The organism is Blautia caccae, from assembly GCF_040095955.1.
Lineage (GTDB): Bacteria > Bacillota > Clostridia > Lachnospirales > Lachnospiraceae > Blautia > Blautia celeris.
Genome location: NZ_JBBMFP010000018.1, coordinates 1 through 57671, shown reverse-complemented (window position 1 = coordinate 57671; position 57671 = coordinate 1). Strand labels below are relative to the sequence as shown.

General features: G+C 47.2%; 50 protein-coding genes and 1 riboswitch (1 of these 51 running past the window's edge). Of the genes, 40 read left to right on the top strand and 10 right to left on the bottom strand.

Annotated features, from left to right (window positions below):
- The 15 genes from WMO65_RS18230 to WMO65_RS18160 form a co-directional block, all read left to right on the top strand.
- Positions 1-217, top strand: partial view of an ABC transporter permease gene (locus WMO65_RS18230; protein ID WP_148392484.1) — the end only. Its footprint begins 1031 nt before the window's first position; only the last 217 of its 1248 coding nucleotides appear in the window; its start codon lies off the left edge, out of view; its stop codon occupies positions 215-217.
- Positions 218-392: 175 nt separating this feature from the next.
- Entirely contained in the window at positions 393-1775 is a 1383-nt protein-coding gene (locus tag WMO65_RS18225; RefSeq protein WP_148392483.1) for an extracellular solute-binding protein, read from the top strand.
- Between the two features lie 126 nt (positions 1776-1901).
- Entirely contained in the window at positions 1902-3266 is a 1365-nt protein-coding gene (locus WMO65_RS18220) for an extracellular solute-binding protein (protein WP_148392482.1), read from the top strand.
- Between the two features lie 185 nt (positions 3267-3451).
- A complete protein-coding gene (locus WMO65_RS18215; protein ID WP_033139104.1) occupies positions 3452-4354 on the top strand; it encodes a carbohydrate ABC transporter permease in 903 nt (300 codons plus the stop codon).
- A gap of 4 nt (positions 4355-4358) precedes the next feature.
- Positions 4359-5207, top strand: coding sequence for a carbohydrate ABC transporter permease (locus tag WMO65_RS18210; protein ID WP_033139103.1), 849 nt, complete (start codon positions 4359-4361; stop codon positions 5205-5207).
- A gap of 170 nt (positions 5208-5377) precedes the next feature.
- Positions 5378-7168, top strand: a complete 1791-nt coding sequence (locus WMO65_RS18205; RefSeq protein WP_033139102.1) for a sensor histidine kinase — start codon at positions 5378-5380, stop codon at positions 7166-7168.
- Positions 7161-8726 carry a response regulator transcription factor gene (locus tag WMO65_RS18200; RefSeq protein WP_033139101.1) on the top strand — a complete coding sequence of 522 codons (1566 nt, stop codon included), beginning with the start codon at positions 7161-7163 and terminating at the stop codon, positions 8724-8726. Before WMO65_RS18205 ends, WMO65_RS18200 begins: the two co-directional genes overlap by 8 nt.
- 345 nt (positions 8727-9071) lie before the next feature.
- Positions 9072-11192: a glycoside hydrolase family 3 C-terminal domain-containing protein gene (locus WMO65_RS18195; protein ID WP_033139100.1), complete on the top strand. Its 2121-nt coding sequence runs from the start codon at positions 9072-9074 to the stop codon at positions 11190-11192.
- A 16-nt stretch (positions 11193-11208) separates the two neighbouring features.
- Positions 11209-12270 (top strand): DUF4340 domain-containing protein, encoded by a 1062-nt coding sequence (locus tag WMO65_RS18190; protein WP_148392481.1) that lies wholly within the window; start codon positions 11209-11211, stop codon positions 12268-12270.
- A 208-nt stretch (positions 12271-12478) separates the two neighbouring features.
- The gene (locus WMO65_RS18185) at positions 12479-13024 is read left to right on the top strand and encodes an RNA 2'-phosphotransferase (protein ID WP_054350670.1); all 546 of its coding nucleotides are present in this window, start codon (positions 12479-12481) and stop codon (positions 13022-13024) included.
- A gap of 119 nt (positions 13025-13143) precedes the next feature.
- Complete coding sequence (locus WMO65_RS18180) at positions 13144-14712, top strand: serine/threonine-protein kinase (protein ID WP_148392480.1); 1569 nt, start codon at positions 13144-13146, stop codon at positions 14710-14712.
- A 34-nt stretch (positions 14713-14746) separates the two neighbouring features.
- Positions 14747-14893, top strand: coding sequence for a hypothetical protein (locus tag WMO65_RS18175; RefSeq protein WP_158587252.1), 147 nt, complete (start codon positions 14747-14749; stop codon positions 14891-14893).
- Positions 14890-15447, top strand: coding sequence for a hypothetical protein (locus WMO65_RS18170; protein WP_033139097.1), 558 nt, complete (start codon positions 14890-14892; stop codon positions 15445-15447). The genes WMO65_RS18175 and WMO65_RS18170 overlap by 4 nt, the downstream gene beginning before the upstream one ends.
- Positions 15448-15464: 17 nt before the next feature.
- A complete protein-coding gene (locus WMO65_RS18165; RefSeq protein ID WP_033139096.1) occupies positions 15465-16112 on the top strand; it encodes a response regulator transcription factor in 648 nt (215 codons plus the stop codon).
- A gap of 1 nt (position 16113) precedes the next feature.
- A complete protein-coding gene (locus tag WMO65_RS18160; protein WP_158587251.1) occupies positions 16114-17217 on the top strand; it encodes a sensor histidine kinase in 1104 nt (367 codons plus the stop codon).
- A gap of 74 nt (positions 17218-17291) precedes the next feature.
- Here the strand turns inward: WMO65_RS18160 and gloA2 are convergent, their stop codons facing one another.
- The gene (gene gloA2, locus WMO65_RS18155) at positions 17292-17672 is read right to left on the bottom strand and encodes an SMU1112c/YaeR family gloxylase I-like metalloprotein (protein ID WP_148392479.1); all 381 of its coding nucleotides are present in this window, start codon (positions 17670-17672) and stop codon (positions 17292-17294) included.
- 214 nt (positions 17673-17886) lie between these two features.
- On the opposite strand from gloA2, the gene WMO65_RS18150 reads away from it, so the two are divergent.
- Both WMO65_RS18150 and WMO65_RS18145 read left to right on the top strand, forming a co-directional pair.
- Complete coding sequence (locus WMO65_RS18150; protein ID WP_081960097.1) at positions 17887-18528, top strand: putative ABC transporter permease; 642 nt, start codon at positions 17887-17889, stop codon at positions 18526-18528.
- Positions 18529-18775: 247 nt separating this feature from the next.
- Positions 18776-19429: a CatA-like O-acetyltransferase gene (locus WMO65_RS18145; RefSeq protein WP_033139093.1), complete on the top strand. Its 654-nt coding sequence runs from the start codon at positions 18776-18778 to the stop codon at positions 19427-19429.
- 84 nt (positions 19430-19513) lie between these two features.
- Here WMO65_RS18145 and WMO65_RS18140 read toward each other — a convergent pair whose 3' ends face one another.
- The gene (locus tag WMO65_RS18140; RefSeq protein WP_103733029.1) at positions 19514-21088 is read right to left on the bottom strand and encodes a glycoside hydrolase family 43 protein; all 1575 of its coding nucleotides are present in this window, start codon (positions 21086-21088) and stop codon (positions 19514-19516) included.
- Between the two features lie 191 nt (positions 21089-21279).
- Here WMO65_RS18140 and WMO65_RS18135 point away from each other — a divergent pair, with 191 nt between their 5' ends.
- From WMO65_RS18135 to pdxT, 6 genes are all read left to right on the top strand, one after another.
- Complete coding sequence (locus WMO65_RS18135; RefSeq protein ID WP_033139092.1) at positions 21280-21843, top strand: manganese efflux pump MntP; 564 nt, start codon at positions 21280-21282, stop codon at positions 21841-21843.
- Between the two features lie 32 nt (positions 21844-21875).
- Entirely contained in the window at positions 21876-23066 is a 1191-nt protein-coding gene (locus WMO65_RS18130; RefSeq protein WP_103732502.1) for a dicarboxylate/amino acid:cation symporter, read from the top strand.
- A gap of 216 nt (positions 23067-23282) precedes the next feature.
- A riboswitch (glycine riboswitch) is annotated at positions 23283-23377 on the top strand.
- A gap of 117 nt (positions 23378-23494) precedes the next feature.
- Positions 23495-24949 carry an alanine/glycine:cation symporter family protein gene (locus WMO65_RS18125; RefSeq protein WP_033139175.1) on the top strand — a complete coding sequence of 485 codons (1455 nt, stop codon included), beginning with the start codon at positions 23495-23497 and terminating at the stop codon, positions 24947-24949.
- A 249-nt stretch (positions 24950-25198) separates the two neighbouring features.
- A complete protein-coding gene (locus WMO65_RS18120; protein ID WP_033139090.1) occupies positions 25199-26326 on the top strand; it encodes a polysaccharide deacetylase family protein in 1128 nt (375 codons plus the stop codon).
- A 208-nt stretch (positions 26327-26534) separates the two neighbouring features.
- Positions 26535-27407 carry a pyridoxal 5'-phosphate synthase lyase subunit PdxS gene (gene pdxS, locus WMO65_RS18115; protein ID WP_148392478.1) on the top strand — a complete coding sequence of 291 codons (873 nt, stop codon included), beginning with the start codon at positions 26535-26537 and terminating at the stop codon, positions 27405-27407.
- Positions 27407-27973, top strand: a complete 567-nt coding sequence (pdxT, locus tag WMO65_RS18110; protein WP_148392549.1) for a pyridoxal 5'-phosphate synthase glutaminase subunit PdxT — start codon at positions 27407-27409, stop codon at positions 27971-27973. The genes pdxS and pdxT overlap by 1 nt, the downstream gene beginning before the upstream one ends.
- Positions 27974-28040: 67 nt before the next feature.
- Here the strand turns inward: pdxT and adhE are convergent, their stop codons facing one another.
- Together adhE and typA are read right to left on the bottom strand one after the other, a co-directional pair.
- Positions 28041-30659 (bottom strand): bifunctional acetaldehyde-CoA/alcohol dehydrogenase, encoded by a 2619-nt coding sequence (adhE, locus tag WMO65_RS18105; RefSeq protein WP_103732501.1) that lies wholly within the window; start codon positions 30657-30659, stop codon positions 28041-28043.
- 247 nt (positions 30660-30906) lie between these two features.
- Positions 30907-32736: a translational GTPase TypA gene (gene typA, locus WMO65_RS18100; RefSeq protein ID WP_033139087.1), complete on the bottom strand. Its 1830-nt coding sequence runs from the start codon at positions 32734-32736 to the stop codon at positions 30907-30909.
- A 196-nt stretch (positions 32737-32932) separates the two neighbouring features.
- On the opposite strand from typA, the gene WMO65_RS18095 reads away from it, so the two are divergent.
- The 6 genes from WMO65_RS18095 (at position 32933) to hpf (ending at position 37427) form a co-directional block, all read left to right on the top strand.
- Positions 32933-33568: a single-stranded DNA-binding protein gene (locus WMO65_RS18095; protein ID WP_033139086.1), complete on the top strand. Its 636-nt coding sequence runs from the start codon at positions 32933-32935 to the stop codon at positions 33566-33568.
- 128 nt (positions 33569-33696) lie between these two features.
- Positions 33697-34185, top strand: a complete 489-nt coding sequence (locus WMO65_RS18090; RefSeq protein ID WP_033139085.1) for a cob(I)yrinic acid a,c-diamide adenosyltransferase — start codon at positions 33697-33699, stop codon at positions 34183-34185.
- A 76-nt stretch (positions 34186-34261) separates the two neighbouring features.
- Positions 34262-35152: a 4-hydroxy-tetrahydrodipicolinate synthase gene (gene dapA / locus WMO65_RS18085; protein ID WP_033139084.1), complete on the top strand. Its 891-nt coding sequence runs from the start codon at positions 34262-34264 to the stop codon at positions 35150-35152.
- A 75-nt stretch (positions 35153-35227) separates the two neighbouring features.
- Complete coding sequence (dapB, locus tag WMO65_RS18080; RefSeq protein ID WP_033139083.1) at positions 35228-35986, top strand: 4-hydroxy-tetrahydrodipicolinate reductase; 759 nt, start codon at positions 35228-35230, stop codon at positions 35984-35986.
- Between the two features lie 230 nt (positions 35987-36216).
- A complete protein-coding gene (locus WMO65_RS18075; RefSeq protein WP_052098831.1) occupies positions 36217-36678 on the top strand; it encodes a hypothetical protein in 462 nt (153 codons plus the stop codon).
- A gap of 209 nt (positions 36679-36887) precedes the next feature.
- Positions 36888-37427, top strand: coding sequence for a ribosome hibernation-promoting factor, HPF/YfiA family (gene hpf, locus WMO65_RS18070; protein WP_033139286.1), 540 nt, complete (start codon positions 36888-36890; stop codon positions 37425-37427).
- A 64-nt stretch (positions 37428-37491) separates the two neighbouring features.
- Here hpf and WMO65_RS18065 read toward each other — a convergent pair whose 3' ends face one another.
- Positions 37492-38841, bottom strand: coding sequence for an ABC transporter substrate-binding protein (locus tag WMO65_RS18065; protein ID WP_148392477.1), 1350 nt, complete (start codon positions 38839-38841; stop codon positions 37492-37494).
- 41 nt (positions 38842-38882) lie between these two features.
- The gene (locus WMO65_RS18060; protein WP_187370578.1) at positions 38883-40889 is read right to left on the bottom strand and encodes a beta-galactosidase; all 2007 of its coding nucleotides are present in this window, start codon (positions 40887-40889) and stop codon (positions 38883-38885) included.
- A gap of 270 nt (positions 40890-41159) precedes the next feature.
- Here WMO65_RS18060 and WMO65_RS18055 point away from each other — a divergent pair, with 270 nt between their 5' ends.
- The 9 genes from WMO65_RS18055 (at position 41160) to WMO65_RS18015 (ending at position 51479) form a co-directional block, all read left to right on the top strand.
- Positions 41160-42173, top strand: coding sequence for a GntR family transcriptional regulator (locus WMO65_RS18055; protein WP_033139283.1), 1014 nt, complete (start codon positions 41160-41162; stop codon positions 42171-42173).
- A gap of 142 nt (positions 42174-42315) precedes the next feature.
- Positions 42316-44886, top strand: coding sequence for a preprotein translocase subunit SecA (gene secA, locus WMO65_RS18050; protein WP_103731365.1), 2571 nt, complete (start codon positions 42316-42318; stop codon positions 44884-44886).
- A gap of 134 nt (positions 44887-45020) precedes the next feature.
- Positions 45021-45263: a hypothetical protein gene (locus WMO65_RS18045; protein WP_033139281.1), complete on the top strand. Its 243-nt coding sequence runs from the start codon at positions 45021-45023 to the stop codon at positions 45261-45263.
- 37 nt (positions 45264-45300) lie between these two features.
- Positions 45301-46423, top strand: a protein-coding gene (prfB, locus tag WMO65_RS18040; protein WP_103731364.1) for a peptide chain release factor 2 whose coding sequence is annotated in 2 segments (ribosomal slippage) — positions 45301-45375 and positions 45377-46423 — 1122 coding nt in all. Because the reading frame shifts where the segments join, the coding sequence is not laid out codon by codon here.
- Between the two features lie 74 nt (positions 46424-46497).
- Positions 46498-46941, top strand: coding sequence for an ACT domain-containing protein (locus WMO65_RS18035; RefSeq protein ID WP_033139279.1), 444 nt, complete (start codon positions 46498-46500; stop codon positions 46939-46941).
- Positions 46942-46945: 4 nt separating this feature from the next.
- Positions 46946-48163: a homoserine dehydrogenase gene (locus WMO65_RS18030; RefSeq protein WP_033139278.1), complete on the top strand. Its 1218-nt coding sequence runs from the start codon at positions 46946-46948 to the stop codon at positions 48161-48163.
- An 11-nt stretch (positions 48164-48174) separates the two neighbouring features.
- Positions 48175-49377, top strand: a complete 1203-nt coding sequence (locus WMO65_RS18025) for a cofactor-independent phosphoglycerate mutase (protein ID WP_148392475.1) — start codon at positions 48175-48177, stop codon at positions 49375-49377.
- 250 nt (positions 49378-49627) lie between these two features.
- The gene (locus WMO65_RS18020; protein ID WP_148392474.1) at positions 49628-50746 is read left to right on the top strand and encodes an AAA family ATPase; all 1119 of its coding nucleotides are present in this window, start codon (positions 49628-49630) and stop codon (positions 50744-50746) included.
- 1 nt (position 50747) lies between these two features.
- Complete coding sequence (locus tag WMO65_RS18015) at positions 50748-51479, top strand: DUF3226 domain-containing protein (RefSeq protein ID WP_148392473.1); 732 nt, start codon at positions 50748-50750, stop codon at positions 51477-51479.
- Between the two features lie 75 nt (positions 51480-51554).
- Here the strand turns inward: WMO65_RS18015 and WMO65_RS18010 are convergent, their stop codons facing one another.
- The 4 genes from WMO65_RS18010 to WMO65_RS17995 all read right to left on the bottom strand — a co-directional run bounded on the left by WMO65_RS18010 (position 51555) and on the right by WMO65_RS17995 (position 55352).
- Entirely contained in the window at positions 51555-52301 is a 747-nt protein-coding gene (locus tag WMO65_RS18010) for an ABC transporter permease (RefSeq protein WP_033139275.1), read from the bottom strand.
- Positions 52298-53149, bottom strand: a complete 852-nt coding sequence (locus tag WMO65_RS18005) for an ABC transporter ATP-binding protein (protein WP_033139274.1) — start codon at positions 53147-53149, stop codon at positions 52298-52300. Before WMO65_RS18005 ends, WMO65_RS18010 begins: the two co-directional genes overlap by 4 nt.
- Before the next feature lie 131 nt (positions 53150-53280).
- The gene (locus WMO65_RS18000) at positions 53281-54018 is read right to left on the bottom strand and encodes a LytR/AlgR family response regulator transcription factor (RefSeq protein WP_033139273.1); all 738 of its coding nucleotides are present in this window, start codon (positions 54016-54018) and stop codon (positions 53281-53283) included.
- Positions 54015-55352, bottom strand: coding sequence for a sensor histidine kinase (locus WMO65_RS17995; protein ID WP_148392472.1), 1338 nt, complete (start codon positions 55350-55352; stop codon positions 54015-54017). The genes WMO65_RS18000 and WMO65_RS17995 overlap by 4 nt, the downstream gene beginning before the upstream one ends.
- 188 nt (positions 55353-55540) lie before the next feature.
- On the opposite strand from WMO65_RS17995, the gene WMO65_RS17990 reads away from it, so the two are divergent.
- Together WMO65_RS17990 and WMO65_RS17985 are read left to right on the top strand one after the other, a co-directional pair.
- Entirely contained in the window at positions 55541-56212 is a 672-nt protein-coding gene (locus tag WMO65_RS17990; protein ID WP_033139272.1) for a response regulator transcription factor, read from the top strand.
- Entirely contained in the window at positions 56209-57585 is a 1377-nt protein-coding gene (locus WMO65_RS17985) for a sensor histidine kinase (RefSeq protein ID WP_148392471.1), read from the top strand. Before WMO65_RS17990 ends, WMO65_RS17985 begins: the two co-directional genes overlap by 4 nt.
- The last annotated feature ends 86 nt before the right edge of the window (positions 57586-57671 follow it).

The following is a 57671-nucleotide window of genomic DNA, read 5'->3' as shown; positions in this document are numbered from 1 at the left end:
CAGCGGGAATCTTGCCGGCTGGATTCGCTGTATCCTGCCGACAGGAGGGCTGGGGCTTGGAAACTGCTTCCTGTACGAACTGTTTGATTTTAAATTCCTTCATCTGGGAGGACAATCCTTTTGGGTGCCCCATGCGATGCTTGCGGCGCTGGCCGTGGAGATTCCTCTCTTTTGGGGACTGACGGTTTGTTTCTATAATAGACATATGGCAAAATAACAGATTGCGGAGAGTGCGGAATTTGGGCACTCTCCGCAGTTTTTATGGGCAGAATGCACAAGAGGTAAGAAAATTATAGAAGGAGAACACTTTTGTTAATGGGCATTTCGCATAGAGAATGATACCATTAATCCATAAGATTAGTTCATATTAAATAACGCAAGGAGGAAAGAATATGAAAAAAAGAATGATGGAACTGGCGGCAATCTCTATGTCTGTGCTTATGGCGGCTTCTCTTGGGGCGTGCGGCTCCAGCGGCGGGGATGACAAAAGCAGCGGAAGTGATGACAGCAAAAAAGAAGAGAGCACAGCATCCGCAGATGAGAGCAAAGGCGGGGACAAGGAAATTGTAATGTGGGCCAACGGTACGGAGGACCCTGATAAAAGTATCTGGAATTATGCCATTGACAAGTATAATGAAGGTAAGGGAAAAGAGACCGGCTATCAGGTAAGCTATGTTCCCACACAGAATGATACTTACAAAGAGAAGCTGGTGGTTGCTGTCAGTTCAGGGGAATGCCCGGATATCTATCAGACCTGGTCCGGAGGTCCTATGATCGAATACGTGGAGGCAGGATTCGGCCAGCCTCTTGACGAATATATTGATAAGTACAATCTGAAGGATGTGCTCATGGACGCGGCCCTGGAACAGGGTACCTACAACGGCAAGGTGTACGGCCTTCCCGTGCTGAATGTGGCAATCTCAGGTATTTACTATAACAAAGATATGTTTGAACAGTATAATCTGGAAGTTCCCACAACCATAAGCGATCTGGAGAAAGTCTGCGATACATTAGTGGAGAACGGCATCACTCCGTTTGCGCTTGCCAATGCCTCAAAATGGACAGGTTCCATGTATTTCATGAACCTGGCTACCCGTTACGGAGGACTGGAGCCTTTCCAGAAGGCAGTTTCCGGGGAGGGTACTTTTGAGGATGAGAGCTTTGTCTATGCCGGGGAAAAGATTCAGGAATGGGTGAAAAAGGGTTATTTCCCGGAGGGCGTGAACTCTCTGAGTGAGGATGACGGACAGGGCAAACAGCTTCTGTACCAGGATAAGGCAGCCATGACCTGTATCGGCTCCTGGTATACAGGCACGATCAAACAGGACAGTGAAGAATTCTACAACAAATTGGGCTGGTTCCCATTCCCGGCAGTTGACGGTTCCTCCGCAGATGCTTCCATTATCATCGGAACCATCGGTGACGGATTCCTGACCTTCAATTGTACAGGCGAGAAGCTGGATGCTGCATTTGAGATGGCAAGCTACTATTTCGATGATGAAGAGCTGGATTTCATGGTAGAAAACGGCAAGATTCCTCCGGTTAAAAAAGCAAAAGACATGATCACTGACCCGGTAAGCCAGCAGATCCTGGAAGCTGCAACGAATGCGTCCTCTGTACAGCTCTGGTACGATCAGTATCTGCCGCCGGTAGTATCTGAGGCACACAAAGATACCTGCCAGGAATTGTTCGGTCTCACCATGACACCGGAGGAGGCCAATAAAGAACTGCAGAAGACCATGGATGAATATAACAGCAGCCATAATGAGGAATGATCATTTTTGTGTCAGGTAAGAAAATTATATCATGTGGACATATTATTTTATAGTTATCGGACGAAAAAAACTATATGATATAAGACATAAAGTAAAACCACGTATTTCATTTTAAGGAGGAAAAGTATGAAAAAAAGAATGGCAAAACTGGTCGCTCTTTCCATGACAGCTCTCATGGCAGCGTCACTGACTGCATGTGGCGGTGACAGCAAAAACGCAAGTTCAAGTGAAACCTCAGGTGATGACAAATCAGCGAAAAAAGAATCCGGTGATGGTGAAAGCAAGGAGATTGTTTACTGGAACATCGGAACAGAAAGCCCGGACAAGGATGTTATTGCAAAGGCTGTTGACAAATTCAATTCCGAGACAGAATCAGGCTATACCGTTACGGTTGTGCCTACACAGAATGATACATACAAAGAGAAACTGGTAGTTGCCATGAGTTCAGGCGAGTGCCCGGATATGTATTCCAACTGGTCCGGCGGTCCTATGTACGAATACATAGATTCCGGATTTGGCCAGCCCATTGATGATCTGTTCAATGCGTCTGAGATCAAGGACAAACTCATGGACGCAGCCGTTGCACAGGCTACATACAACGACCATGTATATGCGGTTCCTTACCAGAACGTTTCTCTTGCAGGTATATTCTACAACAAGGAAATGTTTGAGAAATACGGTCTCTCAGAGCCGAAGACACTTGCGGATTTGGAGAATATCTGTAAGACATTAAAGGACAACGGCATTACACCATTTGCCCTGGCAAACGGTTCCAAATGGACAGGTTCCATGTATTTCATGAGCCTTGCGGCACGCTACGGCGGACTGGAGCCATTCCAGAAAGCAGTTGCAGGCGAAGGCAAATTTACAGATGACTGCTTCATCAAAGCCGGTGAAAAAATCCAGGAATGGGTGAATGCAGGTTACTTCCCGGAGGGTGTAAACTCTCTGAGTGAGGATGACGGACAGGCAAAACAGCTCATGTATCAGGAGTCAGCAGGTATGCTTCTGTGTGGTTCCTGGTATACAGGTACTTTCTCCTCTGACAGTGAAGAATTTTATCAGAAGATAGACTGGTTCCCATTCCCGGCTATCGAAGGTTCTGACGCAGATGCTTCTATCCAGATCGGTACCGTAGGTGACCAGTTCATCACATTCAACTGTGAAGGCGACAAACTGGCAGCAGCGTTTGAGTGTGCAGAGGCACATCTCTCTGATGAAGTTATAGATTTTGAGATTGAAAAAGGCAAGATTCCGCCAGTCAAGGGAATCGAAGAGAAGATCACAGACCCGGTTGCCAAGAAGATCGTGGAGACCGCCAACAGTGCTCCGGAAATCCAGCTTTGGTATGACCAGTATCTGCCGCCGGCAGTTGCAACTGCTCACCTTGACGGATTACAGGAAGTGTTTGGTCTGACCATGACTCCTCAGGAGGCACAGGATTCCATGCAGGCAGCAATGGATGACTATTTAAGCACAAAGGCCGAGTAAGGATCACAGATAAAAATACGCTCTGTCCCCTGGGACAGGGCGTTTTTTTCTATATTTTTCTGCGCTTTAAAAGACAAATATTTATAGATAATGCGTAGATTGTTCTATGTCCTTTCAGAAGTCTGTTTGTTAGTATATATAATAAGAAAAGAAAGGATTCAGAAACAAAAAGGAGGGCTTCTATTATGAAGGAAAATGGTATTTCTCTTGCCCAGATGAGGCAGAGGAACACACGGAAAGTTGCGGCGCTTTTCCTGGCACCGGTCACTGTTTTAATGGTGATATTTATTTTCTATCCCATTGTGGATACATTTATCACAAGCGGCTATCAGTGGAACGGAATTTCCGCAGCTAAGAAATTTATCGGAATCGGCAACTGGAAAAAACTGATTGCTGACACCAATTTTTGGATCGCGTTTAAGAACAATGTTCTCATTATGATTCTGTCTATCTGTATTCAGATTCCCATCGGTCTTGCACTGGCAACATTCCTGGATTTCGGAGGAAAGAAACTGACACCTTTTAAGGTGGTCTGGTTTATTCCCCTGCTGATGTCATCTGTTGCGATTGGCTTCCTTTTTACATATGCGCTGGCAACAAACGGCGGCCTGGTCAGCACCATCTCAGGCTGGTTCGGAGGCGGCAACATCGACCTTCTGGGTAATCCGAAAACTGCCCTATTGACGGTTATCATGGTTATCTGCTGGCAGTTCACCCCGTTCTACATGGTGTACTTCATGGCGGCATTTACCAATATTCCTTACGATGTATTTGAAGCGGCGAGGATAGACGGTGCCACCAGAGGCCAGTATTTCTGGAGAATAGCACTTCCCCTTCTGGTTCCTTCCATGAAAAGCGCGGCAATCCTCTCCATGGTTGGTTCTCTGAAATACTTTGACTTGATCTATGTTATGACCGGCGGCGGTCCCGGAACATCTACGGAATTGATGGCAACCTACATGTACAAACAGTCCTTTAAGACATTCAACATGGGATATGGTTCTGCAGTGGCCGGCGGCATGTTTATCCTCATCAGTATGGTATCCCTGATCACCATGAAGCTGTTAAATGGAAAGAAGGAGGACTGAAATAATGGATAATTATAAGAAGAGTAAAGCAAAAAGCATCACAGCCTGGACCGTTGCCTTTATCCTGGCAATCTTCTGGCTGGTAGTATCCTTTATGCCTTTCGTATTTATGGTTCTGAACTCCTTTAAAGAGAAGTTTGAGATGCTGACAAAAGGCGTGTTCCAGCTTCCGGACAGTCTGAACTGGAACAACTACACAGAAGTGTTAAAAGGCGGATTCGGCACTTACTTCAAGAACAGTGTGATCGTTCTTGGCATCTCCCTGATACTTCTGCTGTTTATCGCTGCCTGCGCGTCTTATCCGCTGGCAAGATTTAAGTTTAAACTGGCGAACCCCATCTATGCGCTGATCGTGGCATGTATGTCCATACCGGTTCATATCACCTTGATCCCGGTGTTCAAGATGGCAAAAAGCACAGGTCTGTATGACAGTATCTGGGCATTGATTGGTCCTTATATTGCCTTTGCGGTACCGATTTCCGTGTTCATTCTGACCAGCTTCATGAAAGAGATTCCGCGGGAGATCGAAGAGTCTGCCGAGATAGATGGCTGCGGCAAGATTCAGATGTTTTTCTCCATGATCCTTCCTCTGGCAAAACCCGGCCTTGCCACACTGGCGATCTACAACGGTGTAAATATGTGGAATGAGTTCTCCTTTGCCTACACACTGACACAGTCATCCGCAAACCGTACCCTGCCTCTGGCAATCTGGGAATTCCAGGGCCAGTATTCCATGAATACGCCCATGATCATGGCAGTCCTGACGCTGACACTTCTTCCCATGATCATTATGTTCATTATCTTCCAGGATAAACTGGTAAAAGGTATGACAGCCGGAGCCGTAAAAGGCTGAGTTTGCGTCACCGTACAGCTTGTCTGAACAGTAACGGGGTTACTGTGATTTTAGAGCTGCTGCCGGATTTATATCCAGGCGGCAGCTTTTTCCAACTGATAAAAATTGCCGCACTGTTGCATAGCATGGTATGATAGAGAGCAGAAAACAGAAGAAGGGCGGGAACATTTATGAGAAAGTGGATGGAGAAAGTAAGCCGATGGAAGTTTGACAAAAAAATGCAGCTCCTTGTGACAGTGTCCATTATAGCCACCACCCTTATTGTGCTGGTGGTATCCACCATATCCTCTGTCACATCCATGAAGCAGCAGTCCATAGAGCTTCTGCAGGCACAGAACAGCACAACTGCGGAAAACTTTAAAAGCTCCCTGGACAATTACAAAACCCTTGCCATTGCTACGGTCATGGATACTTCCATACAACAGTACCTGAAGGCAGTCAATTATAACAAAGAGGCAGGCGGGCTGAAGAACAGTGCCTTCAACATTCTGGCAAGTATATCCAACATGCATTCGGATATGAATTTCATCGCTGTTGTGGGAAAATCTCCGGATGACTACATATACAAGGGGCAGATCGCCATCTCAGCCGCACAGTTCTCCCAGGTATATACTTTTGATGCCCAGCAGTGCAAGACCGTGCAGGACAGCTCCATTAAGATGTGTTTTAACAATGCGTATTTCAACGGCAGCAAATACACCCTGAACATCTATTTCCCCATCTACGACACCAACCGTGTACTGGGGGAACTGGGGCTTCTCTGCATGAACTTTACGGACCCGAGCCTGCTGCAGATCCTGGAATACGACAGCTCCAATAAGCTGGAATCCATGGTAGTTGACACAGACGGCATGATGATTTCTGCCAGGGATAAGGATAAGATCGGAACCAATGTGGACTTTATTCCCAAGATGAAAGAAAAATCAGGCACCTTCAGCATGGGCGGCAGGCTGTACATTTACCAGAAGGTTTCTGACTGGCGGTTCTATGTGGTGAGCAGTGTGCCTATGATGGAGCTTTACAAATCCAGCATCCGGACGATCTTCCTCATGGCATTTATCCTGCTGTTTCTGCTCACCATCAGCCTTCTGGTGGTCAAGCGCATCATCAGCAAAGTCTACCGCCCTCTGGACAAGGTGGTGCGGAAGATGGATGATGTGGCTTCAGGTTCCCTGAAAACCCGCATCAACGTGGAACACATGGGAGAGGATTTCACAAAACTGGCAGTCGGTTTCAACTCCATGATGGAGGAGATCCTGGTGCTCATGGAGCAGGTGAAAATGGAACAGCATCAGATTGAGCAGATCCGTTTCAATGCCCTGCAGTCCCAGATACAGCCCCATTTTCTGTATAATACCCTGGAGTGTATCCACTGGCAGGCCATGGTGGACGGCAACGGGGAGATATCCACGCTTGTGAAGGCACTGGCCAAGTATTACCGCATCTGCCTCAGCGGCGGCCATGATGTGATTCCGCTGAAAATGGAGCTGGAACATGTGCGGAATTATCTGATCATCCAGAATATGCGGTACGATGACATTATCGGAAGTGAGTTTGACGTGGAGGAGGCAGCATCAGATGTAATGATTCCGAAGCTGACCCTGCAGCCCCTGGTGGAGAATTCCATCTATCACGGAATCAAGGTGAAGGAGGGTAAGACGGGAAGTCTGTTCCTGAAGGTGAGAAAGCGCAGCAGTGATGTTCTGATCACTCTGGCAGATACGGGAACCGGTATGAGCCAGCAGCAGATTGATGAGATGAACCAGCATCTCTCAGAGTACGACGATTCTTTTGGCTACGGTGTGAGGAATGTAAATAAGAGAATAGAGCTTCTCTACGGTGAGGAGTTCGGGCTTTATTACCTGAGAAATGAATCAGGCGGCGTGACCGTGGAGATACGCCTGCCTTACGTGACACAAGTGGAAGACGGTATCATACGGGGAGAGATGATTCATGTATAAAATATTGATTGTAGATGACGAGAAAATGATCCGCCTGGGCATGAAAAAAGTTCTGCCCTGGGAGAGTCTTGGAATCAGTGAAGTTTACGACGCGGCTTCAGGCAGGGAGGCGCTTGGGATCATCCGGGAGAAAAAGCCGGAGATCATGATCTCTGATATTCAGATGACAGAGATGACAGGCCTTGAACTCATTGAGGCGGCCCGGAAGATTGTGCCGGAACTCAGAGTCATTGTGCTGACCGGATACGATAATTTTGAGTATGCAAGGCAGAGCCTCCGTCTGCAGGTGCAGGACTTTTTTCTGAAGCCCATCGAGGAGGAGGAGCTTGCCCGGGCTGTGAGCAAGCAGGTGAATTACCTGGAGGAGCTGAAAGCGGAGGAAAAGAATCTGAGGCTTCTCCAGAGGACCCAGGGAACCGCGGAACAGACAGAGCTGGAGCATTATATGAGAAATCTGGTGCACAAGCGGGAGGACAAGGGACAGCTTTTGAGCAATCTGAAGGAGTATTACCACTTTGATATAGAGCGTGACTTAAAGCTCATGCTGATCGTGCCCACCCTGTACATGAACCAGCAGCCCACAGAGGAGAATTTTCAGGCCATGTCCGTGAAGAATGTGTGTATGAGCATGGTGGATGCCCAGGAGAGGGGAATCACCTTCTCCGATGATGACGGCACCATTGCCATTACCTGGTTCGAGGCAGAGACCGGGGATGTGGTGCTGGATGCCATTGAGGAGCTGTCTGATATTCTGAAGGATGAATTTGACGCAAAGCCCAAGATGGTGGTGGGAAGTACCGTGCACGGATTTTCCAATCTGTTTATCTCCTACAATGATGCCCGTTACCTGCTGGACAATGAAAAAGAGGGAATACGCGATATTGTACAGACTTTTGGTGCCCAGAACAAGGCGGATATTTTCCGCGACATCTATGCGGAGTTAAAGGGCATCATGTGTGCCAATGTGGGGAATACAGACTATGTCATGAAGGCGTTCAATACATTTTCAAAAGCTACGCAGTCCTATAATCTGTCCCCGGCCATGGTGCGCAGAAACTGCTTTGAGATCGCTTCAGCTCTCTATTTTTCCTATCTGGGAGATTCCGGGGAGGTGGAGTCCGGACGTCTTGATTCCCTTTCCAAAAGTCTGATCTGTGCGGACAGGGAGGAAGCGTGTGATGTAACACGCATGTTTATCTCTCAGCTTTTGGGCAGCGAGGAGGAGAATGTCCACGAGATCATTACAAAGGCGAAGCATTACATCGACGAACATCTGACGGAGGAGCTGTCTGTATCCAATATTGCGGCAAGCCTGTACATTACGCCAAACTACTTTTCCAGGCTTTTCAAGCGCGTGACAAAGGAAGGGTGCAACGAGTACATTGTGAGAAAGCGCATTGAGAAGGCGAAATCCCTGCTGGAGACTACCAGCATGAAGACCGGTAAGATCGCCATGATGGTGGGATATCGGGACACCAATTATTTCTCGCTGGCATTTAAGAAACATACAGGGAAATCCCCCACAAAATACAGGGAGGAAATACAGCATTCCGTATAAACAGCATTCCGGCATGCGGCTGTCACGGGATTTCCCTGTAATTGCATGGCACACCCCGCGGGACAGCAGAAAGCGGAATCGCAGCGTGACATTTACAAAAGGAAGAATTTTATAGAAGGAAGTAACTTTTTTTTATTACGGTTGGAATGCAGGTATGGTACACTATGCTTAAAGGTATAAGTACCATACCTTTTTGCTGTGGATCCGCAGGTAAAAACGCAAAAATTGAGGAGGAAACAGCAAGGAAATACATGCGCATCAGGCAGGTATGGTGTAAGATAAAAGCAGAAAACGGGAAACTGTGAAAACAGTTCCGGAAAATAGAAAATAAAAGGAGAAAAACGGATGAGAGACCACAAAAAAGAGAGGGCGGCAGCCAGAGAAAAAGCAAAAGAGCTGGTATCCAAAATGACACTGATGGAAAAGGCATCCCAGTTAAAATACGATGCATCTCCGGTAGAACGCCTGGATGTGCCGACTTATAATTACTGGAATGAAGCCCTGCACGGCGTGGCAAGGGCCGGTGTGGCTACCATGTTCCCCCAGGCTATCGGTATGGCTGCGGCTTTTGACGATGAGGAAATGAAAAAGGTGGGCGATATCATAGCCACAGAAGGCCGCGCAAAGTACAATGAGTATTCCAAACATGGAGACAGGGATATTTACAAAGGACTGACTTTCTGGTCTCCCAATGTGAATATTTTCCGTGACCCCCGCTGGGGAAGAGGCCATGAGACTTACGGCGAGGACCCGTATCTGACCTCCAGACTCGGTGTGAAATTCGTGGAGGGCATACAGGGTGATGGGGAAGTGATGAAAGCAGCGGCCTGCGCCAAACACTATGCTGTGCACAGCGGCCCGGAATCTATCCGTCACGAGTTCGATGCTGAGGTGACCATGAAGGATATGTGGGAGACATATCTGCCGGCTTTTGAGGCTTTGGTCACAGAGGCTGATGTGGAATCCGTCATGGGTGCCTACAACAGAACAAACGGAGAGCCATGCTGCGGCCATACCTATCTGATGGAGGAGGTCCTCAGAGGAAAATGGAACTTTGAAGGGCATTTTACCTCTGACTGCTGGGCAATCAAGGATTTCCATGAAAACCACAGGGTTACGAAAAATGCCAGGGAGTCCGCTGCCCTTGCCCTGAAAAAGGGATGTGACGTAAACTGCGGCAATACTTATCTGCACCTGCTGGGAGCCATTGAGGACGGCCTGATCACAGAGGAAGACATTACACTGGCGGCTGAGAGGCTGTTCACCACCCGTTTCCTGCTGGGCCTTTTTGACGGAAGCGAGTACGACAGCATTCCATACGAAGTGGTTGAGTGCAGGGAGCATGTGGAGAAAGCCCTGGATATGGCCAGAAAAGGCTGTGTCCTTTTAAAGAACGACGGTGTTCTGCCGCTTGACAAATCCAAATTGAAGACCATCGGTGTCATCGGACCCAACGCAGACAGCCGTGCTGCCCTGATCGGAAACTACCACGGAACCTCTTCCAGATATATTACGGTTCTGGAAGGCATCCAGGATGAGGTGGGAGAGGATGTGCGTGTGCTCTATTCCGAGGGCTGCCATCTGTATAAAGATAAAGTGGAAAGTCTGGCCTGGAACCAGGACAGAATCTCCGAAGCTGTCATCACGGCAGAGCACAGCGATGTGGTAGTTCTCTGCGTGGGCCTTGACGAGACGCTGGAAGGCGAAGAGGGAGATACGGGAAATAGTGACGCATCCGGTGATAAACACGACCTTCATCTGCCAAAAGCACAGGAAGAGCTCATTGAGAAGGTAGCTGCTGTGGGCAAACCCACCGTTGTGGTCCTCATGGCAGGCAGTGCCATTGACATGAACTATGCAGATGAAAACTGCAATGGAATCCTGCTCGCATGGTATCCGGGAGCAAGGGGAGGAAAAGCAGTGGCAGACCTGCTGTTCGGAAAGGTTTCACCTTCAGGAAAGCTTCCCATCACATTCTACAGGGATTTGGAGGGAATGCCTGCGTTTACAGATTACAGCATGAAGAACCGTACATACCGTTATATGGAAAAAGAGGCACTCTATCCCTTCGGCTACGGACTGACATACGGTGACGTGAAGGTCACAGATGCAGAGCTTACAGGCAAAGCAGATGCCCAGTCAGATTTGGAAGTGAAGGTCACAGTCAAAAATGAGGGCAGCGCAGCCACAGAGGATGTGGTAGAAATCTACATCAAGGACATGGAATCACCTCTGGCAGTGCGCAACTACAGCCTGTGTGCATTCAAACGTGTCTTCCTGGAAGCAGGGGAGAGTAAAACCATAACTATGACAGTCTCAAACGCAGCAATGTGTGTGGTGGACGAGGCAGGTGAGCGCCATATTGACAGCAGACATTTCAAACTGTTTGCAGGAACCTCCCAGCCGGATAGCAGAAGTGAGAAGCTGACAGGTGCAAAACCGGTGGAGCTGGATGTGATCTTATAAGACAGGAGAGATGAATATGAGGAAAATTTTACGGAAACTGATGCTTTTGGGTATTGTCACGTCCCTGACGGCCGGGGGGCTCTCCGGCTGCGGCCAGGAGACGAAAGCGGAGGCCGAATCCCAGGAAAAGATGGAAAAAGCAGAGACGGAAAAGGGAAAAAGTGAAGCAGAACCGGCGGAAGATAAACCGACAGAAGATAAACCGACAGCAGCAGTGACGGAACATCCTCAGTTCATCCCGGACGGTGTCCGCAGGCTTGTGCTGACAGAGGACGGCAGCGAGATCTTCGACCTGTCCAAAGAGCCTGCTGACTACAAGATGGATTTTGATTATTGGGAGATCTTAAACCCCTATGATGAGATCGTTACAGTCAATACAGAGACCATGTATACGCTGTTTGATATGCTGAAAGAAATGGATCTCACCACTCCGGCGGCAGTGGAGGACGGTGTTGATACAGGAGTGGCGGACACCACCACCACAATGACCATTGATTTTGTAAACACCCAGGATGCGGATACCGCAAAACAGACAAAGTATGCGGACAGTACGGCAACTCTTTTGATCGGCAGCGCCGACGGGCAGGGCAGCCGTTACGTGGCAGTCAAGGGATATGAGGATGCTGTGTACAAAATTCCCTCCGCTTTGCTGGACGCTGTTTACGGGCTGAATCCCTTTGACTATATTCTGAAAATCCCTGCTCTTATCAACATTGATACGGTTAAGAACGTGGAGATCCAATCCGGTGGGAAGACATACACCATGGAGCCGGATGGGGACCGGTATAAAATGAATGGGAAGAAGGCGGAAAAAGAGGATTTCACCGCTGTCTACCAGGCGCTTTTAAATGTAATGCTGGATTCTGAGATAGAGGAAGGCAGCCTTCCGGAAGGTGACAGGGAGGAGAAACTGCGCGTTGTCTATAAGAGAAACACGGACGATGCCCCTGAGGTAGAGCTGGTATATTATCCTTATGACGATACCTATGACAGTGTTTCCATAAACGGCAGGGAGCGTTTCCTGGTGAAAGCGGCGGATGTGGATGCATTGACAGAACAGATACAGAAGGCATTTTAACAGAGAGGAAGGATCATACTGCAGACAGATGCGGTGTGGTCCTTTTTTGGTTACTGTTCACACACCCTTGTCCCGCGAAGCGTGTTACTGGGCACGCAGTGAACAGTAACCTTTTTGAACGGTCAAAGAAAAATAAACTTCGGATTTAAATTCTGTATAATAAAAGTAATCAGTATTTTCTAATATTAACAGGAGGGAGAAGGAGAATATGACGAAAGAACAGATGAGCCGGAAGCTATCCTATCTGCTTCGGCATGATGAACAGATGATCAATGAGTATGGATGGGCTGACGTATCAGAGATTATCAGGAAAATGCAGGAAGATGTTCCTGCGTTTGACCAAACGCTTCTTTCGGAGATTATAGCGGAAGACAAAAAAAAGAGATACAGTTACGGGGCCGATAAACGGACTATACGGGCAAATCAAGGGCATTCCGTGCCAGTGAAAGTGGAAATGAGGGAAGCCGCTCCGCCGGACTTTCTTTACCATGGAACCGCGCAGGGATTTCTGCCTCGGATTTTTACGGAAGGGCTCACACCGCAGAAGCGCAACTTTGTACATTTATCAAAAGATATAAAAACTGCCGGGAGTGTAGGTGCACGTCATAAAAAAGAAGGGGATACAGTGATACTTCGGGTAGAAACAGGAAGTATGTACCGGGACGGGTTTAAATTCTGGATTTCTGAAAATGAAATCTGGCAGGTAAAACACGTGCCTCGTGAATATCTTTCCGTGGCATCCTGGCTTCTTTGACAAAGTATTTTCCTGTAATAACCCTGCAGCATGGGAAATTAAAAAATCCTGCTAAAAGTTAAATTTTTATTGTATAATAAATCTGACATACTCTAGACTTAAAAAAGAGGTGAACCGGAATGTGGGAAGAAAATATCTGCAGCAGTGAAACGGGTGAATTAAAACCCGGGACTATTTTAAATTTCAAATATATCATTAAAAAAACCATAGGCAGCGGAGGCTTTGGCATCACATACCAGGGGTGGGATACCATTCTCAACATGCCGGTGGCTGTAAAAGAATATAGATGTCAGATGTATACTTCAGAAAAAGAAAAACAAAATTTTTGGAATGAAGCCAGAACCATGGCTAAATTTTCAGGCAACGAAGGCATCGTAAATGTAAGGGATTTTTTTGAAGAAAATAAGACTGTGTATATCGTTATGGAATATCTGGAGGGTATTACCCTGAATCAATATATTGAAGCAAACGGAAAGCTGTCCCCATATGAAACATTTACCTATATGAAACCGGTTATGGAGGTATTGAGCAAAATACATAAAGAAGGATTCATACACCGGGATATCAGCCCTGACAATATTATGATGGTGAAAGAGGGGAAAATAAAGCTGCTGGATTTTGGAGCAGCGAGAGATGTCAAAAATACTGATGGGACGATTACCGTTATCTTAAAACAAGGATATGCGCCCGAAGAACAATATTGCAGGGAAAATAACCAGGGACCATGGACAGATGTCTATGCCGTCTGCGCCACTATATATAAATGCATAACAGGAAAAACGCCGGATATCAGTCTGCACCGCCTGAGCGTTGACAACCTCAAAAAGCCATCGGAAATGGGAATCCCCGTTTCGCAGGAGTTTGAGCAGGTATTGACGGCCGGACTGGAGGTGCACAGACAAAACCGTATTCAATCTATTGACGAACTCATAAGAAGAATGGAGTTTGCATTAGAATGGGGGAATGACGGATATCGGAGAACAGATAGCAGACATATAGTAAAAGAAGCTTTATTCCTCCGGGGCAGAAGTAAAGGAGTGACACCTCTGATTGGGAGAGATGAAGTGCTGCCGGCAGTGAAGAGGAAAGTTTTTACCACTACCGCCGATAATCAGAATTTTCTGGAATTCTGTGTGGTAAAAGAGACCGCCCCTTTTGCGTCGGAGTATCTTATGGTCAGAAAATTTCGAGTGTATGGAATAAGACCAAAGAAACGGGAAGTTCCCAGAATAGAAGTGACATTTTATATAGATGAGCAAAAACATCTCGAAGTAAAAGCCATGGATCTGGAAACCAACAGGCGTCTGTATATTCAGGATTTATTCCGCCGTGACAGGCCTCAAAATACAGGAAAGCATGCAAGCCGTACATTGTCCCTGGAGACAAGCGGTGGAGTGGCTACACCTGTTATCAGAAAAGGAGAAGTGCTGCCTGCCGTTAAAAAGCAGATTTTTTCCACTGCAGTGGATAATCAAACAGCAGTTGATTTATGTATTTACCTGGGGGAAGGGGCTTATGTAAAAGAGAATGAACTTGCCGGACAATTCAGGCTGGATAAGATTTCGCCGGCAAAGGCAGGGGAGCCACAGATAGAGGTTCTGTTTGAGATGGACAGGGATGAAAAAATAAAAGTAAGCGCCAAAAACCTGGATAGCGGAGAGATGCAGAGTATAACTATAATAAAGTAATCAGCATTTTATAATATTGATGTGGGATACGGTGATGATTCGGACAGAAACAGAAAGATTTAACAAAAAATTTTCCTGTAATAACTCTGCAACATGGGGAGCTTATGCTGTAGCTGTAAAAGAGAAACGGCTGGCAGCTATTTGTGCCGGCAGCTTTCAGGAAGAGGAGGAACAGTTATGATGCGGAAAAAGTTAAAACAGCATAAGGCAGCAGCAGTGGCTGCTGCAGTTACTCTGTGTATCACCGCGGCAGCGGGAACCATGGCGGTTTACGGACAGAACGCAGCGGAGAAGCAGGTGAAGGAGGCAGCAGAGGAGAAGCTGTCCCGGGATGAGACGGTGTCCTACATGCCCTGGGATGAAGACACACTGTACAAAGAGGTGGTGGAAAATCAGGATATTGTAAAGCAGGTATGCGAAAAATACGGCCTGGATTACGACAGCGCTGCCATGAAAGATGTGACCCGGGAGATGAGAAATTATGAGGAGGCACTCTGGCTCCTTGACGAGATGGGGGATAAACCGCTTCTGTCTGCAAAGGGAGAGGGAATGGATTCTCTGGAAACGTATATCTGTGATATTTACGCCTTTGAAGGCGGTAAGCAGGTGATTGAGTCCTATTGCCGGGAACACGGAGTGGACGCGGGCAGTGCCAGCATAAAGGATTTGACAGCGGAGGATCTGACAGCTATAGGAGAGAATGCCTATCAAACCTCAGACCATCCGAAAAACTGACAGAAAGGCAGATACAAATGGCAGATATTTTGATAGTGGAAGATGAGCCGTCCATAAATGAATTGATGAAGAGAACCCTCACCATGACAGGTCACAGATGCTGTCAGGCATATACCGGCCGGGAGGCCCTGAGAGCGGCAAAGCAGGAAAGGCCCGACATCGTCCTTCTGGACATTAACCTTCCGGATATGGACGGATTTCAGGTGATGGCACAGATCGGTACGATACCGGTCATCTACGTGACAGCCAGGGATGAAGTGACTGACCGGGTAAGAGGCCTGAACAGCGGGGCAGAGGATTATATTGTGAAGCCCTTTGCTATGGAGGAACTGGTTGCCAGGGTTCAGGTGGTGCTCAGAAGATTTCACAGGGAGGAGAAGATATTTGCCATTGACGACGTGAGAGTGGATGTGGAGAGACACCGGGTCACCAGAGCAGGGGAGGACGTGGAGCTTACCAACCGGGAGTTTGAGCTTCTGCGTGTGCTGCTGGTCAACCGGAATATAGCCCTTTCCAGAACCCAGCTTCTGGACCTGGCCTGGGGGATGGACTTCTTCGGGGATGACAGGACTGTGGATGTCCATATTCAGAGAATACGGAAGAAGCTGGGCCTGGAGAATTATATCAGAACCGTTTTCAAATACGGATACAGACTGGAGATATAGTATGCAGCTTTGGAAGAAAAATTATCTGGCAGCGTATATTCTGTTTCTGGTGATTCTCAACCTGTCTCTGCTTCTCTTGTCCACCATGGGATTTAAGAACGACCTGGAAACCCGTATGGATGAAGTGATAAAGAGGCAGCAGCAGTTAGCCTATACGGTGGAAGGCCTAAACGGCACAGAGGACGGGGAAGACAAGCTGCGTTATCTGGGACAGGGATATTACAGGAGCAGAATTTTCATCAATGTGAGCCATGGCGGCAAAACCATTGTGAATCACCTTCCGACAGGAGTGGGGATTTCCGGAAACGCGGATATCGTGAAGTATAAAGGGGAACGTTATGCTGCCGTTATCGGCCGGGCGGGGAACGGGGACGAGATATGCGAAGTGGTGTATATGGAGAATATCCAGGATCTGTACCGGGCACAGAACAGAAGACTTTTCTCCTTCTTGGCTACGGGCCTGCTCCTGGAGGCTGTGATCGGCACCATGCTTTATATGACCATGAAGAAGATATACATGCCGGTCAATAACATTGCCCATGAGCTGCGGAATCCTCTGACGGTACTGCAGGGATACGGCCAGTATATCCAGATGGGAAATATTACGGAGGAGGACCGTTTCTTCGCAGGGGAACAGATTGTAAAGGAAGCCGGGAGCCTGAGGGAGACTGTGGACAGGCTGCTGGTCATGGGAAATCTGAGAGAAGGAAATGTGAAATACCAGCGGTTAGATGTGCAGGAACTGTTTGCGGAGATGAAAAAATTATATCCCGGCATTCATGTGGAAAATCATATGGATGCCATAGAGGGAGATTTGTCTCTGGTCAGGTGCCTGTTTAAGAACCTGCTTGGCAATGCGGTGAAGGCAGGAAGCCATGTGACAGTGACAGCCTCTGACAACTGCGTGAGCATTTGGAATGACGGGAAATACATAGAGAAACAGAAACTGAACTATCTGAACCGGAACCATGAATTTCCCAGGGCGAAAGCAGAGCGGAACGGCTACGGGATTGGCCTCTGCTATGAGATCGTAAAGCTTCACGGATGGAAAATGGACTATGCGTCCTCTGAGGAGAAGGGTACAACCGTTAAAATAAGAATATGACAGGGTATTTTCATAAAAGGAACCGATCCGGCGTCTGTACAGGGCCGGATCGGTTCCTTTTTGTATGGTATAAACTATTCGTGCAGTTCCAGCGGAAGGCCGTCCGGGTCGAAGAAGAAGGTCATTTTCTTTCCGGTAAAATCATCGATGCGTACAGGCTCCGTCTCGATTCCTTTTGCGCTCAGCCACGCAACAGCCTCTTCCATATTTTCAACTGTAAAGGCCAGATGGCGGAGTCCGCAGGCTTCCGGGCGGTTTACACGGGCCGGCGGGTTCTTTACTCCGAATATCTCCAGCTCACAGTCACCCAGCCGCAGGTCCAGCTTCCAGTCATCCCGCTTAGCCCGGTAATTTTCGCGGATGATCTCAAATTCCAATTGGTTTACATAAAAATCCTTGGATTTTTCATAGTCAGATACAATAACGGCTACGTGATGTATTTTATTAAGCTTCATGCAAAGGCTCCTCCTCAATGTTAAAGTGAAATACAGTCCGGTCCGGACTGATTTTCGCCGGACCTGATGCTGGAATTATACCATAGATGCAGAAACATTTGGAATTTTTAAATAATATCTTTATAATTTCTTTCGGAATTTTACAATTGCTTCTTATTTTTTCGTTGGTAAGATAAAGCCATAATAAAGAAGAGGAAAGAAGGAGGGGAAAGATATGGCTAGAGACATGGTGGTAAGGATTTCAGAAGGTGTGAGAAGACAGTTTGCGCAGGAAAGATACCTGGAAGCAGAATATGACAGGGCCTATTCCCTGACCAGTTTGATCTTATTTTTCTTTTCTGCATCAACCGTCGGATGGCTTTGGGAAGTATTTCTTCATATTTTTATGGACGGAGCACTCATCAACAGAGGCACCACATGGGGACCGTGGCTTCCCATTTACGGTGTGGGCGGCGTGATGACACTGGTTCTGCTCAGAAAGTTTGCCGACAAGCCGGCTCATGTGTTTGCATTTGCATATCTGGGAAGCGGTATTCTGGAATATACGACAGGCTGGGCACTGGAACAGTTCAGAGGTGTAAAATACTGGGATTACAGCGAAAGCCTGTTTAACATAAACGGCCGTGTATGTCTGGAAGTTCTGGCACTGTTTGCTGTGGGCGCATGCTTTATCCTTTACATAGCGGCACCTGCCATGGATAACCTGTACAGAAAAATCCCGCAGACAGCGAAAGTGGTTTTGTGTGTTGTATTGATCACTTTGTTTGCAGCGGATCTTGTATTCTCTGCCTTATATCCTAAGATGGGGCCTGGTATTACCATGGATGTTTCGGAAACTACAAAATGGATATTTTAACGCCGGGGGCGTAGACTAATAGATTTGACAAAAGGAGAGGGCTTTCACCCTTGCGAAAATTCGGCATAGTTGGATAAATTCCGGCTGTGCCGATTTTTCTGTATATGTCCTGTCATGCCGTGTGTTGTGTGATTGTAAGTGCGATTAAAATCGTTTATAATATGATACATAGGATGCGCAGTTTCCGGCGAAAACAGTCTGAATGAGCTGCGCTGTACAAATAAGTGCGGACTGTAAGGAGGAAATTATGTTTCATACGATCGATTACGAAAAGTGGGAGAGAAAAGAAATATTCGAACGTTTTGCAGGATATACCTATAATCTCACCGCAGAAGTTGATGTTACACAGTTTTTGGAAAGGATTCATGGAAATGGATATAAATTTTACCCGTCTGTCTGCTGGTGTATTGCCGATACGGTAAACAGTGATAGGGATTTCCGCTATGCAAAAGTGGACGGAGCCATAGGATATTATGAGAAGCTGAACCCCTGCTATACACTTATGCGGAAAGGGGAAGGGAATCTGTTCACTCATATGGTCACAGATTTCAGCAAAGATTTTGACTGCTTCTATAAGACTTTTCTGGAAGATAAGGAGAAAGCGGAAAACGGCAGCTCTCTGTATTATTACGGAAACCCTGTTCCGGGGTGTGTGGACATTACCATCCTGCCGAACACTGCATACCAGTCCATATGTTACGTGCGTCCGGCTTCTTTTGTAAATCCGGAATCGGGCAGCGAGAGCTACATACCCTTCATCACTGTGGGAAAATACCGGGAGATTGATGGAAGAATGAAAATGGCGGTGACAGGAAACTTTAACCATGCGGCAAATGACGGATATCATGCGGAAAAATTCTTCCGCCTGCTTCAGGAGAAACTGGATGCATTTTCCGCATAATGACGGGAAAGGACTGTAAAAATAAAGAAATCAGGCCGGGGTGCAGATCAATGCGCCCCGGCCTGTGTCTTTGATAATATAAAACTATTCTCCCTGATACTGGAACCAGTCAAAGTCAGCGCAGCCGCTGCCTGCCTGGTGGTTGGAGCTGGCATACATTCCTATGTAGACGCCGGTAAAGCCGTTGTTTATAACAGAGCTTAGAAGTGAGGCATCCACACCGGACAGGAAAGGTATCATCTCAGATTCCCTGTATCCATAGTAAAAATCATAGTCCGTGGTATTCCCCTGAACACTTAAATAAAGGCGTCTGCAGTCCTTTATCTCTGTTTCCTTTACCAGAGTGCGGCATCCGTTCTCTGTTTTGTAGAACTGCAGGTAAGGTGTGCTGCCCTTTTTCCTCATGACCATCAGATAATGGAAGCGGTCATCTTGTACCAGCGCGATTCCGGCCTCCTCATAGTCTGCGGCCGGACAGAATTCCATGGCCGTTTTAGCCAGAAAACTCTTATGGCGCTGTCTGCGGCCCACGAAAGAAGGGGTACAAATCTCCTCCATGACCTGCGGCCTTGTCATAAGGCGCAGATATCCGGGACGCTCCGTGAGGGAATAGAAAGGCTCAACCGGCGGATGAATGGTGTTCCACTGCATCTGAAGCGTGTCATCCTCAAAGTTGTCCCATTCCGGCATGAGCGGATATATGGTGCGGGGCAGGTTCGGAAGGCGTTCTTCCTCCTGTACAAGCCCGGTCTCATTGTCGATCATCGGCCAGCCGTCCTCTGCCCATACAAATGGTACCATGAAGGTCTCACGGCCCAGGTTGTAGTGTCCCCCTTTATAAGGGCGCACTGCCAGCAGTACCATCCACCATTCTCCGTTCTGTGTCTCCACAATATCGGCGTGTCCGGTAACTGAAATGGGATTGAGAAGAGGCATATGCCTGTGCGTCACAATGGGATTTCTGGGGCATATCTCGTAATCCCCGTCAATGGTACGGCAGCGGGCCATCTGTACACTGTGGGTGACAAAGGTACCGCCCTCTGCCACTAACAGATAGTAATAACCGTCCTTTTTGTAAATGTGGGGTGCTTCGATCCACTTACTTCTTGTCTTCTTTCCGTCCCAGATGACAGTTCTGGGGCCTTTGAACTGCAGTGTTTCAGGGTCCAGCTCATTTAAGTAAATGCCATGGTGTCCTTCGTAGAGCTTCTCCTCACTGATAAAGTTACCCACGTACCATACAGAACCGTCGTCATCGAAAAACAGACTGGAGTCAATGCCGTCAGCGCCCTCCACAACTACAGGGTCACTCCACGGGCCGGCAGGATTTTTGGCTGTAATGATATAATTATCGCGTTTTGCTTCACGTCCTTCGGATACGAACGTATTAATAATATAAAAGGTCCCTTCATGGTAACGGATGCTGGGTGCCCACAGCCCCTCGCTGGTTTCGCAGTTTTTGTAGTTAAGCTGTCCGGGTCTGTGGATGCCGTGGCCAATCTGCTCCCAGTGAACCAGATCTCTGCTGTGGAACACGGGCAGTCCGGGATAATATACAAAAGATGAGGTTACCATGTAATAGTCATCTCCCACACGGCAGATAGATGGGTCCGGATAAAAACCGGGAAGAAGCGGATTGTGAAAAGTGTCTTTTGTCATATCATATTCTCCTTTACAAAATTTCTCCATTTTCTCCATTATAGGCAGAGAATCCGTATTGGTAAATAGAAAAAAACGCCTTTTCCCTGGAAAAAAACATGATAAAAACATTTTTACAAAACCTGCTCCGTATAGTATAATGGGCAATGCAATGAAAAGCACAACACAATACATAGGAACAGGAGAAAACTATGGATTTATTTACATTATTTACACTGGCGGTTGGCCTGTCCATGGATGCGTTTGCTGTCTCCATCTGCAAAGGGCTTTCCATGGAGAAGCTGAGTATAAAGAACATGGCAGTGGTAGGTCTCTGGTTTGGGGGATTCCAGGCTCTGATGCCGGTCATCGGCTATCTGCTGGGAGTACAGTTCAAGGATAAAATAACTGCAATTGACCACTGGATCGCATTCATCCTGCTGGGATTTATCGGTGTCAATATGATTCGGGAATCCCTGGATAAAGAGGAATCCTGCCCCGTGGCAGGAGTGGATGCAAAGACCATGTTTCCTCTGGCTGTGGCAACCAGCATTGATGCACTGGCGGTGGGGATTACCTTCGCCTTTTTGGATGTGGCGATTGTGCCGGCGGCCAGCTTCATCGGTATTGTCACATTTGTCTGTTCCGTCTTTGGGGTAAAGGCAGGAAATGTCTTCGGCATGAAGTACAAATCCAAAGCGGAACTTGCCGGCGGTATTATCCTGGTACTTCTGGGGCTCAAAATACTGCTGGAGCATCTGGGAATACTGGGGTAAACAAAAAAGGAAAAAGAGAGAGGAGAAATGAGATGAAAAAATTATTCAAAAGCCTTCCTGTGCGTCTGCTGATCGGAGTAGTCCTGGGTATGGTCATCGGCCTTATTGCCAATGAGGCTGTCATGAATGTGGTGGTAACTGTCAAATACATTCTGGGGCAGGTCATCACCTTCTGTGTACCGCTGATCATCATCGGATTTATTGCGCCTTCCATTACCAAGATGGGAAACAATGCCTCCAAAATGCTGGGGGTGGCACTGGCAATCGCCTATATTTCCTCCATCGGAGCCGCGTTTATGGCTATGGGAGCGGGATACGGGCTGATTCCCCATCTGTCCATACAGTCTGAGGTGGAAGGACTGAAGGATCTGCCCGGCGTGGTGTTTCAGCTTGATATCCCGCAGATCATGCCGGTTATGAGCGCGCTGGTGTTCTCCATTATGCTGGGACTGGCGGCAGCGTGGACGAAAGCCCGCTACACAACGGCCATTCTGGATGAATTCCAGAAGATCGTGCTGAAGATTGTAACCAAATTTATTATCCCCATTCTGCCGTTCTTCATCGCTTCAACCTTCTGCGGACTGGCATATGAAGGGACGATCACAAAACAGCTCCCTGTTTTCCTGAAGGTCATAGTCATCGTTATGGCAGGACATTACATCTGGCTTACACTGCTGTACGTCATAGCCGGTGCATATTCGGGAAAAAATCCGCTGGAAGTGCTGAAATATTACGGCCCCGCGTATCTGACTGCCGTAGGTACCATGTCAAGCGCAGCTACTCTTGCAGTAGCGCTTGAGGGTGCCAGAAAATCAAAGGTTCTCAGAAAAGATATGGTGAACTTCGGTATTCCGCTATTTGCCAATATCCATCTGTGCGGCTCTGTCCTGACCGAAGTGTTCTTTGTCATGACAGTGTCAAAAATACTCTACGGCGAGCTGCCGTCTGTGGGTATGATGGTTCTGTTCTGTATGCTTCTGGGCATATTCGCCATCGGAGCACCGGGTGTGCCGGGCGGTACGGTTATGGCGTCCCTGGGACTGATCACAGGTGTCCTTCTCTTTGACGAGACAGGTACCGCGCTGATGCTCACCATCTTTGCTCTGCAGGACAGCTTCGGAACCGCCTGCAATGTAACGGGCGACGGTGCCCTGACCCTGTTTTTGACAGGATACGCTGAGAAACACCATGTGGAGGAGCAGGAGCTGAATATAGAATTCTGATAAGTATCTCCCCGGAAAAAATCCGGTTCTGCGCGCGGGCTGTATATCATGCAGTCCGGCGCATGAAACCCCGGAGAAAGCAGAAAGGACTGCAATCGCCGCATAGTACATGCAGTTCAGGTACTGTACTGAAAAAAACACATAGAAACGGATGTCTTTTCGGAAAAAACACTTGTGTTTGCAGGGCGAATATGATAAAGTATAAAACGTTGTGAAAGCAACGGCTCTGGAGAGTCTCAGTAAGAGCGCCGAAGGTGTACAGCAGTTTCATCAGCTGCCAATCTCTCAGGCAAAAGGACAGAGTATACACAGATAATATCTTGTATATGTTTTGTCGTACTCTTATGGAGACTGTGGGAAGCCACAGTCTTTTTTTGTTTCGTTATAAACGGAAGAAAACAGAAAAAAAAGAGAGGACGGAAGAAAAAATGTTACAGGTAATTTTGCAGGAATTGAATCGCTTTATCACTTGGTTTGATCAGGTAGTGTGGGGACCGCCACTGATCATTTTGATCCTCAGCACAGGTATCTATCTGTCTGTGAGGATGGGCTTTTTACAGATTCGCCATCTGGGAAAAGCACTGAAATTCATGGTTAAGAATGAGAATGGCGGAAACGGCGAGGTGACCAGCTTTGGTGCCCTCTGTACAGCCATGTCAGCTACTATCGGCACAGGAAATATTGTAGGAGTGGCAACAGCTCTTGCGGCAGGCGGGCCGGGGGCACTTTTCTGGATGGTACTGGCAGCCTTTTTCGGAATGGCAACCAAATACGCGGAGGGTGTGCTTGCCATCAAATACCGCACCATTGACGGGGACGGCCATGTGCTGGGCGGACCATTTTATTATATAGAAAACGGCATGGGAGTCAAATGGAGGTGGCTGGCCAAAATCTTCGCGTTCTTCGGAGCCGGCGTGGGCCTTCTGGGGATTGGTACCTTTACCCAGGTAAACGGTATATCCTCTGCTGTGTGCAACTTTTTTGACCCGGAGAAAACAAACACCATATCTGTATTCGGCGGCAGTTATTCCATAGCAACCGTCATTGCAGGGCTGATCCTGACCGTGTGCGTTGGTCTGGTGATCATCGGCGGGCTGAAAAGGATCGCGCAGGTTTCGCAGATTGTAGTGCCTTTTATGGCTGTATTGTATTTTGGATTTGCATTCATTATCCTTGTGACACATCTGGGAGCAATCCCGGCGGCGGTTGTGTCTATTGTGAAAAGCGCCTTTTCCGGCAGTGCGCTGGCAGGCGGAGCCATGGGTACCATGATCGTTGCCATGCAGAAGGGAATCGCCAGGGGTATCTTCTCCAACGAGGCAGGCCTCGGAAGCGCGCCTATAGCTGCAGCGGCAGCACAGACAAAATCACCGGTGCGCCAGGGTCTTGTATCCATGACAGGTACCTTTATTGACACCATTGTAATATGCACCATGACAGGTCTTTCCATCGTTGTGACCGGAACCTGGAACACCGGACTGGAAGGGGTGGCGATCACAACAGCGGCATTCCAGAAGGGGCTGCCGTTTCCGCCGGTTGTGGCGTCAGTGGTCCTCATGGTATGTCTGGTATTCTTTGCGTTTACCACCATCCTGGGCTGGAATTATTATGGGGAACGCTGTATTGAGTATCTCTTTAACAGAAACAGAAAAGTAGTCCGGGGATACCGCTGGCTGTATATCCTGGCAATCTTTATCGGGCCTTACATGACGGTGCAGGCTGTGTGGAATATTGCGGATATATTCAATGCCCTCATGGCCTTCCCGAACCTGATTGCGCTGGCGGCTCTGAGCCGTGTGGTGTTCGCGGAGACAAAGGCTTATTTCGGAAATGCAGATGATGTAAAAGAAGATTTGACGCCGGAGGTGCCGGCAGAATCATAACATGGTCCGGAGGAAAAAACAGGTGCCCGCTGCTCAGGCAGGCATGATTTTTTTCCTCCGGACTTTTTATACAAAATAATTGGATAAAAATAGTAAAGATTAGGCTATGCAAACTCACAGAAATGTATTATAATAAGAACAAGATGATTTATCCGGTTTAAGGAAAATTAAGAGATTTGCTGTTGCAACTTGTCGAGAAAAAAGGTATCATGAAATGGAATATCTAGTGTAAGTGGAGATGGGAGTATAATGATGGAAGACGAAAGAGATCTGGAGTACGAGCGGCGGAGACAGGAACGCATGCGCAGACGAAGACTCGAAAAGAAACGGCAGATGCGCAGAAGAAGGATCATGCGCCTGGTAGCCATGGCAGCAGTGCTGGTGTTGGTGATCGGACTTGTGGGAACGGGCATACATAAGCTGATTTCGGGCAAGACAGGGGTACCGAAAGAGGGAACAGTGGAGGTGAAAGCCCAGACTACCACCCAGGAAGACACATCAGCGGCAACGAAACAGCCGGTCATGAGCGCGGCAGATTTGTCGAAGATGACATCCTCCGGTGTGATGGGATGGCAGCAGGATGACAAGGGCTGGTGGTACCGCGATACGGACGGAACCTTTTTCAAGAACGGCTGGAAGGAGATTGACGGTTCCAAGTATTATTTTGATGAAAACGGCTACATGAAGACCGGATGGCTGGAACTTGACGGGGAAGACTACTTTTTTGATGACAGCGGAAAATACGACGAGACTAAGAAGCGTCCCATGGTGGCTCTGACTTTTGATGACGGTCCGGGGGAATATACGGAAGCCCTGCTGGATTGTCTCACAAAAAACAATGCGAAAGCTACCTTTTTCATGCTGGGGCCTCAGGCGCAGGCATATCCTGAGATTGTGAAGGATTTAAAGGATGCCGGAATGGAGCTGGGCAACCACACATGGAGCCATGAGAATCTGACTACCTTAGGCGCCAGCGGGGTAACAGAGGAAGTGACAAAGACCAATGAGGCGATCAAAAACGCAGCAGGAGAATCTGCAACGGTTATGCGTCCGCCGGGAGGCGCGTATAATGAGGAAGTGCAGGCTGCCATCGGAATGCCTCTTATCATGTGGAGCATAGATACAAAAGACTGGGCAACCAAGAGCGAGGACCAGACGTATCAGGTGACTGTGGACAATGTAAAGGACGGCTCTGTAGTCCTGATGCATGATATCCATGAATGGTCTGTGAACGCGGCAATCCGCGCGATTCCGGAACTGGTGGAACAGGGCTACAAGCTGGTGACCGTAAGCGAACTGGCAGAGGCAAAAGGCGTGAAACTGGAAAACGGTGCGGCTCATTACTTCTTTGGGGAAGGCGAGCAGCAGGTAGAGTGATACATAACCTCTCAGGCAGTAATGTCTGGGAGGTATTTTTTTCTCTTTTGACAAAACTGGTATGGTTAAAAATATTAAAACTGGCATTTGTAAAAAGGACAGATGGCGGCTATAATTCATAACAACATAAATTTACAAAAGGTTTTCCCGAAAAGCAGCATAAAAGGCTGTCAGGATACTCTGTGGGAAGACGGAAAGGGAGTTAAAAATGGAAGACAGATACCAGTTAAATAAGGAGCTTGCACAGATGCTGAAGGGCGGTGTCATCATGGATGTGACCACACCGGAGCAGGCAGAGATTGCGGAGAAGGCAGGGGCCTGTGCTGTCATGGCGCTGGAAAAGATACCTGCGGATATCAGAGCAGCAGGCGGTGTGGCAAGGATGAGTGATCCCAAGATGATCCGGGGAATCCAGGCCGCTGTATCCATACCGGTTATGGCAAAATGCAGAATCGGACATTTTGCGGAGGCACAGATCCTGGAGGCTATAGAGATTGACTACATAGATGAGAGTGAAGTCCTCTCCCCGGCAGATGATGTGTATCACATAGACAAGAGAAAGTTTAAGGTGCCTTTTGTGTGCGGGGCCAAGGATCTGGGTGAGGCACTGCGCAGAATCAATGAGGGTGCATCCATGATCCGCACCAAAGGAGAACCTGGCACAGGCGATATTATCCAGGCTGTGCGCCATATGCGCATGATGCAGTCGGAAATGCGCCGGATCACTTCCATGGAGGAGGATGAACTGTACGATAAGGCAAAGGAGCTGGCGGTTCCCTATGATCTGCTGATGTATGTGAGGGAGCTTGGAAAACTGCCGGTAGTGAACTTCGCGGCAGGCGGTGTGGCAACTCCTGCGGATGCCGCGCTGATGATGCAGCTCGGCGCAGAGGGGGTATTCGTAGGTTCCGGTATCTTCAAGTCCGGCAATCCTGAGAAACGGGCAGCAGCCATTGTGAAGGCCGTCACAAATTACAAAGACGCGAAAATGATCGCGGAACTCTCCATGGATTTGGGCGAAGCCATGGTGGGAATCAATGAGCAGGAGATTGCGCTTCTCATGGCGGAGAGAGGTAAATGATGCGGGCAGGTATTCTGGCGCTTCAGGGTGCCTTTGCAGAACATAGAAATATGCTGGAACGTCTCGGAACTGATTGTGTGGAAATCAGGCAGCGGACAGACTTCCATGAAAATCTGGATGCGCTGGTTCTTCCGGGAGGAGAGAGTACTGTCATGAGGAAACTGCTCACAGAGCTGGAGCTTCTGGAACCGATCAGGAAAAGCATAGAGGCCGGCATGCCGGTCATGGGGACCTGCGCCGGGCTGATCCTGCTGGCGGAAAACGTGGCAGGAGGGGAGTCCTGCTTCGGAACCATGCCGGTCACTGTCAGGCGGAATGCCTACGGCAGACAGTTGGGAAGCTTTCAGACAGTGGAGGAGATGAAGGGTGTAGGACAATTTCCTATGACCTTTATACGGGCGCCTTATATTGAAGAAGCTCATGATGGTGTGGAGGTTCTTGCAGTCACAGGAGGCAGAATCGTGGCAGCCCGTTATGGCAGCCAGTTAGGTCTGGCCTTTCATCCGGAGCTTACCGACAACCCGGATATACACAGGTATTTTATAGAAGAGATCTGCAGAAAATAACATGCCTGCAGGGGAGTTTAGGAAGGGGAGGTCCGTTTGCGGACCTCCCTTGTAGATTCAGGATTTCTTATTCCCCGTAATAAGCCTTGAGATAGAGTTCTTTCATCTCAGACATCAGCGGATATCTGGGGTTGGCACCGGTACACTGGTCATTGAAGGCATCCTCTACCATTGCGTCCAGAGTAGCCAGGAAAGCTTTTTCTTCCACGCCGTATTCCCGGATCGTCCGTTTGATCCCGACTCTTTCTTTCAGCCGGGCAATGGCTTCGATGAAATTTTCAAACACTTCATCATCGTTTTTGCCCTTGATGCCGATGAAGCGGGCAACCTCGCAGTATCTCTCCTTTGCGTGAGGATAAGGATACTGGGAGAAGGTTCCCATCTTAACGGGAGCCGGGTCCGCGTTGTAGCGCATGACAAGCTCGATCAGCAGGGAGTTGGCGATACCGTGCTGGATATGGTGGTAGGCACCAAGTTTATGCGCCATGGAGTGGCAGATGCCGAGAAACGCATTGGCAAAGGCCATACCTGCCAGGGTGGAGGCATTTGCCATCTTCTCCCTGGCCACCGGGTCGGCAGCGCCGTTCTCGTAAGCGGACGGCAGATAGTCAAATATGAGCTGGACAGCTTTCAGTGCAATACCGTCCGTATAATCTGTAGCCATGATGGACGCGTATGCCTCCAGGGCATGGGTCAGCGCGTCAATACCGGAGGAACTGGTCAGTCCCTTTGGCTGGCTCATCATGAAATCCACGTCTATGATCGCCATGTTGGGAAGAAGCTCATAGTCCGCGATGGGCCATTTGGTTCCGGTGGTCTTGTCTGTGATGATGGCAAAGGGGGTTACCTCTGAACCCGTACCTGAGGAGGTGGGGACAGACACCATCATTGCCTTTTCTCCCATTTTCGGGAATTCGTAGACTCTCTTGCGGATATCCATGAAATCCATAGCCAGATCCTCAAAGCTGCATTCCGGGTGTTCATACATAAGCCACATGATCTTGGCTGCGTCCATGGCAGAACCGCCGCCCAGGGCAATGATCACGTCAGGGCCGAAGGCATTTAACTGCTCCAGGCCTTTCTGGGCGCACTGCAGGGTGGGGTCAGGTGTTACATCGAAGAAGCAGCTGTAAGGAATGCCCATCTCATCCAGTTTGTCCGTAATGGGTTTTGTGTGGCCGTTCTGGTAGAGGAATGTATCAGTTACCAGGAAGGCTTTCTTTTTGCCGTATACATTCTTCAGCTCATCGAGAGCCACCGGCAGACAGCCTTTCTTGAAATATACCTTTTCCGGGACTCTGAACCAAAGCATGTTCTCTCTCCTTTCGGCAACGGTTTTGGTATTCAGCAGGTGCTTCACACCCACGTTTTCGGATACAGAGTTGCCGCCGTAGGAACCGCAGCCCAGGGTCAGGGACGGAGCCAGCTTGAAGTTGTAAAGGTCACCGATTCCTCCGTGTGAGGACGGGGTGTTGACCAGGATGCGGCAGGCCTTCATGCGGTCTGCGTGCTGTGCCATCTTCTCCGTCTGGGACGGATGGATGTACAGGGATGCAGTATGTCCATAGCCGCCGTCTTTGATCAGCTGGTCAGCCATGTCAAGTGCAGTATCAAAATCCTTTGCCTTATAGAGGGCAAGGACAGGTGATAATTTCTCATGTGCAAAAGGTTCTGAGACATCCACAGAAGTTACTTCGCCGATCAGGATCTTTGTCTCTTTCGGTACTGTGACACCTGCCATCTCAGCAATGACTGCCGCGGGCTGGCCCACAATCTTGGGGTTTACAGTCCCGGCTTCTGTCAGGATGATCTTGCGTACCTTGTCAAGGTCTGTCTTATTCAGTACATGGCAGCCTCTTTTTACAAATTCCTTCTTAACATCATCGTAAATGTCGGCAATCGCAGTGACAGACTGTTCGGATGCACAGATCATACCGTTGTCAAAGGTCTTGGAATGGATGACAGAATACACGGCAGTGGGGATGTCACAGGAACTGTCCATGATGACAGGTACATTGCCCGGGCCTACGCCGATTGCCGGTTTCCCTGAGGAATAGGCGGCTTTCACCATTCCGGGTCCGCCTGTGGCCAGAATAACATCCACGGATTTCATCAGTTCATTGGAGAGTTCAATGGTAGGTTCCTCAACCCAGCCGATAATGCCTTCCGGTGCCCCTGCTTTTACAGCGGCATCCAGCACGATCCTGGCGGCTTCAATGGTACACTTTTTGGCTCTCGGGTGGGGACTGATGATGATGGCATTTCTGGTTTTCAGACAGATCAGACATTTGAAGATAGCTGTGGATGTGGGGTTCGTGGTGGGGATGACCGCGCCTACGATACCGACAGGTTCAGCAATCTTTTTAATGCCGTATGAGGTGTCCTGTTCCACCACGCCGCATGTCTTTACCCGCTTATAGGTGTTGTAGGTATACTCCGCTGCGTAATGGTTTTTGATGACTTTGTCCTCCACAATGCCCATTCCGGTCTCGGCAACAGCCAGTTTTGCCAGCGGGATACGCTGTTTGTTCGCTGCCATGGCTGCCTCAAAAAAGATTCTGTCAACCTGCTCTTGTGTGAAGGCGGAAAACTTTTTCTGTGCTTCTTTCATGGAAGCGATTCGCTGCTGCAGTGCTTCCACGCTGTTGATGGGTTCCGGGGCTTTGTTCTCTGGTTTTTTTGCCATAGAAATCCTCCTTAAAATATTTGGTTTTTGGTTTGAGCCCTTACTCATTTTGAAGTACGTGAAGTTTTATGTTCCGTCTTGTCGGTTTGTGTAGATTATTTTACCATGAAATGGAAGATAAGACAACAAAAAAGAATTAGTATTTTGCATAAATTAATAAAAGTCTGAATATTACAGAATATTCTGAATAATAAAGACGAAAAAACACCGCCAATGCCCGTAAGGGAGATGGCGGTGTCTTCTGTTTTTATTTTTTATATCCTTCGCGTTTGCGCAGGCGGGAATCCAGGGTTTTCTTGCGGATTCTGAGGGACTTGGGCGTTACCTCAAGCAGTTCGTCTGTGTCAATGAACTCCAGAGCCTGCTCCAGACTCAGAACTTTGGGGGGAGTCAGCTTCAGGGCTTCGTCGGCGGAGGAGGAACGCGTGTTGGTCAGATGTTTCGTCTTACATACGTTCAGTTCGATATCCTCCGGTTTGGCGCTCTCACCGATTACCATACCGCTGTATACCTTCTCGCCGGCACCGACAAAAAGTGTACCTCTGTCCTGGGCGGAGAAGAGGCCGTAAGTAACGGTCTCGCCTGCCTCAAAGGCAATGAGGGAACCCAGCTTGCGGTAGAACATGTCGCCCTTATAAGGGGCATAGCCGTCGAAGGCAGTGTTCATGATTCCGGTGCCTTTTGTGGAGGTGAGGAAATCACCGCGGAAGCCGATCAGTCCTCTGGACGGGATATGGTATTCCAGACGGACGGTTCCGTCACTTGAGGGGCTCATGCCCTGCAGTTCACCTTTCCGTTCGTTTAATTTATTGATGATGGTTCCGGAGAATTCTTCGGGTACATCAATGTAGGCAATCTCGATAGGCTCCATCTTTTTGCCGCGCTCATCTTCATGGTAGATGACCTCTGCTTTGCTGACTGCGAATTCATAGCCCTCACGGCGCATGTTTTCAATCAGGACGGAGAGATGAAGCTCGCCTCGACCTGATACTTTAAAGCAGTCAGTGCTGTCGGTATCCTCCACACGAAGGCTCACGTCAGTGTTCAGCTCGCGCATCAGGCGCTCCCTTAAATGGCGGGAAGTGATGAATTTACCTTCCTGACCTGCCAGGGGGCTGTCATTTACCAGGAAGTTCATGGAGATGGTCGGCTCGGAGATCTTCTGGAACGGAATGGCCTCAGGGTTTTCCGGTGAGCAGAGCGTATCGCCGATATGGATATCCGCAATACCGGAAATGGCTACAATGGAACCGATACCGGCTTCTTTTACCTCTACCTTTCCGAGTCCGTCAAATTCATAGAGCTTGCTGATCTTTACTTTTTTCTTCTTGTCCGGGTCGTGGTGATTTAAAAGGAGTACCTCCTGGTTCACGGAGATGGTACCGTTCTCCACCTTGCCCACGCCGATACGACCTACATATTCATTGTAATCAATGGTACTGATGAGTACCTGTGTGCCTGCGTCCGGGTCTCCGGTGGGAGCGGGGATGTATTTGAGAATCGTCTCAAATAACGGCTCCATATTCTCCGGTGAGTCGGATAAGTCCAGAACTGCATGGCCGGCTTTTGCGGAGGCATACAGGAACGGACAGTCGAGCTGGTCGTCTGAGGCATCCAAATCCATGAGAAGTTCCAGGACTTCATCAATGACTTCGTCAGGGCGTGCCTCCGGGCGGTCGATCTTATTGATACATACAATGACGTGCAGATCGAGCTCCAGGGCTTTTTTCAGTACGAATTTTGTCTGGGGCATGGCACCCTCGAAGGCATCCACCAGCAGGATAACGCCGTCCACCATTTTCAGGACACGCTCCACTTCGCCGCCGAAATCAGCATGGCCCGGTGTATCTATGATATTGATTTTTGTATCCTTATAGTAAATTGCTGTATTTTTAGAAAGTATCGTGATACCGCGCTCGCGTTCAATATCATTGGAGTCCATGACGCGATCCTGGACCTCCTGGTTTTCGCGGAAGACACCGCTCTGTTTCAGAAGCTGATCCACCAGCGTTGTTTTGCCGTGGTCAACATGGGCAATAATTGCTACATTTCTGATGTTTTCTCTTTTCGTTTTCATAAATAACCTCTTTTCTAAAGGAAAAACCGCTGATTTACGGCTAAATCCAGTCACATTTTATCACACTTATGAGTAAATACAAAGCAGAAATAAATATTTTTTCAAAAAAAATAAAAAAAGTTGTTCTAAAAAAAGTATAGCCAGAATAAATATGATATAGACAAAATACAAGTCAGAGGAAGGGGTAAATAATTCAATGGCAGATAAAATAATTGAAAACAATCAGGTATCCATCATGGGAGCCATCGCATCGGAGTTCGAGAAAAGTCACGAGGTATATGGGGAAGGATTTTACATGGTGGATGTGCTGGTCAAGCGTTTGAGCGGTTCCGAGGACAAAATACCGCTTATGGTTTCCGAGAGACTGGTGGATGTGACACAGAGCTATATCGGCGAGTACATACAGGTGCAGGGTCAGTTCCGATCCTACAACAGGCATGAGGAGAAGAAAAACCGGCTGGTTCTCTCTGTGTTCGTGCGGGAACTGACCTTTGTGGAGGAAGAGGACGAATCCATAGAGACCAATCTCATCGAACTCAACGGATATATCTGTAAGCCTCCGGTCCACCGCATGACTCCGCTGGGCAGGGAAATTGCAGACATCCTGCTGGCTGTCAACCGGCCTTACGGAAAATCCGACTACATACCGTGTATCTGCTGGGGCAGAAACGCTAATTTCGCCAAATCCTTCGAGGTGGGCGGACGCCTGCATATCTGGGGCAGGATCCAGAGCAGGGAATATATTAAGAAGCTGAGTGAGACAGACACAGAAAAGCGGATCGCCTACGAGGTGTCCGTAAGCAAGCTGGAGTATGGGGAGACATACAGCTAAAACGGCAGAATGACTGCCTCCGAAATAAAAGAAGCCTGAGATTCCAATATTGCATTATTTGGCCATGTGTAGTAATATATACACAACTCTTAAATAAAGCGTCATAGAATCCGCAAGAGGTGTAATGTATGGAAAATGAAGGATTAGTGCAGATATACTGTGGACCCGGCAAGGGCAAAACCAGTGTGGCCATCGGGCAGGCAATACGCGCTGTCGGCCACGGGAAGACTGCCATTGTCATTCAGTGCCTGAAAGGAAGAGCAACTTCCGAACTGGATTACCTTTCTGTTCTGGAACCGAATGTAAGACTGTTCCGGTTTGAGAAGAAGGATAAGTATTACGAAGACCTGACCGACGAAGAGAAGCAGGAAGAGAACTGCAATATCAGGAATGGCCTTAACTATGCCAGAAAGGTATTGGTTACGCAGGAATGCGACATGCTGATTCTGGACGAAATTCTGGGAGCAGTGGAATTCGGTATTATAACCGAGGAAGAGGTGGAGGAACTGATCCGGACCAAGGATGAGGAGACAGAGCTGATCCTGACCGGAAATGTGGTTCCGGACCGTCTGAGGGAGGCAGCCGACAGGGTGGTTTCTCTGGAGGTTATAAAATAAAGGCTGCGCAGGCAGCCCAAAAGTTGCAGTTGACACAGGAAGAAAAAGCAGGAATGCAGACATAAGGAGGAGAAAAATGGCTATTTTTACAGGTGCAGGTGTGGCGATCGTTACACCTATGAAAGAAAATGGTGATGTAAATTTTGAAAAACTGGGAGAAATCCTGGAGGAACAGATTCAAGAGGGAACGGATTCCATTGTAATCTGCGGAACTACAGGAGAGTCTTCCACACTCACCCATGAAGAACATCTGGAGACCATTAAATACACAATCGACAAAGTGAATAAGAGGATCCCGGTAATCGCAGGAACCGGCTCCAACTGTACGGAGACAGCAATCTACTTATCCACAGAAGCTGAAAAGTATGGTGCAGACGGAGTTCTTCTTGTAACTCCTTACTATAATAAGGCTACTCAGAAGGGCCTCATTGAACATTACACGAAAATTGCCAATTCTATCAAGATTCCGGTGATCCTCTACAATGTACCGAGCCGTACCGGCATTAATATCCAGCCTAAGACGGTTGCATATCTGGTGGAACATGTGGAGAATATTGTAGGTATCAAGGAAGCTTCCGGCGACATCGCGCAGGTTGCTGAGATGGCTGCCCTGACAAGAGGAAAGCTTGATATTTATTCCGGAAACGACAACCAGATCGTACCGCTTCTTTCCCTGGGCGGAAAAGGTGTTATCTCTGTGCTTTCCAACGTTGCACCGAGATTCACACATGATATGGTAGCAAAATATTTGAACGGAGACATAAAGGAGAGCTGTGATATGCAGCTTGATGCCATGCCTTTGATCAACGCTCTGTTCTCGGAAGTTAACCCGATCCCTGTAAAAGCCGCCATGAACCTTATGGGCATGGAGGTAGGTCCGCTTCGCTCACCGCTGACTGAGATGGAGGAGGCCAACAAGGAAAAACTGAAAGAGGAAATGGTAAAGTTTGGTCTGAAGCTGGCATAAACCAAACCATATCCGATTCGTAAAAAGACGGTAACTGTGAAGACCTGTGAAATCATTACGAAAGAGGAAAAAAAGATGATCAGAATAATTATGAGCGGCTGCAACGGCCATATGGGTCAGGTCATATCCGGACTTGTGAAGGATGACCCGGAGGCAGAGATTGTGGCAGGCATTGACCTTGTAGATAACCGTGACAACGGATATCCGGTGTTCACGAATATAAATGACTGTGATGTGCAGGCGGATGCCATGATCGATTTTTCTTCCGCCAAAGCCACGGAAGCTGTCCTGGCCTACTGTACGGCTAAGAAGCTGCCTCTGGTTCTGTGCACCACAGGGCTTAGCGAAGAGCAGCTTGCACAGGTGGCGAAGGCTTCCGAGAGCACAGCAGTGCTTCGCTCTGCCAATATGTCTCTGGGTATCAATACGCTTCTGAAGCTGGTGCAGGAGGCCGCAAAGGTTCTGGCCGGTGCCGGCTTTGATATGGAGATTGTAGAGAAGCATCACAACCAGAAGGTAGACGCGCCCAGCGGGACAGCGCTGGCACTGGCAGACAGCCTGAATGAGGCTATGGACAACCAGTACCACTATGTATATGACAGGAGCCAGACGCGCGAGAAGCGTGACGCTAAGGAAATCGGTCTGTCTGCTGTCCGCGGAGGCAGCATCGTGGGAGAACACGAGGTGATCTTCGCAGGTCCGGATGAGGTGATCGAATTCAAGCACACAGCCTATTCAAAAGCCGTATTCGGCAAAGGCGCTGTGGAGGCTGCCAAGTTCCTGAAGGGAAAAGGCCCGGGCATGTACAACATGAGCAATGTGATCAATGGATGATTTATAACGGCAGGTGTATACTGCCGCTGTTGTGGACGCATTTTTAAAATTAAATTTTGAACCGCCGTAAGACTGTACAGATGCAGTGTTGTTTTACGGCGGTTTTTCCATTTTCTCCGGTATATGCGCGCATACATAAATTCTCACGGAAACGCACATATTAATCGTGACAGTAAAAGGTGCGAGGTGCCTTTTATCGTTAAGTACAAAGAGGAAAAGGAGAAACAACCATGCGTAAGATGAAGAAACTTTTATTAAGTGTCCTTCTGGCAGGTGTACTGTGCATGACAGCCGGCTGCGGTGCCACAGACAATGGCGGCAGCAACGCAGCCACAGAGGACAGCAAAGCCGGTGACAACAAAGCCGGTGACAATAACGCCGGTGACAACAAAGCCGGTGACAACAAGGCAGGCGACAACAAGGCAGACGACAACAAGAACGGAAACAAGGACGCCAATACCAATGATAACGGCGCAGCCAATGACACAGGTACAGGAAGCGGAGAGGCCGGCACAGGCGACGGCATGGTAGGCGACCTGGGAGAAGACATCAAAGACGGTGTGGAAGACCTGGGCGATGATGTGAGAAACGGAGCAGAGGATGTAGGCGATGCAGTGGAAAATAATGCTGGCAATGCCACAGACAACAATACCGGAAATAATACCAACAATACGACCACAAACACTCCGTAATCTTTGTATGCGGCAGATACACCGGGAAACCGGGTATCTGCCACTACATATAGTATATGGAAAAGTAAGGAAACAATACTATATACAAAAAACTTATAAAGGTTAAAATTTTCTAAAAACTGTTGAACAAACGCGGGAATATTGATATAATAAGAATACATTACAGGAGTAAAGGTCCTGTAAAATACACGTTAAAGGGGTTGGACATCATGAAGTTTATTATAAGCGGAAGAAACATCGATATTACGGACGGATTAAGAAGTGCGGTAGAGGACAAGCTTGGAAAGCTGGAAAAATTCTTCACAGATGACACCGAGATTCATGTAACACTGAGCGTAGAAAAAGAACGTCAGAAAATTGAGGTGACTATTCCAGTAAAAGGTAATATCATCCGCTCTGAACAGGTGAGCAACGATATGTATGTCTCCATCGACCTGGTAGAAGAAATCATCGAAAGACAGTTACGTAAATATAGGAAAAAAATCATCGACAAAAAACAAAACGCAGGAACCTTCCAGCAGGCATTTATCGAGAAGGATTTTGAAGATGAGAACACCAATGAGATTAAGATCATCCGTACCAAGAAATTCGGATTCAAACCCATGTATCCGGAAGACGCATGTGTACAGATGGAACTTCTGGGACACAACTTCTTCGTATTTTTGAATGCTGAGACGGAAGAAGTGAATGTTGTCTATAAGAGAAAAGGAAATACTTACGGACTGATCGAGCCGGATTTTAGTGAATGATCAGTAAGTAATAAAAAGGCTTCGGAGAAATCCGAAGCCTTTTTTGACGGAAACATTGGTAAGATTATTTTGAAATATTAAATTCAGCCGTCTCCTGAGCGGTCTTAAGTTCATCATCCAATGAAGCGTTCTCCTGTATGACATTTGAAAGAGCAGTGCACATGGCATCCCTGGCATCGTAGTAGAAGGGGCTGGTTACACTGGATGGGATCTCAGAGGAATATTCAACAATTTTTTTGTAAATAGCATCATTGCCAAAAAAGTCAACAGGCTGTTCATAAATTGATGATTCCCCGGCAGGCAGCCATGTAGACAGAGCGCCTTTGGACAGGATGTCATCGTAAAGTTCCTGACTTCCTGCAAAAGTAGATTTAAAGAAATCCTGAGCCAGTTTTTTGTTTTGACATTGGGAGGTGATCGCCCATGTTGAACCGCCGTTGCTGGAATAATTAGTTGCGTTTGGTGCGCTGTCAAGGCGCGGAAGGTTGGTTACAGCCCATTTTCCTGACTGGTCTTCTTTGGCTTCAACGGAAGCTATGATCCAGCAGCCATTCATGGCGCTTGCAACAGTGCCGTTGTTGATGGAGGCAATATACTGGTCCCAGCCGGGCATTTCTTCCAGGGTTTTGTCCTTTACCATCTGTACATAGATTGACATACATTCTTTTAGGACATCATTCTGATCCAGATTCGGGCTTCCATCTTCCAGGAAGAGCGAGGCTCCGCAGGACTGCAGCATCATCATAATGATATCAGGAGTTGCGGATTTTGCCGTAAGCATAGGCTGTCCTGTTTTCTCTTTTACTATTTTAGCTTTTTCCATATAATCAGACCATGTAATATCTGTAAAATCTTCCACTGTGAATCCGGCCTGTTCCAGATAATCCGTGCGTATGCAGTTAACAGCAGTTCCGCTGTCAAAAGGGATTCCCATATTTTTTCCGTTTACTATGGAGTAAGAGGTCTTGGCTGCAGAAAACTGGGAGAAATCAATACCTGAGTCTGTTAAATCGGTAAAAATTTCGGGATAATTCTGTGCGAATTTCTGAAAAGAGGCATCCTGAATCAGGAATATGTCCGGCAGAGCGTCCAGCTCCCCTGCGTTAGCAATAGTGGTAAGTTTTGTCTCAATATCCTGGGACTCAATTTCTGTAATATCCACATGAAAACCCTCGTGTCCGTCTGCTGCGTATAATTCGGCGGCTTTGTTGATGGCGTAAATGTTAAAGTTGGGGTCCCATGTCCAGACTGTCAATGTATTGTCAGCAGAAATATCGGAAGACGTGTCTTCCGGGGTATCACTATTTGAAGTGTTTTCTTCCGGGGCGGATGACGGAGCCGGTTTTTTGCCGCAGGATGATGCTGAAAAAACCATAAGACCGGTGAGTATGACTGCGATTATTTTTCTTTTCATTGTAAAAACCTCCTATCTCTACAACAAATATCCGTTTTAAGTTATTCTGCCTCCATAACCTCTTCTAGGATCATGCACTGGCGGGGAGACATGGAAACCAGGCCTGACTTTCTGCATTCGCTTATGATGTCATAATAGAATCTATCCAGATTTACATTTACGGCTTCATTATTGTGATTCATGAGGAATGTATACTTTTTTCCTTCTTTGGCGCGGAAGGCTATTTCCACATTTTCAGGCAGGCTGTATTTTGGAATGTTCAGACTGCAGCAGATGTCTGTCAGCAGTTTCCGGATAAATGCATGCTCCGGACTTGTACCAATGTAATAGGCATGTCCGTCACCATAAGCGTTGACGGTCACACATGGTGTGTCACGGTAAAAATCATCTCCGTAAAGACCAATAACGCTTGCCGTTTCCAGGCGGATGAGGTCACAGATTTCTCCGCATTCGTATCTGGAACCATCATTTAAAACGATACTGTTTTTCATATCAGGGTACATACCGTCTATCTCTTCAACCCAAAGACCAAGAATATCGCGGAAAGCACCCGGGTAGCCGCCCAGTATTACATTGTCCGTTCTGTCTGTAATACCGCTCAGGAAAGTGGTGATAAAGGTACCGCCTGTGTTTACATAATCTTTTACTTTTTCTGAAAATGCAGGGGAACACATATAAAAACACGGTGCGGCGATCAGATCATATTTCTTGTCCATGCAGGTAGATTCACAGACGATATCTACGGATATACCCATTTCGTAAAACGCGCGGTAATATTTCAAAACCTGGTCATAATATTTCAGATGGCAGTTATGGATCGCTGACCCCTCGATGGCCCACCAGTTTTCCCAGTCAAACAGGATTGCAGCTCTGGCATCCGGCATAGCGCCCTCCACAGTATCTTTCAACCGTTCAAATTGTTCACCAAGAAGAATCAGTTCGGCTCCCATTCTGGTGTCCAGTCTTCCGCTGTGGGGAACCATGGCGCCGTGAAACTTTTCTACACCGCCTCTTGATTGTCTCCACTGGAAGAATAGGTTGCTGTCAGCGCCGTGGGCCGTACTCTGCCAGCAGATATCGGCAACTTCTCCGGGACGCTTCACAGGGCCGTAATCTTCCCAGGAGATATTGCCCGGATTTTGTTCCATCATATAAAAGGGCTGTGATTTCATGGAGCGCATCAGGTCGTGGATAAAGGCTGGTTTATACATGGGAGTATGGATCGTGGGATAGTTATCCCAGGAAATTACATCAATCGCTTTGGAAACTTCCCAGTAATCATAAGTCTTTACCAAATCAGAAAAATTGTTGGTGACGGGGAGGCTGGAGTACTTCCGTATCTCTTTTTTCTCATTTTCAATACAGGAACGGACACTGCTGCTCATAAAACGCATGTAATCAATGTACTGTCCCTGGAAACAGGCCACATCCCGCCCTGCCAGCTGGTTCTTTTTAATATCTGTGAGATAGCTGGGGGGAAGTATTTGGGAAAAATCAGTATATGTATGTCCCCAAAATGCAGTATTCCATGCAGTGTTGACAGCATCAATGTCCTCATATTTCCTTTTAAGCCAGTTGCGGAATTCCTCTGCGCAGGCCGGACAGTAGCAGTAAAAATGGTATTCGTTATTGATGTGCCACAGTTTTACGGCAGGGTGATGCCCATAACGTTTTGCTAATTCACCGGCGATCCTGGCAGAATATTTTCTGTATACGCTGCTGTTGGGACAGATCTTTTCACGGGACCCACCCTGGACTCTGCGTCCTTCAATATCCACATGCATAATATCAGGATATTTTTGTTCCAGCCAGTAAGGCATTGCTGTTGTGGGGGTTGCAAGAATAACATCAATATGTTCCTGGTATAATCTGTCAAGAATTCGATCCATCCATTCAAATTGAAATACACCGTCTTCCGGTTCCAGCTTCGGCCATGCAAAGACACCCAATGTAACGCAGTTTACATGCATTTCTTTCATGAAACGGATATCTTCCTCTATCGTTTCGGGTTCCCATTGTTCTGGATTATAGTCTCCTCCATACCACATAATTTTCTCCTCCTTTTTACGATTAAATGTGATTCTTTGATGTACCATTTATAAATTGGTATACTAAAATGATAATACCAATGAGGACAAAAATCAACCAAATATTTATAAAATATGTACCAATAGTGTGGGCAAAAAATTGTTTAATTGTAACATATAACAGTCAAAACAGAATGTGCTGTTGCTTAATGTGGTACATTATTGGTATAATACTTAATAAAAGACCATGTTTTGGAAATGATAGATGGAAAATGAATAAGGAGACCTTAGATGATCGATAAAGATAAAAACAAACCAATTTATAAACAATTAGTGGATGAGATTCTGGAAGATATTAAACAGGGAAGATTAAATCCTGAGGATAAACTGCCTACAGAAAGGGAATTGGCCGAACGACTGGGGATTTCCAGGGGAACAGTTAAAAAAGCATATAAGGAACTGGCTGATAACGGAGTGATCGAAGTAATACAGGGAAGCGGCTCGTATATCCATAATAATACAATAATGACTGGGAATGAGAAAAGGATGGCCGCAATTGAGCTGCTGGATGACCTTCTTGATACACTGGAAGACTGGAATTTTTCAATTTCGGAAATCCTCAATCTGATGAATATAAGCCTTGCAAAGAGGGAGGGAGGAAACGGAGGACTGCGGGTGGCAGTGATTGACTGTAATGCGGAGTCACTGGAAATCTTCAAAAAGCAGCTTCTTTACATACCGGATATCAGCATATCGGCTTTTTTAGTGGAGACAATTCTGCTGGATGATAACCCGCAGGCACTGCTGTCCAGTTATGATTTGATTCTAACGACAACCACACATTATGAACAGGTGGCGGAGCACATTGGAGAACAGAAAAATATTCTGGTGAAGGTCGCCGTAGCACCCAGCAGAGATACCATCGTGAATATTTCCAGACTGGATCCTTCTTCATCCGTTGGTATTTTCTGCAGAACCAATAAGTTTGCACAGATTATTACAGATCAGCTTGCTTATTTCCTGCCAAAACTGAAATCTGTCAGCACCCACTTTGAGAACACCTTGTCCGTGGAGGCAGACGGCATGCTGCTGGGACAATATGATGCCATTGTCATTAATCCTGATTCCATATTGCTGGAACAGCGGATAACAGACGGGCTGCTGGAACAGTATATTGCGAAAGGCGGAAAGGTCATACCGTTTCACTATTTGATTGACAATGGCAGTCTGATTTATCTGGAGGAGCGGATAACGGCAGTCCTGAAAGAAAAGCATTTGGGCCGGGACATGGAGCAGTCCCATTGAGCACCCGCTTTTTTTTGTTGTTTTCAAAGAAAGAAAGTGTTACAATGTAAAGTAATGTGGAATAATATCCACGAAAATAGGTTTCCCTAATTTACGGAAAATCTGTTGCAGTCTGAAAATTGGAAAATTAGGAGCATAAAACATGAGTTTAGTTCAAAAAATGTTTGGAACCCACAGCGAGAGGGAATTAAAGCGTATTACTTCCACTGTGGACAAAATCGAAGCTCTGCGCCCCACCATGCAGGCGTTAAGTGACGACGAGCTGCGCGGTAAGACCAGAGAATATAAAAAACGTCTGGAAGAGGGAGAGACACTGGATGACCTGCTGCCGGAAGCATTTGCCACGGTGAGAGAAGCTGCAAAACGTGTGCTGAACATGGAGCACTACAGAGTGCAGCTCATCGGCGGTATCATTCTTCATCAGGGCCGTATAGCCGAGATGAAGACCGGTGAAGGTAAGACCCTTGTCTCCACACTTCCCGCATATTTAAATGCGCTGGAAGGCAAAGGCGTACACATTGTAACCGTCAACGATTACCTGGCACACCGTGATGCGGAGTGGATGGGCAAGGTGCATGAGTTCCTGGGACTGACCGTAGGTGTGGTTCTGAACTCCATGAAAAATGACGAGAGACGTACCCAGTATGCGTGCGATATCACGTATGTGACCAACAACGAGCTGGGATTTGACTATCTTCGTGACAATATGGTGATCTACAAAGAACAGCTTGTACAGAGAGACCTGCACTATGCTATCATCGATGAGGTTGACTCCGTGCTGATTGATGAGGCCAGAACACCTCTTATTATTTCCGGACAGAGCGGAAAGTCTACCCGTCTCTACGAAGTCTGTGATATTCTGGCAAAACAGCTGGAGCGCGGTGAGGCCAGCGGGGAAATGACGAAGATGACAGCCATCATGGGTGAGGAGATCATCGAGACCGGAGACTTCATTGTCAATGAGAAGGACAAGATCGTCAACCTGACTGAGCAGGGTGTCCACAAAGTGGAGAAATTCTTCAGCATTGAAAACCTGGCTGACCCGGAGAACCTGGAGATCCAGCATAATATTATTCTTGCACTTCGTGCCCACAACCTTATGTTCCGCGACCAGGACTATGTGGTAAAAGATGACGAGGTCCTGATCGTAGATGAGTTCACAGGACGTATCATGCCGGGACGCCGTTATTCAGACGGTCTTCACCAGGCGATTGAAGCGAAAGAGCATGTGAAGGTGAGAAGAGAGAGCAAGACACTTGCCACTATTACCTTCCAGAACTTCTTTAATAAATACAACAAAAAATCCGGTATGACCGGTACTGCCCTCACGGAGGAAAAAGAGTTCCGTGACATTTACGGCATGGACGTTATTGAGATCCCCACCAACAGACCGGTGGCCCGTATCGACAATGACGATGCTGTTTATATGACTAAGAAAGAAAAATTCAATGCTGTTGTGGAGGCCATCAAGGAAGCCCATGCCAAAAAGCAGCCGGTGCTTGTGGGTACCATCACAATCGAGACCTCCGAGCTTTTAAGCCGCATGCTGAAACGCGAAGGCATCCAGCACCAGGTATTGAACGCCAAGTTCCATGAGATGGAGGCTGAGATCGTAGCCCATGCCGGTGAGGCGGGTACGGTTACCATTGCCACCAATATGGCCGGCCGTGGTACGGATATTAAGCTGGACGATGTGTCCAGAGAGGCAGGCGGTCTGAAGATCATCGGTACAGAGCGCCATGAGTCAAGACGAATTGACAACCAGTTACGAGGCCGTTCCGGACGTCAGGGAGACCCGGGTGAATCCCGCTTTTACATTTCCCTGGAAGATGATTTGATGCGTCTGTTCGGTTCCGAGAAGCTGATGTCCGTGTTCAAATCCCTGGGCGTTGCGGAAAATGAACAGATTGAGCACAAAATGCTCTCCAGTGCCATCGAGAAAGCACAGAAGAAGATCGAGGGCAACAACTACGGAATCCGTAAGAACCTGCTGGAATATGACCAGGTTAACAACGAGCAGCGTGAGATTATTTACAAAGAGAGACGCCGGGTTCTGGACGGAGAAAACATGAGGGAATCCATCTACAAGATGATCACCGATACCGTGGAACACGCGGTTGACATGTGTATCTCCGATGACCTGGATTCTGAAGAATGGGATCTGGGAGAACTGGACAGCGTTCTTCTTCCCACAATTCCGCTGGAGCCGATCACAAAAGAGAAAGTAAAAGGTCTGAAGAAGAACCAGTTAAAACAGAATCTCAAAGAAGAGGCAGTCAAGCTCTACGAGGAGAAAGAGGCAGAGTTCCCGGAACCGGAGCAGCTTCGTGAACTGGAGCGTGTCATCCTTCTGAAGGTGATCGACCAGAAATGGATGGACCACATTGATGATATGGACCAGCTCCGCCAGGGTATCGGCCTGCAGGCATACGGCCAGCGCGATCCAAAGGTAGAGTACAAGATGCAGGCTTATGAAATGTTTGACACCATGATTTCCGCTATTCAGGAGACCACCCTGCGTCTGCTGTACCACGTAAGGATCGAGCAGAAAGTGGAGAGAGAGCAGGTTGCCCAGGTGACAGGTACCAACAAGGACGAATCAGGTCCTAAGAAACCGGTGCAGCGCGCAGAGAAAAAGGTATATCCAAATGATCCCTGCCCCTGCGGAAGCGGTAAGAAATACAAACAGTGCTGCGGCAGAAAGCCGGTTTAAACAGTACGCACAAAAGACCACAGTAAGATACGGGGCTGTTACATCCGGAAATTATCCGGGCTGCAACGGCCCCGGTATATGTCAGCACACGGGTATGTATGAAATACATCCTATGTGAGCAGGAAGGTGAGAAAATGGGACAGATGGTGGATTTCACCATGGAGCGCGAGGGTCTGGTAAAACCCGGCGACCGCGTAGAGCTGAAGGAAGACAGGGCCAGCACCATGTCGGGTATGATGTATTATTATACCATCAAGGATGCCATTGCCATGTCCAGTAATCTGAAACGGCCGCTCACAAAGCTTGCAGGCACTGTGCGCAGGGTCGAACAGCAGGTATCCATTTACATGGTGACTGTGGAGATCGACGAAGAATAAAATCTAAAAAAATATTCACAGAAAGAGGTGAAGCTAAATGGTAGAATTAGACCAGTTCAAATATACTTTGAACAACTACACAGGACCATTAGTGGAAGTGAGGGATTCACTTTAACCTGGCTAATAAGGAAAAGCGGGTTGAAGAATTAGAGAGGGAAATGGAGGCACCGGATTTCTGGGATAACCCGGAGCGGTCCCAGAAGATGATGAAGGAGCTGAGCACCCTCAAAGAAGATATAGAGATTTATAACAAGCTCCAGAACCAGAAGGAAGAGATCGAGCTGATGATCGAGATGGGATACGAGGAGAACGATGCCTCTGTCATCCCTGATATCCAGGAAATGCTGGATGAATTTATCACAGATTTTGAAAATATCCGTGTGAAAACACTGCTGTCCGGAGAATATGACAAGGACAATGCTATTGTCACCCTTCACGCAGGTGCAGGCGGAACCGAGTCCTGTGACTGGGCCAGCATGCTGTACCGTATGTATATGAAGTGGGCTGACCGTCACGGTTTCAGTACAGAAGTGCTGGACTATTTGGACGGCGACGAGGCCGGGATCAAGTCCGTAACCTTCCAGGTCAACGGCGAAAATGCTTACGGTTATTTGAAGTCCGAGAAGGGCGTACACCGCCTTGTCCGTATCTCACCCTTCAATGCGGCAGGAAAACGGCAGACTTCCTTTGTGTCCTGCGATGTGATGCCGGATATTGAGGAGGATGTGGACGTTGAGATCAAGGATGATGATCTGAGGATAGACACCTACCGCTCCAGCGGTGCAGGCGGACAGCATATCAATAAGACCTCTTCCGCCATACGAATCACCCACCTTCCCACAGGAATCGTGGTGCAGTGCCAGAATGAGCGGTCACAGTTCCAGAATAAAGACAAGGCTATGCAGATGCTGAAAGCAAAGCTGTATCTCCTGAAGCAGCAGGAGCAGGAACAGAAGCTCTCCGGCATCCAGGGTGAACTGTCTGATATCGGCTGGGGCAGCCAGATCCGTTCCTATGTCATGCAGCCGTACACCATGGTAAAAGACCACCGTACAAACGAGGAATCCGGCAATGTGGATGCGGTTATGAATGGTGCCATTGATAACTTTATCAATGCTTATTTGAAGTGGATTGCCTTGGGAAATAAGAAAAACAGTTGATAAAATTGCCTGAATGTGCTAATATCTTTTGGAGACATACAAATGTATTTCAAGAACAAACAAAGGGGAAGAAAATGTCGGACAATAAAAGGTATTTTGTAGTAACAGAAAAAGCAGTGCCGGAAGTCCTCCTGAAAGTAGTGGAAGCCAAGAAACTACTGGAATCCAAGAGGTCTGTTACGGTGCAGGAAGCAGTGGAAGCTGTGGGTATCAGCAGAAGTTCCTTTTATAAATATAAGGATGATATCTTTCCTTTTAAAGAGAAAACCAAAGGACAGAACATTACATTCATACTTCAGATGGATGACGAACCCGGGCTGCTCTCTGCGGTCCTGAAGACCATTGCCCAGTATCACGGCAACATTCTGACCGTTCACCAGAGTATTCCGATCAACGGGATTGCCAGTCTGACCATCAGCGTGGAAATCCTGCCCACACAGGGGGATGCGGAGACCATGGTGGATGAAATAGAGCACATTGAGGGCGTACATTATCTGAAAATCTTAGGCAGGGAGTAGAAGCATGATACAGATAGCAGTATTAGGATACGGAACCGTAGGTTCAGGAGTAGTGGAAGTTATCAACACCAATCATGAGAGCATCAACAAAAAGGCCGGCGAGGAGATCAACATCAAATACGTGCTGGATCTCAGAGAATTCCCGGGAGACCCGGTGGAAGATGTTCTTGTGCATGATTATGAGACGATCATCAATGACCCGGAAGTACAGATCATCGTTGAGGTTATGGGAGGCGTGGAGCCTGCTTATACCTTTACAAAGCGTGCGCTGGAGGCAGGAAAATGTGTCTGCACCTCCAACAAGGAGCTGGTTGCAAGACACGGACTGGAGCTTCTGGAAATCGCCAGAGAAAAGGACATCAACTATTTGTTTGAGGCAAGCTGCGGCGGCGGGATCCCCATTATCCGTCCACTGAACTCTTCTCTGACAGCGGACGAGATTGACGAGATTTCCGGTATTTTAAATGGAACCACCAACTATATCCTCACCAAAATGGCAGAGGAGAATGCTGACTTTGAGGATGTGCTGAAAGAAGCGCAGGAGAAAGGCTATGCAGAGCGCAATCCGGAAGCGGATGTGGAAGGCTATGACGCCTGCAGGAAGATTGCGATTCTCTCCTCACTGGCATTCGGATGCCATGTGGATTACGAGGACATTTATACAGAGGGAATCACCAGAATCACTGTGGAGGATGTAAAATATGCCAAAGGTCTTGGTATGAGCATCAAGCTTCTGGCAACCAGCAAGAGGGAAGACGGCAGATTCTATGCCATGGTAAGCCCGGTGCTTGTAGGCCAGGACAGTCCGCTCTACAGCGTAAACGGTGTATTCAACGCCATCTTCATACACGGCAATGTGCTGGGTGACGCCATGTTCTACGGCAGCGGCGCAGGCAAGCTCCCCACTGCAAGTGCAGTGGTGGGCGATGTGGTTGACTGTGCAAAGCATCTGCACAGAAATATCATGATGAGCTGGAGCAGCAAACGTCTGGAACTGATGGACATCAAGGATGTGGAGCATCCCTTCTTTGTCCGCATCAAGGGCAGCATGACAGGCGATATCGGCAGCGTGGAAGAAGTATTCGGAAAAGTGAAGACTGTGGGCGTGCCTGACGTTGCAGGTGAATTCGGTTTTGTCACGGCTCCCATGAGCGAGGCGGAATTCGAAGAAAAGGCTGCCGGGCTTCCGGATATCATCACAAGAATCCGTATGCGTGCATAGAGGTGTTAAAAATGAAATACGTTTTAATATTAGGTGACGGTATGGCAGATGAGCCCCTGGAGGAACTGGGCGGCAGGACACCTCTGGCCTATGCCAATACTCCGGCAATGGATGAACTGGCATCCATGTCGGAGATCGGTATGGTGAAAACCGTACCGGAGGGCATGAATCCCGGAAGTGATACAGCTAACCTGTCAGTTCTGGGCTATGACCCGAAAGTATATTATTCAGGACGTTCTCCTCTGGAGGCGCTGAATATCGGTGTGGATATGAAGGACGGGGATGTTGCCATCCGTGCCAACATTGTCACACTCTCCGAGGAAGAGGAGAACTACGAGGACAAGAGGATATTAGACCACAGCTCCGATGAGATCAGCACAGAGGATGCCGCAGTGTTACTGGAAGCGGTAAAAAAAGAACTGCAGAATGAGATTTTCCAGTTCTATGTGGGAACCAGCTACCGCCACTGCCTGATCTGGGCAAAAGGCGATGTGGTGCCTCTGACACCGCCCCATGATATCCGCGGAAAAGAGATCAAAGAGTACCTGCCCAAAGAGCAGCAGCTTCTGGATATGCAGAAAAAGAGTTACGAGATCCTGGCCCGTCACCCGCTCAATGAAGAGCGGAGGAAAAAAGGCCTGAATCCGGCAAACAGCCTGTGGTTCTGGGGTGCAGGAACAAAACCTGCTTTGTCTCCCTTTGAGGAGAAATTCCACAAAAAGGGCGCCATGATCTCTGCGGTTGACCTGCTGAAGGGAATCGCTGTGGGCACGGATATGTACAACATAACCGTGGAAGGTGCCAACGGCGGCCTGCATACCAATTATGAAGGAAAAGCCCAGGCGGCTGTGGACGCACTGCTGAAAGAGGGATATGATTTTGCATATATCCATGTGGAGGCTCCCGATGAGATGGGCCATCAGGGCAGTGTGGAAAAGAAAATAAAAGCAATCGAATACCTGGATGCAAGAGTGATCGCCCCGGTAAAAGCAGCGCTGGACGCTTCCGGCGAGGATTACCGCATGTTGATCCTCCCGGACCATCCGACACCAATCTGTGTGAAGACACATACATCGAACCCGGTTCCTTATCTTCTGTATGACAGCCGGAGACAAGAGTCTCATGACTGGAAATATAATGAAGAAGAGGCCATGGCGGGGGGAAAACTGGTGGAAAAAGGGCATGAGCTGATGGGATATTTGTTTGAATACTGATGAGAATATTTGGCGGAATTACGGCTGTTTAGTCGTGTTTCCGCCATTTTTAATATGTTGTTATTTATGGTGTCGATGCAGGAAAGATTAGATTGTGGATGAGAGAAAAATGAAGTATAATAAAGCAAATAAATGGGTAACTGTTGAGTGCATTTACAGTTACGAGTATAAATCCATATAAAATCATATGAATTGGATAAAATAGAAATATCAATTATAAATTAGATATAGAAAATGGGAGGTGGCAGCAATGGATTTCATTTCGGGTGTCTATATAAGAAGCTTTAGAGGAATTAAGTCTTTGAAATTAGAAAATCTGGCACAAATTAATATATTGACTGGAGATAATAACTGTGGGAAAACCAGTGTTTTGGAAGTACTCAGAAGTTTTGAAGAACCTGGAAGCTTTCGGACCTGGCGTTCCATGATCAGGAAAGAGACAAGGTATACTATTGGATGGGGAATATCATACTATGAGGGATTTTATGATTTGTTCGATATTAATTCATCAGAAAAAGCAGTAGATTATATAATTGAAACAGGAAGTGAGAGGGTAAATATTCAATTGACTGCAGTCGAGACAGAAGAAGAATTTACAGAGGAGGAATATAGTCAATTACAGGGACTTTCTGCATCTAAAGAATATAAAGAAGAAAATCTAACGGAAAATCTGCAGATTGTACCAAAATTGGAAATGAAGATAAAGATCAATGGTAAAGTAGCGGAACAGGATGTCCTGTATGAGGGACAAAGAAGATATATGCCTGTTAGGAAGAAGGATTCAGAAAACTATAGTGAACGCAGGAATATTGTATATATTGCTCCATTTAGTCATACGGACAGTATTATTTTTTTAGACCAGGTATTAAATAATCCCGAATTGTACGAAGAGATGCTGACAGTATTGAGAGAATTTGATGATAACATAGTAAGTATCAATTATAGTATTGATGACAGCAGAGGGGCTGCCAGAGGTGTATATAAAATATTGACAAAATCGCTGGAAAAGGCATTGCCGCTTAATATGTACGGGGATGGCATGAAAAAGGCAGTATTACTAATGAGTGCGGTGATTCGTGCGAAAAATGGTGTGTTATTGTTAGATGAATTTGAGACTGCGATTCATACCTCAGCCATGGATAAGGTATTTAAATGGATCCTGGAAAATTGTATGAAGTTAAATGTGCAGGTTTTTTTGACATCTCACAGTAAAGAGGCGATTGATAAAATGTTGAAATGCGCTCCGGACATAAGAAAGGATATGGCAGTGTATACGCTCTATAAAGAAGGTGCAGAGACATCAGTCCGAAGGTTGTCAGCAGAAAAAGCAATTGAAGTTCAGGATGAAATGGGGTTGGAGCTAAGATAAGATGAAGAGCATAATTTTGTGTGAGGGGTCTACGGATTTTGTCCTATTGCAATACTTTATGAGAAAAGTATATGGATGGGAAGATAAAAAGACGAATGAGCAGGCAAGAAGTAAATATATCAGATATATCCGCACTATGTTTAAAGATGCTGACAGTCTGAGTATCGGCGGATGTGGAGGTTCCAACAGGATACTGCCGGGGTTTGATCATATAATGGAATACAATAGCCTATCAGCAGAATCGGAGTCGTATGATAAGGTTGTTATAATTACAGACCGTGATGAATGTGAGACAGAAAGAGTCTTTATAGAAAAATTAGTAAAAATTCTGCAGGAAAGAAATATGAAAGCGCAGGAGTGTGTAAATAATAAATGGGTTGATTGTCTGTACAAAAATGGGCACGGTAAAGAATGCGTGTTTTCTTTATTGATTTTGGTAATCCCTTTTGAGGAAACCGGAGCAATGGAGACCTTTTTATTAAATGCAATTTCACAAAATAATAGCTATGATGCTGGTATAATAGAAAATTGTAACACCTTTGTAAGTAATATTGATAAAGAAAAAAGATATTTAACAAAACGCCGTTATATAACAAAGGCAAAGTTTGATGTTTATTTTTCAGTCAGGACTGCTGCGGAACAATTTATGGAACGTCAGAATATTTTGAAAAATATTGAATGGGAAAAATACATAAAGATACAGAAAGATTTTGAAAAATTAGGAGATTTGTAGGAAACATATGTTTTTGTCAGCCATCCCAACTTTTATAGGAGTGGGATGGCTTTTATTATATTAGACCTATGGGGGTTAATCCCTCTCAAACCCATTCTGCCTGTAACACACCACAAATAACCCAACAGCCAGCACAGCCTCCACCACCATGATCACAACACTCCCCGCCTGCAGCACACTGCCTTTATCAGCGGCAATATCCATGATCATATCCATAAGTATCCCGGTAAAGAAGAATTTGGAAATGGTGGACAGAATTTCAATAAAATTGGAGAACATGGGAACCATCATGAGTACCAGCAGGACCGGTGTGGTGATCGTACCCGCACTCACCTGGTTTTTGGCAAAAATACCAAGCAGCATACCGATGATACAACTGATCAGAGAAGATAAGATTGTCACCACGGAATACAGCACCAGGTTTTTACCGCTGATAATATAACCGCTGACCGGCATCAGCACATAGTTCAGAATGACAGTTGCCGCGAACACAGGCAGGATGCAGCCGATGAAATACTCCATTCCGTTTACAGAGGAGGTCATCAGGACCCGGAGTGTTTTCTTTTCCTTTTCCTCGGCCAGCAGCAGGCTGGTACAATATATGCCGCACATACCGATGTTCATCACCAGTCCCATGCTCAGCGCATAGGCATTCATGGACTCGGCAGAGGAGCCTCCGTTTGCCATCTTTCCATAGAGGATACGCATCAGCAATGTGAAGCCCAGTGCGAATAACGGCATGATGATGCAGTTTTTTCCCATAAATGCCTTTGTCTTTACCTGGGCAATGGCCATGATCTTGTTCATATGTAAAGTCTTCATGATAACTCCCTCCCTGTGACATTTAAGAATACGCTTTCCAGTGTCGGCTCGCAGGAGTGCAGTGTTTCCACCTGGTTCTCTGTCATCCAATTATGGATCCGGCCTATGTTCTCTTCGTTCTGTTCCAGCAGATGTTCCGTTCCGTCATGCAGCCGCACTGCGTATTTTTTGATTTTATTATGTTTGAGGCAGATGTCTTTCGGCGTGCCGTATTCTACGATAACGCCTTCGTTTAGCAGTGCCACATGGTCACACATTTTTGTGGCTTCCTCCATATTGTGGGTGGTCAGGAAAATAGCCATGCCCTGTCTTTTTAATTCCAGCAGCATTTTATGTATCTCTATGGCTGTGGACGGGTCCAGGCCTGAGGTGGGTTCATCCAGAAACAGTACCCTGGGGCTGTGCAGCACGGCTCTTGCCAGAACAAGACGCTGGGTCTGGCCTTTAGAAAGCTTGCCTGCAGGCTTGTTTTTCTGTTCGTACAGGCCAACCTGTCTGAGCACTTCGTCAATCCTATCCTTTTTTACTCTCAGTATTTTTGCGAAATACTCCAGATTTTTATAGACTGTCAGATATTCATAGATTCCGCTGTTGTCTGTGACGATTCCAATCTGTTCGTAAATGGTTTCATCGATGTCCCTGGAATTGATCCCCAGGATATAGGCTTCGCCGGAGGTCTGTTTTAACTGTCCGGTGATGATTTTTATGGTGGTGGTTTTGCCGGCACCGCTGGGTCCGAGAAATCCCAGGATTTCGCCTTCATGCAGCCTGGCATCAATGTTTTTCAGCACAGGTTCTGTTTTATACTTTTTTGAAATGTGTTCCAGTCTGATATATTCTCTACTCATATGGGTTCCTCCTTGTTTTCTGTTCCGAGAATATCATTTCCGGAGGAGGATTTGTCCTTTCCTTCCTAAATGGTATCCGCTGCTTCCCAAACGGCAGAACTGTGCTGATTCCGCAAAAAAAGAACGCACGATCAATTCATGCGTCCCAGTAATTTTGACTTTTCTTTTCTTGATACTGCGCAGATCTCTCCGCCCACTGTGACGGTATTGTGCCGCAGGTCTACCTTCTCGATTTTATCGATTGCCACCAGGTAAGAGCGGTGGATTTTCATAAACCGGTCATCCAGCTCTTTTTCAATATCGCTCAGACTTCCCAAAAACTCCATTCGTTCATGCTTTCCATGCAGAATCACAAAATGCGGTTTGGAGGAAGTTTCAAAGAAATAAATATCCTTAAGCGGAACATGCCGGATGGTATCGCCTGTCTTAAAGGTATAGTATTCCACCGGGTCAGCTTTTTCTTTTACAAGTCGGCTCTGGATGGAGGACAGGCAGCGGGCAATGGAGGCGGAAAGCCCGTCTGTCATGTCTTTTACAATATAGTCAAAGGCCTCCACATGATACTGAAAGGTCTTGTAAGCCAGATCACCGAAGCTTGTGATATAGATAATGGTGCCATTGGGGTCAAGCTCCCGAATCTTCTTTCCGAGAAGAAAACCGTCATATTCCGGATGCTTCAAATCCACATCTAGAAAGTAAATATTTCGTTTGTCCTGCATCTGTCTCAGTTCCTCCAGCAGGACAACCGGACTGTCGCAGCTTTGTGCTATCTGCATGTCATACTGCATGATGAGTATTTGGTTCTCAATATGTCTGGCTATCTCCTTACGGATTCTATCGTCATCATCGCATAACAATATCTGAATCATGAATGATATCCTCCAATTCTGATCTCCTGGTAAAAACGTCCGCTTTTGCAGAATGCGGCGCAGCTCACATTCTGATACTGCTGTGTGATCTCCTGATAACTGTAAAGTCCCAGTCCACGGCCTTTTCCTTTTGTGGAATATCCTTTTTGAGAAATACGGTTCATGTCAATCTCCCCGGATATTGGGTTGCTGATAAGGAAAACCACCTGGTGATTCTGGGCGGTGAGTATGATGTCAATGTCCCCGCGGGTTTCTTTCACCGCTTCTATGGCATTGTCAGTCAGAATGCCCACACAGCGCAGAAGATCCTGGAGTTTCATGTGGCAGCTTCTGACAGGATACAGAACCTCCACATGGCAGGGAATGTTAAGAGCGTGCATCTGGGAGATTTTTGTCATGAGCAGGCTTTTTAATTCTATGATTTCAATATTCATCATCTGGTTGGCAGACTGTATTTTGGCACCAATGCTCTGATCAAATTCGTCCAGCATGTTGTGCATATACCGCTCCAGCGCCTCTGTTTTTCCCTCTTTTATGTCAAGATACATGCCTGACATCATATTTTTAAAATCGTGGCGGTACAGGCGCACATCTTTCTGGATTTCCTCTAAGTTCTGAATATAGGCGGTCTGCTGGGCAATGATGCTCTGCTGTGCCTTTTCATTTTCATCATGAATGATGTTTTTGGTAAGATAGCGGAAAAATGCGGCGGACAAAAACAGCAGACCAAGTCCCACAACCGCCAGCGTGTTGTTATAATCCAGATGAAGGATTGAAAATATAAGAAGAATATGCGGCGAACCGGACAGAAGGAATCCGATCAGCGCTGCCATAACGCAGTACCGTTTCTTTTTCAGGCAGCGTTCAATGAAGGAACAGGCATCTATTTTCGTGATTATTTTTCCTATAAAATAGGTGAAGATAATCAGCAGTGTGATGGAGATGCACTGGTTTTCCAGGGAACCCAGTGCGTACTGCTTCGGAATGAAAAAGAAAGTGATCAGATACGTCTGGTAGTAAATAAAATATGCAAAGGTTCCGGCAATGGCCGTTTTCGCAATATTGCGCTCAATGACCAGATAAATGGAGATCAGATTGAACAGCAACGCTGTCATATCCAGGAAATAAGACAATATTGTGATCGGTATAAAGGTAAAGATCTGTCCGGCAGCCCCAAGATAAACCATGGGGGAAACAAGCAGGTCCAGGATGAGAGCAGCAAGCAGAAGCTTTGGCCAGGGGACTCTGCGCCCGAGTATTCTGCAGCTCAGATAATGGATGACAACCTCCGTAAAATAGCTGGCTGCAGTGTAAATCATGATTGCGTATATCATATGTATGTTCCTTATATAATTATTTGCTTATCCAGATTCAAGTATATCTGTCAAGATTCAAAGCGTCAATATGTTTTTTATTCTGCTGTCTAGGCCCCTTCCCTGCCCATTTGCCAAACAGCGGATTTTGTTATATACAAACCTTGTGGTATACTATAAATATACATAACAAGACACGGAGGATAGCCATGAGATCCAAAATATTAGTTGTAGAAGACGAGGCGGCGATCAACGATTTGATCTGCCTGAGCCTGGAAACCGCGGGATATGAAACGGTATCCTTCCGGGATGGAGGGAAGGCCGGAGTGTTTCTGGAGGATTGCCATGCAGAAGACTGCGATTTGGCACTGCTGGATATCATGCTGCCGGGAAGGGATGGGTTTGAACTTCTGCCCCTCTGCAGACAGAGAAAAATACCGGTTATCTTTCTCACTGCCAAGGGGGAGATAAACAATAAAGTGAAGGGCCTGAGAGAAGGTGCCGAGGATTACATAGTAAAGCCCTTTGAAATCCTGGAACTGCTGGTGAGAATAGAAAAGATCCTGGAGCGCTGCCACAAGAAGGAGGATGAGATCCATATGGGCGGCGTGATCATCTATCCCAGGGAGCGCAGAGTGGTAAGGGACGGCGGGGAAGTAGTCTTAAAACCTATGGAGTTTGACTGTATGATGCTGTTTGTGAAAAATAAAAACATTGCGCTTACCAGGGATCAGATACTGAATGAGCTGTGGGGCATCCGTTTTGAAGGGGAGACCAGAACCGTGGATGTCCATGTGGCCAGAATCCGCAAAAAACTGGGGTGGCAGGATATCATCAGGACAGTTCCCAGAATCGGTTACCGGCTGGAGGTGACAGAGTGAAGATTCGGACAAAAATCTGTCTGGTCTGTGTGGCTGCCATGCTGGTTATGTCTCAGTGTTACTCTGCATTTATGCTCCATGTCTCTTTGAAGACTCAGCTTGCGCAGATTTATGCGTATGAGAGCAATACGTTTCATAACAAGCTGAAAGAACTGGATACCCGTATGCGGAATTTTGGTATTGCTGAGACGGACACTGAGATACAGGAGAAAATCATGCAGGATGGCATCAGGCACTATCTGGGACTGGAATATGCGGTTTACCGGGACGGAGAGGAAATATACAACCCCACGCCATATGATTTCGGGAAAAACGGCGACAGCTATCCCTCCTATTATGAAGTACAGATAGACGGGCGCTATCTTTTGATCATGGGCAGCACATACGATCCCGGTGGGGAAAATACCTACGACATTTGGCATTTTAATGATGTGACAGGTATCCATGAAAACAGTTGGAAAATGTTTCTGAAAGGACTGGCAGCCGCATTCCTTTTAACCGCTGTTATTGCGGCGGGCATGGTGTTGGTCATCCGTGTCATTCTGCATCCTCTGTACAGTCTGAGAGATTCGGCAAATGAAATCGCGGGAGGAAATTACGCGTTCCGTATACCAATAAAAAAGATGGATGAGGTGGGGGAGATCAGCGGGAATTTCAACCGCATGGCAGAGAAAATTGAGGAGCATGTGGAGACATTATCCGATACCAATGAGAAACAGAGGCAGCTTCTCGGCAGCCTGGCGCATGAGCTGAAGACGCCCATGACGGCAATCATCGGATATTCTGACATTCTCCTGAAAATGAGCCTTTCGGAACAACAGAAGGAAAAAGCCCTGCAGTATATCGGAAGTGAATCCAGACGTCTGTCCAGGCTCTCCGCCAAAATGCTGGAACTTACAGGTCTATATGAGGAGGAGCCCGAAAGTCTGGAAATGAGGCATACATCTGTAAAAGTGCTGCTGGAACGGGCAGAAGCTCTCATATCCTTCCGCCTGCAGGAGAGGGGACAGGTATTGGAAATCCGCCTGGCAGATGATGCACTGTGTCATGATATGGATGAAGATCTGATGACCAGCCTTCTTCTGAATTTGCTGGACAATGCCTGCAAGGCATCTGATGAGGGACAGAAAATATATCTGGAAGCGGACAGCCGGGGAATCTATGTGAGTGACTGCGGTATCGGCATTCCCGAGGAGGAGCTGACAAAAGTAGAGGATGCCTTTTATATGGTGGACAAATCAAGAGCCAGGGCGTCAGGAGGTTCCGGTCTGGGACTTGCCCTCTGCAGAAGGATCGCAGAGCTGCACCATGCGGAAATGAGGATAGAGAGCAGGCAGGGAGAAGGGACAAAAGTCAGCATTTTGTGGAAATAAGCAGAGATTGTAACTATTCAGCCAGCTGAATCGTTACGGGTATTCGCCCATTAAAAATCGCTTCGCGATGGGGCGAATACCTGCCG

What these genes read in the sequence shown, in the direction of transcription:
- WMO65_RS18225 (WP_148392483.1), top strand. Translation starts at nt 393, where the DNA reads ATGAAAAAAAGAATGATGGAACTGGCGGCAATCTCTATGTCTGTGCTT.
- WMO65_RS18220 (WP_148392482.1), top strand. Translation starts at nt 1,902, where the DNA reads ATGAAAAAAAGAATGGCAAAACTGGTCGCTCTTTCCATGACAGCTCTC.
- WMO65_RS18215 (WP_033139104.1), top strand. Translation starts at nt 3,452, where the DNA reads ATGAAGGAAAATGGTATTTCTCTTGCCCAGATGAGGCAGAGGAACACA.
- WMO65_RS18210 (WP_033139103.1), top strand. Translation starts at nt 4,359, where the DNA reads ATGGATAATTATAAGAAGAGTAAAGCAAAAAGCATCACAGCCTGGACC.
- WMO65_RS18205 (WP_033139102.1), top strand. Translation starts at nt 5,378, where the DNA reads ATGAGAAAGTGGATGGAGAAAGTAAGCCGATGGAAGTTTGACAAAAAA.
- WMO65_RS18200 (WP_033139101.1), top strand. Translation starts at nt 7,161, where the DNA reads ATGTATAAAATATTGATTGTAGATGACGAGAAAATGATCCGCCTGGGC.
- WMO65_RS18195 (WP_033139100.1), top strand. Translation starts at nt 9,072, where the DNA reads ATGAGAGACCACAAAAAAGAGAGGGCGGCAGCCAGAGAAAAAGCAAAA.
- WMO65_RS18190 (WP_148392481.1), top strand. Translation starts at nt 11,209, where the DNA reads ATGAGGAAAATTTTACGGAAACTGATGCTTTTGGGTATTGTCACGTCC.
- WMO65_RS18185 (WP_054350670.1), top strand. Translation starts at nt 12,479, where the DNA reads ATGACGAAAGAACAGATGAGCCGGAAGCTATCCTATCTGCTTCGGCAT.
- WMO65_RS18180 (WP_148392480.1), top strand. Translation starts at nt 13,144, where the DNA reads ATGTGGGAAGAAAATATCTGCAGCAGTGAAACGGGTGAATTAAAACCC.
- WMO65_RS18175 (WP_158587252.1), top strand. Translation starts at nt 14,747, where the DNA reads ATGATTCGGACAGAAACAGAAAGATTTAACAAAAAATTTTCCTGTAAT.
- WMO65_RS18170 (WP_033139097.1), top strand. Translation starts at nt 14,890, where the DNA reads ATGATGCGGAAAAAGTTAAAACAGCATAAGGCAGCAGCAGTGGCTGCT.
- WMO65_RS18165 (WP_033139096.1), top strand. Translation starts at nt 15,465, where the DNA reads ATGGCAGATATTTTGATAGTGGAAGATGAGCCGTCCATAAATGAATTG.
- WMO65_RS18160 (WP_158587251.1), top strand. Translation starts at nt 16,114, where the DNA reads ATGCAGCTTTGGAAGAAAAATTATCTGGCAGCGTATATTCTGTTTCTG.
- gloA2 (WP_148392479.1), bottom strand. Translation starts at nt 17,672, where the DNA reads ATGAAGCTTAATAAAATACATCACGTAGCCGTTATTGTATCTGACTAT.
- WMO65_RS18150 (WP_081960097.1), top strand. Translation starts at nt 17,887, where the DNA reads ATGGCTAGAGACATGGTGGTAAGGATTTCAGAAGGTGTGAGAAGACAG.
- WMO65_RS18145 (WP_033139093.1), top strand. Translation starts at nt 18,776, where the DNA reads ATGTTTCATACGATCGATTACGAAAAGTGGGAGAGAAAAGAAATATTC.
- WMO65_RS18140 (WP_103733029.1), bottom strand. Translation starts at nt 21,088, where the DNA reads ATGACAAAAGACACTTTTCACAATCCGCTTCTTCCCGGTTTTTATCCG.
- WMO65_RS18135 (WP_033139092.1), top strand. Translation starts at nt 21,280, where the DNA reads ATGGATTTATTTACATTATTTACACTGGCGGTTGGCCTGTCCATGGAT.
- WMO65_RS18130 (WP_103732502.1), top strand. Translation starts at nt 21,876, where the DNA reads ATGAAAAAATTATTCAAAAGCCTTCCTGTGCGTCTGCTGATCGGAGTA.
- WMO65_RS18125 (WP_033139175.1), top strand. Translation starts at nt 23,495, where the DNA reads ATGTTACAGGTAATTTTGCAGGAATTGAATCGCTTTATCACTTGGTTT.
- WMO65_RS18120 (WP_033139090.1), top strand. Translation starts at nt 25,199, where the DNA reads ATGATGGAAGACGAAAGAGATCTGGAGTACGAGCGGCGGAGACAGGAA.
- pdxS (WP_148392478.1), top strand. Translation starts at nt 26,535, where the DNA reads ATGGAAGACAGATACCAGTTAAATAAGGAGCTTGCACAGATGCTGAAG.
- pdxT (WP_148392549.1), top strand. Translation starts at nt 27,407, where the DNA reads ATGCGGGCAGGTATTCTGGCGCTTCAGGGTGCCTTTGCAGAACATAGA.
- adhE (WP_103732501.1), bottom strand. Translation starts at nt 30,659, where the DNA reads ATGGCAAAAAAACCAGAGAACAAAGCCCCGGAACCCATCAACAGCGTG.
- typA (WP_033139087.1), bottom strand. Translation starts at nt 32,736, where the DNA reads ATGAAAACGAAAAGAGAAAACATCAGAAATGTAGCAATTATTGCCCAT.
- WMO65_RS18095 (WP_033139086.1), top strand. Translation starts at nt 32,933, where the DNA reads ATGGCAGATAAAATAATTGAAAACAATCAGGTATCCATCATGGGAGCC.
- WMO65_RS18090 (WP_033139085.1), top strand. Translation starts at nt 33,697, where the DNA reads ATGGAAAATGAAGGATTAGTGCAGATATACTGTGGACCCGGCAAGGGC.
- dapA (WP_033139084.1), top strand. Translation starts at nt 34,262, where the DNA reads ATGGCTATTTTTACAGGTGCAGGTGTGGCGATCGTTACACCTATGAAA.
- dapB (WP_033139083.1), top strand. Translation starts at nt 35,228, where the DNA reads ATGATCAGAATAATTATGAGCGGCTGCAACGGCCATATGGGTCAGGTC.
- WMO65_RS18075 (WP_052098831.1), top strand. Translation starts at nt 36,217, where the DNA reads ATGCGTAAGATGAAGAAACTTTTATTAAGTGTCCTTCTGGCAGGTGTA.
- hpf (WP_033139286.1), top strand. Translation starts at nt 36,888, where the DNA reads ATGAAGTTTATTATAAGCGGAAGAAACATCGATATTACGGACGGATTA.
- WMO65_RS18065 (WP_148392477.1), bottom strand. Translation starts at nt 38,841, where the DNA reads ATGAAAAGAAAAATAATCGCAGTCATACTCACCGGTCTTATGGTTTTT.
- WMO65_RS18060 (WP_187370578.1), bottom strand. Translation starts at nt 40,889, where the DNA reads ATGTGGTATGGAGGAGACTATAATCCAGAACAATGGGAACCCGAAACG.
- WMO65_RS18055 (WP_033139283.1), top strand. Translation starts at nt 41,160, where the DNA reads ATGATCGATAAAGATAAAAACAAACCAATTTATAAACAATTAGTGGAT.
- secA (WP_103731365.1), top strand. Translation starts at nt 42,316, where the DNA reads ATGAGTTTAGTTCAAAAAATGTTTGGAACCCACAGCGAGAGGGAATTA.
- WMO65_RS18045 (WP_033139281.1), top strand. Translation starts at nt 45,021, where the DNA reads ATGGGACAGATGGTGGATTTCACCATGGAGCGCGAGGGTCTGGTAAAA.
- WMO65_RS18035 (WP_033139279.1), top strand. Translation starts at nt 46,498, where the DNA reads ATGTCGGACAATAAAAGGTATTTTGTAGTAACAGAAAAAGCAGTGCCG.
- WMO65_RS18030 (WP_033139278.1), top strand. Translation starts at nt 46,946, where the DNA reads ATGATACAGATAGCAGTATTAGGATACGGAACCGTAGGTTCAGGAGTA.
- WMO65_RS18025 (WP_148392475.1), top strand. Translation starts at nt 48,175, where the DNA reads ATGAAATACGTTTTAATATTAGGTGACGGTATGGCAGATGAGCCCCTG.
- WMO65_RS18020 (WP_148392474.1), top strand. Translation starts at nt 49,628, where the DNA reads ATGGATTTCATTTCGGGTGTCTATATAAGAAGCTTTAGAGGAATTAAG.
- WMO65_RS18015 (WP_148392473.1), top strand. Translation starts at nt 50,748, where the DNA reads ATGAAGAGCATAATTTTGTGTGAGGGGTCTACGGATTTTGTCCTATTG.
- WMO65_RS18010 (WP_033139275.1), bottom strand. Translation starts at nt 52,301, where the DNA reads ATGAAGACTTTACATATGAACAAGATCATGGCCATTGCCCAGGTAAAG.
- WMO65_RS18005 (WP_033139274.1), bottom strand. Translation starts at nt 53,149, where the DNA reads ATGAGTAGAGAATATATCAGACTGGAACACATTTCAAAAAAGTATAAA.
- WMO65_RS18000 (WP_033139273.1), bottom strand. Translation starts at nt 54,018, where the DNA reads ATGATTCAGATATTGTTATGCGATGATGACGATAGAATCCGTAAGGAG.
- WMO65_RS17995 (WP_148392472.1), bottom strand. Translation starts at nt 55,352, where the DNA reads ATGATATACGCAATCATGATTTACACTGCAGCCAGCTATTTTACGGAG.
- WMO65_RS17990 (WP_033139272.1), top strand. Translation starts at nt 55,541, where the DNA reads ATGAGATCCAAAATATTAGTTGTAGAAGACGAGGCGGCGATCAACGAT.